The sequence below is a fragment of the Streptomyces sp. PT12 genome, from assembly GCF_003311645.1.
Taxonomy (GTDB): Bacteria; Actinomycetota; Actinomycetes; order Streptomycetales; family Streptomycetaceae; genus Streptomyces.
Window position 1 is genome coordinate 165,616 of record NZ_QEST01000129.1, and the last position, 44,645, is coordinate 210,260.

General features: G+C 72.8%; 42 protein-coding genes (1 of these 42 running past the window's edge). 13 read left to right on the forward strand and 29 right to left on the reverse strand.

The features are described from left to right. On the forward strand, positions 1-3,330 hold the 3' portion of the coding sequence (locus tag DEH69_RS14490) for a S8 family serine peptidase (protein ID WP_113687354.1). It extends 57 nt beyond the left edge of the window; only the last 3,330 of its 3,387 coding nucleotides appear in the window; its start codon lies beyond the left edge, outside the window; it ends in the stop codon at positions 3,328-3,330. A 96-nt stretch (positions 3,331-3,426) separates the two neighbouring features. Here the strand turns inward: DEH69_RS14490 and pstB are convergent, their stop codons facing one another. The 4 genes from pstB to pstS are packed head-to-tail and all read right to left on the reverse strand — an operon-like array spanning position 3,427 to position 7,426. Further along, positions 3,427-4,206, reverse strand: a complete 780-nt coding sequence (gene pstB / locus DEH69_RS14495; RefSeq protein WP_113687355.1) for a phosphate ABC transporter ATP-binding protein PstB — start codon at positions 4,204-4,206, stop codon at positions 3,427-3,429. Positions 4,207-4,230: 24 nt separating this feature from the next. After that, complete coding sequence (pstA, locus tag DEH69_RS14500) at positions 4,231-5,316, reverse strand: phosphate ABC transporter permease PstA (RefSeq protein ID WP_113687356.1); 1,086 nt, start codon at positions 5,314-5,316, stop codon at positions 4,231-4,233. Next, positions 5,313-6,311, reverse strand: coding sequence for a phosphate ABC transporter permease subunit PstC (gene pstC / locus DEH69_RS14505; protein WP_113687357.1), 999 nt, complete (start codon positions 6,309-6,311; stop codon positions 5,313-5,315). Before pstC ends, pstA begins: the two co-directional genes overlap by 4 nt. Before the next feature lie 14 nt (positions 6,312-6,325). Next, positions 6,326-7,426, reverse strand: coding sequence for a phosphate ABC transporter substrate-binding protein PstS (gene pstS, locus DEH69_RS14510; RefSeq protein WP_113687358.1), 1,101 nt, complete (start codon positions 7,424-7,426; stop codon positions 6,326-6,328). A 194-nt stretch (positions 7,427-7,620) separates the two neighbouring features. Here pstS and DEH69_RS14515 point away from each other — a divergent pair, with 194 nt between their 5' ends. Further along, positions 7,621-7,977 carry a metal-sensitive transcriptional regulator gene (locus DEH69_RS14515; RefSeq protein ID WP_113687359.1) on the forward strand — a complete coding sequence of 119 codons (357 nt, stop codon included), beginning with the start codon at positions 7,621-7,623 and terminating at the stop codon, positions 7,975-7,977. Positions 7,978-8,002: 25 nt separating this feature from the next. Here DEH69_RS14515 and DEH69_RS14520 read toward each other — a convergent pair whose 3' ends face one another. Next, positions 8,003-8,788 (reverse strand): hypothetical protein, encoded by a 786-nt coding sequence (locus tag DEH69_RS14520; protein WP_113687360.1) that lies wholly within the window; start codon positions 8,786-8,788, stop codon positions 8,003-8,005. An 82-nt stretch (positions 8,789-8,870) separates the two neighbouring features. On the opposite strand from DEH69_RS14520, the gene DEH69_RS14525 reads away from it, so the two are divergent. After that, on the forward strand, positions 8,871-9,083 hold the full coding sequence (locus tag DEH69_RS14525; protein ID WP_113687361.1) for a hypothetical protein: 213 nt from the start codon (positions 8,871-8,873) through the stop codon (positions 9,081-9,083). A gap of 18 nt (positions 9,084-9,101) precedes the next feature. Here DEH69_RS14525 and DEH69_RS14530 read toward each other — a convergent pair whose 3' ends face one another. Together DEH69_RS14530 and DEH69_RS14535 are read right to left on the reverse strand one after the other, a co-directional pair. Then, positions 9,102-9,785 carry a phosphatase PAP2 family protein gene (locus DEH69_RS14530; RefSeq protein ID WP_113687362.1) on the reverse strand — a complete coding sequence of 228 codons (684 nt, stop codon included), beginning with the start codon at positions 9,783-9,785 and terminating at the stop codon, positions 9,102-9,104. 207 nt (positions 9,786-9,992) lie between these two features. Then, complete coding sequence (locus tag DEH69_RS14535; protein WP_113687363.1) at positions 9,993-10,976, reverse strand: bifunctional lytic transglycosylase/C40 family peptidase; 984 nt, start codon at positions 10,974-10,976, stop codon at positions 9,993-9,995. A gap of 183 nt (positions 10,977-11,159) precedes the next feature. Between DEH69_RS14535 and DEH69_RS14540 the strand changes: the two genes are divergently transcribed. Further along, entirely contained in the window at positions 11,160-11,471 is a 312-nt protein-coding gene (locus DEH69_RS14540) for a hypothetical protein (RefSeq protein ID WP_113687364.1), read from the forward strand. A 45-nt stretch (positions 11,472-11,516) separates the two neighbouring features. Continuing rightward, positions 11,517-12,593 carry a PQQ-dependent sugar dehydrogenase gene (locus DEH69_RS14545; RefSeq protein WP_113687365.1) on the forward strand — a complete coding sequence of 359 codons (1,077 nt, stop codon included), beginning with the start codon at positions 11,517-11,519 and terminating at the stop codon, positions 12,591-12,593. 34 nt (positions 12,594-12,627) lie between these two features. Here the strand turns inward: DEH69_RS14545 and mqnP are convergent, their stop codons facing one another. Together mqnP and DEH69_RS14555 are read right to left on the reverse strand one after the other, a co-directional pair. After that, positions 12,628-13,551 carry a menaquinone biosynthesis prenyltransferase MqnP gene (gene mqnP / locus DEH69_RS14550; protein ID WP_113687366.1) on the reverse strand — a complete coding sequence of 308 codons (924 nt, stop codon included), beginning with the start codon at positions 13,549-13,551 and terminating at the stop codon, positions 12,628-12,630. Continuing rightward, on the reverse strand, positions 13,548-14,999 hold the full coding sequence (locus DEH69_RS14555) for a menaquinone biosynthesis decarboxylase (protein WP_113687367.1): 1,452 nt from the start codon (positions 14,997-14,999) through the stop codon (positions 13,548-13,550). The genes mqnP and DEH69_RS14555 overlap by 4 nt, the downstream gene beginning before the upstream one ends. Before the next feature lie 85 nt (positions 15,000-15,084). On the opposite strand from DEH69_RS14555, the gene DEH69_RS14560 reads away from it, so the two are divergent. Continuing rightward, entirely contained in the window at positions 15,085-15,507 is a 423-nt protein-coding gene (locus DEH69_RS14560) for a PLD nuclease N-terminal domain-containing protein (protein WP_113687368.1), read from the forward strand. 34 nt (positions 15,508-15,541) lie between these two features. On the opposite strand, the gene ccsB is transcribed toward DEH69_RS14560, so the two are convergent. The 6 genes from ccsB to hemL form a co-directional block, all read right to left on the reverse strand. Continuing rightward, positions 15,542-16,636 (reverse strand): c-type cytochrome biogenesis protein CcsB, encoded by a 1,095-nt coding sequence (gene ccsB / locus DEH69_RS14565; protein ID WP_113687369.1) that lies wholly within the window; start codon positions 16,634-16,636, stop codon positions 15,542-15,544. Then, a complete protein-coding gene (locus tag DEH69_RS14570; RefSeq protein WP_113687370.1) occupies positions 16,633-18,558 on the reverse strand; it encodes a cytochrome c biogenesis protein ResB in 1,926 nt (641 codons plus the stop codon). The genes ccsB and DEH69_RS14570 overlap by 4 nt, the downstream gene beginning before the upstream one ends. A gap of 7 nt (positions 18,559-18,565) precedes the next feature. Next, positions 18,566-19,309 carry a cytochrome c biogenesis CcdA family protein gene (locus DEH69_RS14575; RefSeq protein WP_113687371.1) on the reverse strand — a complete coding sequence of 248 codons (744 nt, stop codon included), beginning with the start codon at positions 19,307-19,309 and terminating at the stop codon, positions 18,566-18,568. Between the two features lie 7 nt (positions 19,310-19,316). Beyond that, complete coding sequence (locus DEH69_RS14580; RefSeq protein WP_113687372.1) at positions 19,317-19,910, reverse strand: TlpA disulfide reductase family protein; 594 nt, start codon at positions 19,908-19,910, stop codon at positions 19,317-19,319. A gap of 78 nt (positions 19,911-19,988) precedes the next feature. Next, positions 19,989-20,666 (reverse strand): histidine phosphatase family protein, encoded by a 678-nt coding sequence (locus tag DEH69_RS14585; protein ID WP_113687373.1) that lies wholly within the window; start codon positions 20,664-20,666, stop codon positions 19,989-19,991. Between the two features lie 74 nt (positions 20,667-20,740). Continuing rightward, the gene (gene hemL / locus DEH69_RS14590; protein WP_113687374.1) at positions 20,741-22,126 is read right to left on the reverse strand and encodes a glutamate-1-semialdehyde 2,1-aminomutase; all 1,386 of its coding nucleotides are present in this window, start codon (positions 22,124-22,126) and stop codon (positions 20,741-20,743) included. Positions 22,127-22,244: 118 nt separating this feature from the next. On the opposite strand from hemL, the gene DEH69_RS14595 reads away from it, so the two are divergent. The 4 genes from DEH69_RS14595 to DEH69_RS14610 all read left to right on the forward strand — a co-directional run bounded on the left by DEH69_RS14595 (position 22,245) and on the right by DEH69_RS14610 (position 26,315). After that, positions 22,245-22,820: a hypothetical protein gene (locus DEH69_RS14595; protein ID WP_113687375.1), complete on the forward strand. Its 576-nt coding sequence runs from the start codon at positions 22,245-22,247 to the stop codon at positions 22,818-22,820. Positions 22,821-22,963: 143 nt separating this feature from the next. Beyond that, a complete protein-coding gene (locus DEH69_RS14600; RefSeq protein ID WP_113687376.1) occupies positions 22,964-23,674 on the forward strand; it encodes a DUF3558 domain-containing protein in 711 nt (236 codons plus the stop codon). An 82-nt stretch (positions 23,675-23,756) separates the two neighbouring features. Beyond that, entirely contained in the window at positions 23,757-24,560 is an 804-nt protein-coding gene (locus DEH69_RS30995) for a DUF3558 domain-containing protein (protein WP_147255583.1), read from the forward strand. A 438-nt stretch (positions 24,561-24,998) separates the two neighbouring features. Then, the gene (locus DEH69_RS14610) at positions 24,999-26,315 is read left to right on the forward strand and encodes a DUF2637 domain-containing protein (protein ID WP_113687378.1); all 1,317 of its coding nucleotides are present in this window, start codon (positions 24,999-25,001) and stop codon (positions 26,313-26,315) included. A 22-nt stretch (positions 26,316-26,337) separates the two neighbouring features. Here DEH69_RS14610 and lysS read toward each other — a convergent pair whose 3' ends face one another. From lysS to DEH69_RS14655, 9 genes are all read right to left on the reverse strand, one after another. Beyond that, entirely contained in the window at positions 26,338-28,053 is a 1,716-nt protein-coding gene (gene lysS / locus DEH69_RS14615; RefSeq protein ID WP_113687379.1) for a lysine--tRNA ligase, read from the reverse strand. 155 nt (positions 28,054-28,208) lie between these two features. After that, the gene (locus tag DEH69_RS14620) at positions 28,209-29,384 is read right to left on the reverse strand and encodes a serine hydrolase (RefSeq protein ID WP_181727433.1); all 1,176 of its coding nucleotides are present in this window, start codon (positions 29,382-29,384) and stop codon (positions 28,209-28,211) included. Continuing rightward, positions 29,381-30,139 (reverse strand): SDR family NAD(P)-dependent oxidoreductase, encoded by a 759-nt coding sequence (locus DEH69_RS14625; protein ID WP_113687381.1) that lies wholly within the window; start codon positions 30,137-30,139, stop codon positions 29,381-29,383. The genes DEH69_RS14620 and DEH69_RS14625 overlap by 4 nt, the downstream gene beginning before the upstream one ends. A gap of 127 nt (positions 30,140-30,266) precedes the next feature. Beyond that, entirely contained in the window at positions 30,267-31,271 is a 1,005-nt protein-coding gene (hemB, locus tag DEH69_RS14630) for a porphobilinogen synthase (RefSeq protein WP_113687413.1), read from the reverse strand. Then, a complete protein-coding gene (locus tag DEH69_RS14635; protein WP_258534673.1) occupies positions 31,271-32,842 on the reverse strand; it encodes a bifunctional uroporphyrinogen-III C-methyltransferase/uroporphyrinogen-III synthase in 1,572 nt (523 codons plus the stop codon). Before DEH69_RS14635 ends, hemB begins: the two co-directional genes overlap by 1 nt. A 104-nt stretch (positions 32,843-32,946) precedes the next feature. After that, positions 32,947-33,909, reverse strand: coding sequence for a hydroxymethylbilane synthase (hemC, locus tag DEH69_RS14640; RefSeq protein ID WP_113687383.1), 963 nt, complete (start codon positions 33,907-33,909; stop codon positions 32,947-32,949). Then, the gene (locus tag DEH69_RS14645; protein ID WP_113687384.1) at positions 33,906-35,273 is read right to left on the reverse strand and encodes a glutamyl-tRNA reductase; all 1,368 of its coding nucleotides are present in this window, start codon (positions 35,271-35,273) and stop codon (positions 33,906-33,908) included. Before DEH69_RS14645 ends, hemC begins: the two co-directional genes overlap by 4 nt. Further along, complete coding sequence (locus tag DEH69_RS14650; RefSeq protein WP_113687385.1) at positions 35,270-36,028, reverse strand: redox-sensing transcriptional repressor Rex; 759 nt, start codon at positions 36,026-36,028, stop codon at positions 35,270-35,272. The genes DEH69_RS14645 and DEH69_RS14650 overlap by 4 nt, the downstream gene beginning before the upstream one ends. 229 nt (positions 36,029-36,257) lie before the next feature. Continuing rightward, positions 36,258-36,599, reverse strand: coding sequence for a glutaredoxin family protein (locus tag DEH69_RS14655; protein ID WP_113687386.1), 342 nt, complete (start codon positions 36,597-36,599; stop codon positions 36,258-36,260). Between the two features lie 74 nt (positions 36,600-36,673). On the opposite strand from DEH69_RS14655, the gene DEH69_RS14660 reads away from it, so the two are divergent. From DEH69_RS14660 to DEH69_RS14670, 3 genes are all read left to right on the forward strand, one after another. Continuing rightward, entirely contained in the window at positions 36,674-37,636 is a 963-nt protein-coding gene (locus tag DEH69_RS14660; RefSeq protein ID WP_113687387.1) for an HAD family phosphatase, read from the forward strand. 250 nt (positions 37,637-37,886) lie between these two features. After that, positions 37,887-38,675 carry an ECF subfamily RNA polymerase sigma factor, BldN family gene (locus tag DEH69_RS14665; protein ID WP_113687388.1) on the forward strand — a complete coding sequence of 263 codons (789 nt, stop codon included), beginning with the start codon at positions 37,887-37,889 and terminating at the stop codon, positions 38,673-38,675. Positions 38,676-38,948: 273 nt separating this feature from the next. After that, positions 38,949-40,202 carry a DUF5667 domain-containing protein gene (locus DEH69_RS14670; RefSeq protein WP_113687389.1) on the forward strand — a complete coding sequence of 418 codons (1,254 nt, stop codon included), beginning with the start codon at positions 38,949-38,951 and terminating at the stop codon, positions 40,200-40,202. Between the two features lie 29 nt (positions 40,203-40,231). Here DEH69_RS14670 and DEH69_RS14675 read toward each other — a convergent pair whose 3' ends face one another. The 5 genes from DEH69_RS14675 to DEH69_RS14695 form a co-directional block, all read right to left on the reverse strand. Further along, entirely contained in the window at positions 40,232-41,209 is a 978-nt protein-coding gene (locus DEH69_RS14675) for a lysophospholipid acyltransferase family protein (RefSeq protein WP_113687390.1), read from the reverse strand. Further along, positions 41,202-42,239: an NAD-dependent epimerase/dehydratase family protein gene (locus tag DEH69_RS14680; RefSeq protein WP_113687391.1), complete on the reverse strand. Its 1,038-nt coding sequence runs from the start codon at positions 42,237-42,239 to the stop codon at positions 41,202-41,204. Before DEH69_RS14680 ends, DEH69_RS14675 begins: the two co-directional genes overlap by 8 nt. A gap of 69 nt (positions 42,240-42,308) precedes the next feature. Continuing rightward, positions 42,309-42,407 carry an AURKAIP1/COX24 domain-containing protein gene (locus tag DEH69_RS14685; RefSeq protein WP_003948845.1) on the reverse strand — a complete coding sequence of 33 codons (99 nt, stop codon included), beginning with the start codon at positions 42,405-42,407 and terminating at the stop codon, positions 42,309-42,311. Positions 42,408-42,535: 128 nt separating this feature from the next. After that, on the reverse strand, positions 42,536-42,745 hold the full coding sequence (locus tag DEH69_RS14690) for a helix-turn-helix domain-containing protein (protein ID WP_113687414.1): 210 nt from the start codon (positions 42,743-42,745) through the stop codon (positions 42,536-42,538). Positions 42,746-43,352: 607 nt separating this feature from the next. Continuing rightward, the gene (locus DEH69_RS14695) at positions 43,353-44,522 is read right to left on the reverse strand and encodes an acetoin utilization protein AcuC (RefSeq protein ID WP_113687415.1); all 1,170 of its coding nucleotides are present in this window, start codon (positions 44,520-44,522) and stop codon (positions 43,353-43,355) included. Positions 44,523-44,645: the final 123 nt, after the last annotated feature.

Below are 44,645 nucleotides of genomic sequence, written 5' to 3' on the forward strand. Positions count from 1 at the left end.
GCCACCGCCGCCGCGGCCGTCGCGGCCGCGCTGCTCGCGGGCTCCACGGGCCCCGCCACCGCCCAGGCCGCACACGGGAGCGGGCACGGGAGCGGGCACGGGACCCTCGGCAACGCCCAGGGCGGCGCGCCCGGGTCGGCGCGGGTGCCGCTGATCACCGGGGACCAGGTGGTCCTCGACGCCGACGGCCGCCCCAGCGGGCTGATCCGCGCCGAGGGCCGTGAGACGGTGCCGTTCCGCGTCCTGCCATCGGCCGACGGCTCTTCGACGCATGTGATCCCCGCGGACGTCGTGCCGCTGATCGCGGACGGCACGCTCGACCGGCGCCTGTTCGACGTCGCGCGCCTGGCCCGCGCGCCCTACCGCGCGGCCGAGGGGCTGCCGCTGATCGTCGGATACGACGGCGAACGGCCGCGCGCGCTCGCCGAAGGGCCGCTCGCCGACGCCGAAGGCACAGGGCTCGCCGCGATCGACGCCGAGGCCGTGACCGTCCCGCACGACGAGATCGCGGCCGTGTGGGCCGCGTTGACCGAGGAGGCGGCGGGCGAGAGGCCGCTGGCCGTCGCGCCCGGCATCGCCACGATCGCGCTCGACGGCATCGTGGAGAAGACGCTCGCCGAGAGCGTTCCGCAGATCGGCGCCCCCGAGGCGTGGGACGCCGGGTACGACGGCACCGGCACCACGATCGCCGTGCTCGACACGGGCGTCGACGACGAACACCCCGACCTCGCGGGCAAGGTGGTCGCCGAGCAGAACTTCTCGGAGTCCCCCGACGCCCACGACCGCGACGGCCACGGCACGCACGTCGCGTCCACCGCCGCGGGCACGGGCGCGCACGCCGGCGGCACCTACACGGGCGTCGCGCCCGGCGCCTCGCTCATCAACGCCAAGGTCCTCGACGACTCGGGCTCGGGCTTTGAGTCGGACATCATCGCGGGCATGGAGTGGGCCGTCGCCGAAGGCGCCGACGTGGTCAGCATGAGCCTGGGCGGCGCTGCGGGCCCCCAGATCGACCCGATGGAGGAGGCGGTCAACGCCCTCTCCGCCGAGTCCGACGCCCTGTTCGTCATCGCCGCGGGCAACAGCGGCCCCGCGCCGGGCTCCGTCGGCTCCCCCGGCACGGCCGACGCCGCGCTGACCCTGGGGGCGGTCGACAAGTCCGACGCCCTGGCCGACTTCTCGTCCGTCGGGCCGCGCGCCAGGGACGGCGCCGTCAAGCCCGACGTCACCGCCCCCGGCGTGGCCATCGCCGCCGCGGGGGCCGATGGCGCGGCGATCTGGGACTACGGAACGCCCGTCGCCGACGGCTATGTCGCGATTGACGGGACCTCCATGGCGACGCCACACGCCTCGGGCGCGGCCGCGCTGCTCGCGCAGGCGAACCCCGGGCTGACCGGCGAGGAGATCAAGGCCGCGCTGACCGCCTCTGCCGTGCCGGGTGAGGGCTACAGCGCGTTCCAGCAGGGCGCGGGCCGCATCGACGTGCCCGCGGCGCTGACCCAGACGGTCACCGCCGAGCCGGTCTCGATCGGCTTCGGCTCGGTGCCGTGGCCGCACGAGGACGCCGAGCCGATCACGCGCGACCTCACCTACCGCAACGCGGGCGAGCAGGACCTCACCCTCGCGCTGACCAGCACGGGCACGGGCCCCGACGGCGAGGCCGCGCCCGAGGGGATGTTCACGCTCAGCGCCGACGAGGTCACCGTTCCCGCGGGCGGCACCGCGACCGTGCGGATCACCGCCGACACCACCCCTGGCGGCGAGGTCTATGGCGCGTACACGTCGTATGTGACGGCCACATCGGACGACGGGCAGACGGTGCGCACCGCGGGCGCGGTCGTCCGCGAGGAGCAGCTGTTCGAGATCGCGGTCGACGTCACCGACCGCGACGGCGCGCCCGCCACCGACTGGTGGGGCATGGCGATCGACCTGGAGACGCTCGAGTTCCACGACGTGGTGGTCGACCCCGGGACCGGCACCGGGTCGATCCGGCTGCCCGAGGGCGCGTACCAGGTGGACACGAGCGTCTTCCGCTCCTCGGATGACGGCGCCGAGCTGCTCGGCGTCGACTGGCTGCTCGAGCCGTACATCGCGCTCACCGAGGACACCGCGGTGGCCGCCGACGCGTCGGCGGCCGGGGCGATCGACTTCACGATGCCGGTCGACGGCGCCACCCAGACCGATCTGACCGTGGGCTATCAGCTCGCGCGGGACGGTCAGACCACGTTCGACTCGGCGTGGAGCGCGGGCGGCCTGCCCGATGGCCTGCGCACCGCGCAGCTCGGCGAGCCGGGCGACGGCTGGTCCATCTCGGGCTACGCGGGCACCACATGGGCGGCCGAGGGCGCCGAGTACCACGGGGCGCACCAGCAACAGGGCGCGTTCTACACCGGTCTTGAGAAGGAGACCGAGGAGTCGGCGCTCGCGCGCGTCACCACCGAGGAGGGCGCGTCGCTCGACGGCGTCACCGGCGTGCTGTTCACCGTCAACTCGCTGCTGTCCATGGCGTCGGCGACCGAGCACGCGCTGCCTCGCACCACCGAGGTGTTCGTGGAGGCGGGCGTGGGGACGTGGACGCAGGAGTTCCTTCAGACCGACCCCGAGGTCTTCGCGGCCGCGGGCGCCGTGACCGAGCCCGCCGAGTACGCGGCGGGCGAGGCGTACCGGGAGCGTTTCAACGTCGGGGTGTTCGGGCCGAGGATCGGCGAGGACGGCGGCCTGTTCCGGCTCGGCAACGACCTCTACGGCGCGATCAACCCCTTCTCCGACGGCGCGGACCACTCGGGCTTCAGCCAGTACGACGCCGCGACCACGACGCTCCTGCGGGACGGCGAGGAGCTTGCGGTGGTCGACGACATCCTGGACGCCTCGGTGTTCGAGCTACCCGCGGACGAGGGCGCGTACGAGCTGGTCAGCACCGTCACGCGGGGCGGCGATGACGGCGTGCCGACCGCGTCCGTCTCGACGGAGATCACCACGGCGTTCACCTTCACCTCGGCCGCGGGGCCCGAGGACGGCCCCGTCCCCGTGCCGGTGTCGGTGGTGCGGCTTGCGCCCGAGCTGGCGCTCGACAGCACGGCCCCCGCGGGCCAGGTGTGGTCGGTGCCGCTGACGGTGCGGGGCGCGGCGGCCGGGGGCAACGTTGCCTCGCTGACCGTCGAGGTGTCCACGGACGGCGGCGCGACCTGGGCGGAGGCGGCCGTCGATGGCGACGCCTTCGAGGTCGCCAACCCCGAGGCGGGCGGCACCGTGTCGTTCCGCGTCTCGCTCGAGGACGGCCAGGGCAACACGACGGTCCAGACGATCGTCGACGCCTACCGCACGGCCTGAGGGCCCGCGCGTACGACGGACGGCCCGCCCTTCCCCGCAACGGGGAGGGGCGGGCCGTCCGGCTTCCCCCGCTGCCCCGCGCCGGGTCTCGCCCGCTCAGCCGAAGCGGCCGGAGATGTAGTCCTCGGTGGCCTGCACGGACGGGTTGGAGAAGATCTTCTCCGTCGCGTCCACCTCGATCAGCCGCCCCGGCTCGCCGATGGCCGCCAGGTTGAAGAACGCGGTGCGGTCGGAGACGCGGGCCGCCTGCTGCATGTTGTGGGTGACGATGACGATCGTGTACTCGGCCTTGAGCTTGTCGATCAGGTCCTCGATCGCGAGCGTGGAGATGGGGTCAAGCGCCGAGCAGGGCTCGTCCATCAGCAGCACATCGGGCTCGACTGCGGTGGCCCGCGCGATGCACAGGCGCTGCTGCTGGCCGCCCGAGAGCCCTGAACCCGGGCGGCCGAGGCGGTCCTTGACCTCGTTCCACAGGTTGGCGCCGCGCAGGTTCTTCTCGACGATGTCGTCGAGCTCGGACCTGCGGTACTTGATGCCGTTGAGCTTGAGCCCGGCCGCCACGTTGTCGTAGATGGACATCGTCGGGAACGGGTTGGGCCGCTGGAACACCATCCCCACCGTGCGGCGCACCGAGACCGGGTCGACGCCGGTGCCGTAGAGGTCCTCGTTGTCCAGCAGCACCTTGCCCTCGACCCGGCCGCCCGGGGTGACCTCGTGCATGCGGTTGAGGGTGCGCAGAAAGGTGGACTTGCCGCAGCCCGACGGGCCGATGAACGCCGTCACCGAGGCGGGCTCCACATGCAGGGTGATCCCGTCGATCGCCTTGTGCGCCCCGTAGTACGCGGTCAGCGCCTGGACGTCGATCCGTTTGGCCATGGGTTCGTCTTCTCCTTCTTCTTCTCAGCGCCCGCCCCTGGGGGCCTTCCAGCGGGCGATGCCGCGGGCCACCAGGTTGAGGATCATGACGAACGCGATCAGCACGGCCGCCGCGGCCCAGGCGCGGTCGAACGCCTGCTCGGTGCCGAAGCCCCACTGCTCGTAGACATAGAGCGGGAGCGACGACTGGGCGCCCTCGAAGGGGTTGCCGTTGATCATGTTGTTGCCGAAGACCAGCAGGATGATGGGCGCGGTCTCGCCCGCGATGCGGGCCAGGGCCAGCATCACGCCGGTGGTGATCCCGCCGATCGCGGTGGGCAGCACGACCTTGAGGATCGTGCGCCACTTGGGGACGCCCATCGCGAGCGACGCCTCGCGCAGCTCGTCGGGCACCAGCTTGAGCATCTCCTCGGTGGAGCGGACCACGATCGGCACCATGAGGATGGCGAGCGCCATCGCCCCGGCGAAGCCGGAGTAGCCGAAGTCCAGCATCATGATCCACAGGCTGAGGACGAAGAGCCCGGCCACGATCGAGGGGATGCCGGTCATCACGTCCACGAAGAACGTGATCGCCCTGGCCAGCCGCCCGCGCCCGTACTCCACGAGGTAGACGGCGGTCAGCAGGCCGAGCGGGATCGCGATCACCGAGGCGAGGACGACCTGCTGGACGGTGCCGAGGATGGCGTGGTAGATGCCGCCGCCCTCCTGCCAGCTGAGCACGCCGTTCATCGAGTGGGTCAGGAAGTACCAGCTCACGCCGGGAATGCCGCGCGCGACGGTCTCCCACACGAGCGAGGCGAGCGGGACCACGGCCACGACGAAGCACGCCCACACGAGGATCGCGGCCAGCCGGTCGGCGGCGTGGCGGCGGCCCTCGACGGAGGCGGAGAGGGCGAACGTCGCGCCGACGAAGACGAGCGCCGCGATCAGGCCCCACTGGCCCCTGCTGTCCAGGCGCGCGACCAGCCCGACGCCCGTGCCCAGGGCGGCCGAGCCGAGGGCAAGGGCGGCGAGCGACCAGCGCGGCAGCCGGGGCCTGCGCAGCGCGACCCGGCCGACGGCTGGCCCCCTGCTCGCCTCCTCGTCGGCGGGGACGGTGGTTCCGCTCATGCGTTGGCTCCCGAGTACTCCTTGCGGCGGGCGATGATCAGCCGGGCGACGCCGTTGACCAGCAGGGTGAGGAGGAAGAGGACGAGGCCCGAGGCGATCAGCGCGTCCCGGCCCATGGATCCGGCCTCCTTGAACTGGCTGGCGATGTTCTGGGCGAACGTGCCGCCGCCCGACTCCAGCAGGCTGGCGTTGATCAGGAAGCTCGGCGAGAGAACGGTGGCCACCGCCATCGTCTCGCCCAGCGCGCGCCCGAGCCCGAGCATGGACGCGCTGATCACGCCCGAGCGCCCGAAGGGCAGCACGGTCATGCGGATGACCTCCCAGCGCGTGGCGCCGAGCGCGAGCGCTGCCTCCTGGTTGGCTTTGGGCGTCTGGAGGAAGACCTCGCGCGTGACGCTCGTGATGATCGGCAGGATCATCACGGCGAGCAGCAGGCCCACGGTCATCAGGGAGCGGGCCGGGGTGCCGTCGTAGGCGAAGACCCCGGTCCAGCCGAGGACGTCGTCGAGCCACTGGAACGGGCCCGTCATGCGCGGCACCAGGTAGAGGGCGCCCCACAGGCCGTAGACGATGCTGGGCACGGCGGCGAGCAGGTCGACCACATAGGCGAGCGGGGTGGCAAGACGGCGCGGCGCGTAGTGCGAGATGAACAGCGCGATCCCGACGGCGACCGGCACGGCGAGCACCATGGCGATGACCGAGCTGACGACCGTGCCGAACAGCAGGACGGCGATGCCGAAGCGCGGCGGGTCGGCGTTGGCGTCCCACTCGAACGTGGTCAGGAAGTTGCCCTCGTCGGCGGCGATCGCGATGCCCGCGCGGATGGCGAGGAAGACGGCGATCGCGGCCATGATCACCAGCAGCGCGATGCCTGAGCCCTTGGACAGGCCGCTGAAGATCCGGTCGCCCAGGCGCGTGGTGCCCCGGGTCCCGGCCTCCTTCAGGGGCGACGGCGGTGGGGAGGGGGACGGGGGCGGGGCTGAGGGTGATGACATGGTGCTTCCGGTCGTCAGGCCATGGCGTCGACGCGCTGGCGGACCTGCTGGATGATGTCGCCCGAGATCGGCGCGTAGTCGATCTCGCCGAGCGCCCGCTGCCCGTCCTCACCGGCCATGTAGGCGAGGAACGCCCTGGTCAGGTCGAGGGTCTCGGGGGCGTTGCCGCGATCGCACGCGATCTCGTAGGTGACCAGGACGATGGGGTAGACGCCCTCCTCGCGGGTCGCGTAGTCGAGCTGGAGCGCGAGGTCGCCCTCGGTCCCCGTGACCTCGGCCTCGGCGACGGCGTTGGAGGAGTTCTCCACGGTCGCCTCGACCGGCTCGCTCGCGCCGGTGTCGATGCGGACGGTGCTGATGTCGTTCTGATGGGCGTAGGACAGCTCGAAGTAGGCGATGGCGCCGACGTTCTGCTTGACCACGCCGACAAGCCCCGACGAGCCGTCGGCGGACTGGCCTCCGTGGCCCTTCCACGCCTTGTCCGGCTCGTGCGGCCAGGCATCGGGCGCCGAGGCGTGCAGATACGACGTGAAGTTGTCGGTCGTGCCCGAGCCGTCGGAGCGGTGGAACGGCGTGATCGGCACGTCGGGCAGGTCGGCGCCGGGGTTGAGCTCGGCGATGGCGGGGTCGTTCCAGCGGGCGATGCGGGAGTCGAAGATCCGGGCCAGGGTGGGGGCGTCGAGGACGAGGTCGTCGACGCCGGGGAGGTTGAAGCCGACGGCCACGGGCCCGGCGACCATGGGCAGGTGGATGGCGCGCCCGCCGTCCCGGCACACCGAGCGCGACTCCTCGATCTCGGAGTCGGTCATCAGCGAGTCGGAGCCCGCGAAGGCCGTGGTGCCCTGAAGGAACTCCTGCACCCCGGCGCCCGAGCCCGTCGCCTTGTAGTTGATCTGGCTGTCTTCACAGTTGGCCTGGTAGGTGTTCACCCAGACCTCCATCGCGTTGGCCTGGGCGCTCGAACCCGAGGCCAGCAGCGTGCCGGTCCTGCCGCAGTGAAGGCCGTCGAGCGAGAAGTCCACCGCGCCGGGAAGCCCTGAGTTGTCGTCGGTGCCACAGGCGGTCACGAGCACCAGCGCGCCACAGGCCAGCACCGCGCCGAGGCGTGTCTTCACTGTCGTTCAGTCCCTTCCGTCGCCGCTCCGCTCTGACGGTAGGTTGATCAGGTGAATCGATCGACGGTTATAAGTGAATGGAAGATGAACCGATCCGGGTGTCCGAGCCCCGGAGACCGCACGATACTGGGTGCCCCGTCCGCCGTTCGTTACGCTATACCCGACAGGGGTATAAGAGTCACAGGAGGGCGGAAATGGTCACAAGTGAGACGGTCGCGGCGAATGACGCCCACAGGGACGCCGGGCATCACGCGACCGGCGGCGCGGGCCCGCATGGCTACAGCAAGGACAAGGACTCCCACCTCAAGCGGCTGCGCCGCATCGAGGGCCAGGTCCGCGGGCTCCAGCGGATGGTCGACGAGGACGTCTACTGCATCGACATACTGACCCAGGTCTCGGCCTCGACGAAGGCGCTCCAGTCGTTCGCGCTCCAGCTCCTCGATGAGCACCTGAGGCACTGCGTGGCCCGCGCCGCCGAGCAGGGCGGGCCCGAGATCGACGCCAAGGTCGAGGAGGCCACCGCGGCCATCGCGCGCCTGCTCCGCACCTGACCCCCGGCGCCCGCACGCCCCGCCCTCACACCACGGCCCCGTTGAAGACCTCTCCATCACCCGGCAGCACGACGTCGACCGGCGCGCCGAAGTCGTAGAGCTCGACCGTCGACGTCACATCGATCCCCCGCTCCCCGAAGCGGAAGCGGTGGGTGATCTCCCGCGGCAGCCCCCTGTCGTCGAGGAACGCGTCGAACGGCACCTCCGTCTCCGCGAACCCGCCCACGGCCGCGGCCAGTTGGTCGCCCACCCGCCCCGGCGCCGCGTCCGCCGCGGCGGCGATGTCGGTCACCCCCCTGAAGTGCCGCAGCGTCTCGCCGCCCACCTCGGCCTCCCCCAGGTCGTCGACGGCCACGAGCCCGCCGAGCAGCGCCGCGGCGGCCAGCGGGTCCGTCGCCCCGCCGGTCACGAGGTTCCCGTCGGCCAGCGACGAGACGTCGACCACGACCCACTTGTCGGGGGGAACGCCCGCGCCCCGGTTCTTCATGTACAGCCGCCCCGGCACGAACACCTCCGTGACCGGCTCGCCGTCGGGCAGTGTCACCAGCAGCTCGCCGCTGCGCTCCCCGTAGTCGAAACCGCCACGCCCTCGCAGCGTGATCCGCGTGCCGCCCGACGACATCTCCATCGCGGTGCGCGCCCGCGAGCTGCCCGAGTCGGCCAGCCGCTCCACCGCCCCGCGAAGCGCCTCGCGCGCGTCGCCCTCGGCCGCCGCCCCGGTGCCGGAGCAGCCGGTCGCCGCGGTCAGCAGCGCCAGCGCGGACAGCGCGCCGAGCAGCTCGTTGACGCGCATACGCCGCCGTAGCGCCATGGCCTGCCGACACCCCCAGCAACCGTCGTCCCGGATTCGTAACCGCCTAACGAGGGGCCCCCGCGGCCGTTACGGTGGTGGGGTGCGCGACCAGGGTGAAGACGAGGCGTCCCGGGGGGAGCCGAAGGACCCCGAAGAGCCGGGGGCCGGGACCGTGCACCGGGTCGTCCTCACCGAGCGGGGCCCTTTTGTCGCCCCCCGCTGCGTGTGCGGCTGGTACGGCCCGGCGCGCCGCTCCCGGCCACTGGCGCGGGACGAGGCCGCCGCGCACATGGCCGACAGCGCGGCGGGGTAGCGGGGTCCGCACCCGCGCTCAGGCGGCCAGGCGGCTCCGCTGCTCTGTCAGATCGGCCGTGCGGGCGGCGGGCAGGGACGCGCCAGGGGGGCGCGCGATCCAGCCCAGGCCCCGGCGCGTGCCGCACCGGCGCACAAGCGGGGTCAGCGCGCCGAGCGCGAGCGGCGCGAGCAGCAGCGCGACGGCGGTGCCCAGGGCGTATCCGCCGATGACGTCGCTGGGGTAGTGCACCCCGAGCAGCACGCGCGCGAAGCCCTGGAGGAGCGCGAACGCGAACGCGACCGCCCCCAGGACGCGGTGCACCAGGAACAGGGCGACGGCGATCGCCATGGCGGCGCTCGCGTGGTCGCTCACAAACGAGTACCCGTCCTTGCCCTGCACGAGCACCGCGACATCCGGGTGGTCGACGAACGGGCGCGGCCGGGCGACGAAGTCGCGGATCGGGGCGTTGGCCAGGAACGCGAGCCCGGCCGCGAGAGGGGCCCAGGCGGCCCCGGCCACCGCCTGATGGGCGTCGGACCTGCGCCTGACGAGGAACCAGGCGGCGATGACCAGCAGCGCGAGGGCCACGGGGATCCCGTGCTCCCCTACGAAGCTGACGGCGCGTCGGCCCCAGCCGGGGAGCGATTCGCCGAGGCCGTTGATGCCGTAGAGCACATCCAACTCGATGTCTGGATTGTCGAATTGATCGAGACCAGCCATGTGCCGTTGTGGCCCCTTCTGACGTGGGGGACCCTGCCGAGGCAGGCAGGGAGGAGGAGCCCCTGTTCCGGTACAGGTAACGCCCTGTACCTCCCCCGGAGTGCCGAGGTCCATCGAATGACGACCTCAGCGTTATCGAACAGCAACGCGTCGCCGCAGTTCAGCGAGGAATCGTTGGCCAGAACCTCACTGGACGTAGATGGGCGCTCACGCCGCCGCGGGGCGGGTGGCCCCAAAATAATCCGGGGAATCAATGGGGTCAAAACGGATCGTGGCCCCGGTGTACGGGGCGTTGATCATGTATCCGCCGCCGATGTAGAGGCCGACGTGGTGGATGCTCCTGGGGTCGTCAAGATCATACGCGAAGAACACCAGGTCACCGGGCAGGAGTTCGTCCCGCGAGGGGTGGGGACCGGCGTTCCACTGATCGTTCGCGATGCGCGGCAGCTCGATCCCGACCTCCTCGTAGGCGGCCTTGGTCAGCCCCGAGCAGTCGAACCGCCCGTCGTCCTCGGCCGTGCCGTCGCCGCCCCACTGGTACGGCGTCCCGAGCTGCTCCTGCGCGAAGTGCACGGCGCCCGCCGCCGCCTCGAGCGCGGGCAGCGGCTCGTCCTCGGGCGGCGCGGCGAAGCTGGCCTCGGCGGAGCGGATGATGCGGACGTAGTTCTGCGTCTCCTCGTAGGGCGGGACGCCGTTGTACCGGATCACGGCGTAGGGGCCCGCGTTGTAGGCGGCCAGCATGTTGTTCACGGGATCCCCTGGGACGTCGTCCACATAGCCCGCGAGGGAGCAGTCGTAACGGGCGGCGGACGGGATGGCGTCCTGCGGGTCCCACACGTTGGCCACGCCGTCGCCGTTGGCGTCGATGCCGTGGGTCGCCCAGGTGCTCGGGATGAACTGCGCGATGCCCTGCGCCTCGGCGTGGCTGCGCACATCGGGCTGCCAGCCGCTCTCCTGGCTGAGCTGGGCGGCGAGTATGGCGGGCGAGAGGGTCTCGCAGTAGTTCCCCCACTCGGCGACCAGTTGCTCGTACTCCTCGGGCACGGTGTCACGGGCCAGCTGCCCACCGCCGCCGCCCCCGCCCCCGCCCGGCAGATCGGACGCGGCGCCGTAGACCCCGACGACGAGAAACGCCATGAAGCCGCCGAGCCCCCCGACCCCGGCCCCCACGGCCAGCACGATCCTCCGCATCCCTCAACTCTCCCCAATCCGCGGCGACCTGACCAGCACTATGGCACGCGAGGGACATCACAGCGGGTCGTTCCCCCGCAACGGCGCCTGACGCGGGATCACTTCCGGTTCCCCCTCTGTCACCCGGGCGTGGCACAATCCGAAGGGAGTGCCGTACGAGAGCCAGTTGGGTGGTGAGTTCCCGTGGACGATAACGAGGAAGAGCCGGATGGCATCGACAACATCATCGGTGGCATCGCCCCGGACTGGGGCCCGTTCGCCGCGGTGGGCGACCAGGCGCGGACGATGGTGCAGGTGATCATGGCGCTGGCCATCCTCATCTGCCTCGGCATCGCCATCTGGGGCGCGGCCAAGCAGCGCATCGGGTCCACCGCCATGCGGGACTCCTTCAGCGCGGAGCAGGGCAAGGGCCTGATCGTCGCCGGGCTGACCGGCGTCTTCATCATCGGCTCGCTCGGCACGCTGTTCACCATCATCTACGGCATGTCGATCTAGGCGGAGAGTCAGCTGCCCATGCGGGGAAGGCGCGTTGCGCGTCACGTGGCGGCCTTCGCCGCGCTGGGCGCGCTTGCCGTCGGCTGCACCGTCGGCCCCGCGGCCAACCGCGGGGAGCGCGAGGACCGTTCGGCCGAGGAGGAGCAGCGGCCCGGCGACGAGGGCGGCGACGACGAGGCCCCGCCGCCCCTCTTCCCCGACGACCCGCCGCAGGGCGAGCCGGAGCCCGAGCCCACCGCGGCGCCCGCCACGGGGAGCGCGACGGCGGCGCCCGAGCCGGTCATCGACCAGGCGGTGGACGCCTGTTGCCTCGCCCAGGTCCCCGAGAGCGAGGACCTGCTGATCGCCTCCGGCGACACCGTGTTCCTGCACCAGGCCGACGGCGAAGGGGAGTTGACGCCGCTTGGCCAGGTGCCGGGCGAGATCATGGGCCTGGCGCTGCCCCGCTCCGCCACCGGCAGCTATGTGGGCGTCTTCGTCTCCTACGCCGCGTCCGACGGCGGCCATGTCTCCGGCTTCCGCTACTACCCCGACCGGGACTGGGAGCCCTGGGGAGCGACGCCGACCGAGCTCATCGACGATCCGTTCCCGCTCGCGGGCGACGGGGCGCGCGGCGGCGGCGCCCTGGCGTTCGGCCCCGACGGCTACCTCTACGCGGGGACGGGCGACGCGGGCGACCCGGCCGTCGCGGAGGACACCGCGTCCCTCGCGGGCAAGGTCCTGCGCCTCGACCCGAACGGCAGCGATCCGCCCGTCGTCCACTCCCCAGGCCCCTACGCCGACGTGCGCGGGATCGCGTGGGATCAGGACCGGATGTGGGTCGTGGACGCCGCCGACGACGGCGCGCGGCTGTTCTCCGTCGTGCCCGAGGGCGACCCCGTCGACGTGTGGGAGCTGCCAGGCGAGGTGCCCACGGGGCTCGCGGCCAGCGAGGGGTCGCTGTGGATGCCGGGCGGCGCCGAGGGCAGGCTGTGGCGCATCCCGCTCCACGGCACCGCGCTGGTGCCCGACCCCGCCGCCGTGCTCGACCTCGCCGCGCCGGGGGCGTTGCTCGCCGACGCGGGCTCGACGGACCTGCTCGCCCTGGGCGACGGCGCCGTGCTCCGCCTCACCGTGGAGTGACCCTGGGCCGACCCACCGCCCCGCTCGAACGGCGTCAGCCCGCCCCGAGCCCCCTGGCCGCAAGGTCGAGCAGCGCGAAGACGAACAGACTGATGCCGACGAAGCCGTTGACCGTGAAGAACGCCCGGTTCAGGCGGCTCAGATCCCGCGGCGTCACGATCGCGTGCTCGTAGACGAACGCCGCGGCCACCACCGCCACCCCGGCCCACAGGAACGGCCCGCCCTCCGTGGCCACCGCGTACCACGCCAGCAGCCCCAGCGTCAGCGCATGGCACGCGCGCGCCCCGTACAGCGCCCCCGCGATCCCGAAGCGCGCGGGCACCGAACGCACGCCCCCCGCGCGGTCGGACGCCACGTCCTGGCACGCGTAGATCAGGTCGAACCCCCCGATCCACAGCCCCACCGCGAGGCCCAGGATCGCCGCGTCCCACGACCACGCGCCGGTCACCGCGAGCCAGCCGCCCACCGGGCCCATGGCCTGGGCGAGCCCGAGGATCGCGTGCGGGAAGTCCGTGAACCGCTTGCCGTACGGATAGACCACCATCGGCACCACCGCCACCGGCGCGAGCGCGAGGCAGAGGGGGTTGAGCAGCGCGGCGGCGCCGAGGAAGACGGCGAGCGCCACGAGCGCGCCGCTCCACGCCGCGCGCACCGAGACGGCGCCCGTGACGAGTTCGCGCCCCGCCGTGCGCGGGTTGCGCGCGTCGATCTCGCGGTCGATGATCCGGTTGGCCGCCATGGCGAACGTCCGCAGCCCGACCATCGCGAGCGTCACGAGCAGCAGCGTCCACCAGTCCACCGCCCCCTCGCCGAGGAACATGGCGGTGAGCGTCGCGGTATAGGCGAAGGGCAGCGCGAAGACCGAGTGCTCGATCATCACCAGCCGCAGGAACGCCCTGACGTGGCCCGCTCCCTGGCCTGGACCCGGCGTCCCGAGGGCGGACGCCTCGGCCGTCACAGCCCGTACTCCTTCCAGCGGCGGCTGACGCGCTCGGCGACCTCGGGGTCAGGCACGATCATCGGCGGCCAGCCGCCGTCGCGCGTGTACCCCTCCTCCGGCCACTTCGCCGTGGCGTCGATGCCCGCCTTGCCGCCCCAGAACTGCTGGTACGACGCGTGGTCGAGATGGTCGACGGGCCCCTCGGTGAGCAGCAGGTCGCGCGCGTAGTCGACGTTGCCGAGCGCGCGCCAGGCGACCTCGTGCAGGTCGTGCACGTCGCAGTCGGAGTCCACCACGACGATCAGCTTGGTCAGCGACATCATGTGCGCGCCCCACACGGCCGACATCACCTTCTGGGCGTGCTTGGGGTACTTCTTGTCGATCGACAGGATCGCGCAGTTGTGGAAGCCGCCCGCCTCGGGCAGGTGGTAGTCCACGATGTCCGGGATGATGATCTTGAGCAGCGGCAGGAAGAACCGCTCCGTCGCGCGCCCGAGCGGCCCGTCCTCGGTCGGCGGGCGCCCCACGACGATCGACTGGAACACCGGCTTGCGCCGCATCGTGACGCAGTCGATCGTGAGGGCGGGAAACGGCTCCTGCGGCGTGTAGAAGCCGGTGTGGTCGCCGAACGGGCCCTCCGGCAGCGTGCGTCCCGGCTCGAGCCAGCCCTCGAGCACCACCTCGGCGTTGGCCGGGACCTGGAGCGGCACCGTCTGGCAGTCCACCAGCTCGATCCGCTTGCCCTGCACGAACCCCGCGAACAGGTACTCGTCGATGTCGCCGGGCAGCGGCGCGGTCGAGGCGTAGGTCACGGCGGGCGGGCAGCCGAACGCTATCGCGACGGGCAGCCGTTCGCCGCGCCGCGCGGCCACCTGGTAGTGGTTGCGGCTGTCCTTGTGGATCTGCCAGTGCATGCCGATCGTGCGCGCGTCGTGGCGCTGGAGCCGGTAGAGGCCGAGATTGCGGATCCCGGTCTCGGGGTCCTTGGTGTGCGTCAGCCCGAGGTTGAAGAACGACCCGCCGTCCTCCGGCCAGGTGAACAGCGCGGGAAGGCGGTCGAGGTCGACGTCGTCGCCCTTGAGGACGACCTCGTGCACCGGCGCGCTCCTCACCTTCTTCGGCGGTACGTGCGCCATCGCGCCGAGCTTGCCGAACGCCTCGCGGATGCCGACGAACCCGTGCGGCAGCTCGGGCTTGAGCAGGCCGCCGATCTTCTCGCTGATGTCGTCGTAGGAGCGCAGCCCAAGCGCCTTGAGCAGGCGGCGGTCGGTCCCGAAGACGTTCACGGCCAGGGGGAGGTCGGAGCCCTTGACGTTCTCGAAGAGCAACGCCGGGCCCCCCGCCTTGTTCACCCGGTCGGTGATCTCCCCCACTTCGAGACGCGGATCGACCTCCGCCTTCACCCGCTTCAGGTCGCCGTCGCGTTCGAGCGCCTTCAGCAGGGCACGGAGGTCGTCGTATGCCATGCCGCTCAGTATTGCCGACGCATTACCCTGGCCTTGTCAGGGGGCCTCGCGAGCGGCCCGGTGTCATCTAGCGCAGGGGGCTACCATGCTGAGGGTGCTGCTGATTCTCGTGCCACTGGCGCTGGTCATCTACGCCCTGGTCGACTGCATCACGTCCGACGACGAGGACATCAAGCACCTGCCGAAGCTGGTGTGGATCCTGCTCATTGTCCTCGGCTGGGTGGTCGGCCCCGTGGCCTGGATTCTCGTCGGCCGCAATCGCGGAGCGCCGCGCGTGGGCGGCTTCGGCCGCAGGGGCGCGGGCGGTGGCTGGGTCGCGCCCGATGACAACCCCGAGTTCCTCCGCTCCCTGGGCGACGACCGCGCCCGCGAGGAGAGCAGGCGCGAGGAGCAGGAGAAGGACAAGGAGCTCCTAGAGAGCTGGGAAGAGGACCTGCGCCGGCGCGAGGAGGAGATGCGCCGGGGCGAGGGCGAGGACGACACCCCGCCCAGCGGCAAGGACCGCTGACCCCGGCGCTCCCCGCCCCGGCTCGGGCCCGGGCTCAGACGCCGCCGTAGGAGTGCAGGCTGTCGAAGAAGATGTTGACGCCGTAGTAGTTGATCAGGAAGCACACGAAGCCGACGATCGCCAGATACGCCGCCTTCCGCCCCTTCCACCCGGCCGTCGCGCGCGCGTGCAGGTAGGCGGCGTAGGCGACCCACGTGATGAACGCCCAGACCTCCTTGGGGTCCCAGCCCCAGTAGCGGCCCCACGCGTTCTCCGCCCAGATGGCACCGGCGATGATCGTGAACGTCCACACCGGGAAGACGGCCGCGTTGATCCGGTAGGCGAACTTGTCGAGCGAGACCGACGACGGCAGCCGCTCGAGCACCGACGCGCTCCAGCCCTTGGCCTCCTCGCCCGCCGCGCCCTTCGCCTCGTGCCGGTCGCGCAGCAGGAAGAGGCCGCTGGAGATCGCCCCCACGTAGAACAGCCCGCCGCAGACGATCGCCAGCGGGACATGGATCCACATCCAGATCGAGTCCAGCGCGGGCACCAGCTGGGCGCTCTCGGTATACAGCACGGTCACGGCCAGGCCGAGGTCGAGCAGCACGGTGGTGACCAGCGGCAGCCCGAGCCAGCGGACGTTCCTCCGCGCGGCGAGGAACGCGAGGAACGCGCCGGTGACCGTCATGGAGAACGCCGTGGAGAACTCGTACATGTTGCCCCAGGGCCCGCGCTCCACGGACACCGCCCGCACGACGACCGCGCCGAGGTGCAGCAGGAACGCCAGCACGGTCAGCGAGACCGCGATGCGCCCATAGGTGTCACCCCTGACGTCGCCGCCCGACGCGCCGGGGCCGTCGGGGACGTCGTCGCGGCCAGGGGCGCCGGAGCGGGTGACGACCTTGGGGCGTTCGAGCACCGAGGTGGTGCCGCCCTTGGTGACGACTACCCCGGGCACGGCCTGTGCCGGGACGGCGGCCGCTTCGCCGCCCTCGCCCGTCAGCGCGGCCGCCGTGCGGGCGACCTTGCTGCGGCCGCCGAGGATCCACTCGGCGACAAAGGCGAGGAACGCGATGGCGTAGACGGCCATCGCCGAGTAGACCAGCGTGTTGCTGAGGTCGGCGAGCTCCTCGCCTGCGGCGAGAATCATGGGCGTGCTCCTTCCGCGGCAGCGGATTCGGCGGGTTCTTCTGTGTCGGCGGCCGTATCGACGGCTGCCTCGGCCGTCTCGGCCGTGTCGGCCGTCTCGGCCGTGTCGGCCGTGTCGGCCGTCCCGGCCGGTGTCCCGGCGGCCTCGTCGGGGACGAGTGGCGCGTCAGGTTGCAGGCGCTCCGCGAGATCGGCCAGCTCCTCGGGGACCTTGGCGGACTCGGTGCGGCCGAGCGAGGCCATCTCGACCACCGTGTGCCCGTCGTCCCCCGTGAACGCGCGCACCCACACGCGGCGGCGTTGCAGCAGCAGCGAGCCCGCCAGGCCGACGACCGCGGCGAGCGAGCTGGCCAGCGCCCACTCGTTGCCCGCCTTGGTGGTGATCTGGAAGCTGGCCCACTGCTCGAGCCGGTCGAACGTGAGCGTCCCCATCCCCTCGGGCAGCTCGACGGACTGGCCTGGCACGAGGTTGAAGCGGAACAGGTCGCCGGTCTCCTCGTCGCGCAGCTGCTCCATGTCGGAGGTGTCCAGCTGGTAGACGTTCTGCGGGAGGCCCGAGTTGACGCCGAGGTCGCCATGGAAGGCGTTCAGCGTGAGGACCGGCAGGTCGGGCTCGGGGAACGTGGAGTGCGGGCCGCGCTCGGCGTCGATGTTGTACGTGGGGTTGAAGAAGCCCTGGAAGCCCAGCTGGTCGGGCTCGCCGTCGGGGCCCGTGTAGGTGCTGACCTTGATCACGCCGGTGGAGGTGAGCGCGGTGTCCTGCGGCAGGAACGGCACGGGCCCGTGGAACGCCAGCTCGCCCTGCGCGTCGGTGACCGTGACTACGGGCGCGTAGCCGTGGCCGAGAAGGCGGACGCGGGAGTCGCCCACGTGCAGCGGGTCGTTGACCTCGATCTCCGCCGCGCGCTCGGCGCCCTCCTGGTCCCACCACGTCACATCCGCGCGGAAGAGGGTCGGCGTGCCGAGGTCGACCGACTCGCGCGAGAAGTCGGAGTGGAACTCGTCGAGCCTGAAGCCGAACGGCTCGAGCTCGTTGACGTCGAAGAGGGTGCCCGACTCGAAGTCGTCGTACTGCGTGAGGGTGTTGGAGAAGCCCTCGCCCTGCACGACCAGCTTGCCGCCCTCCGAGTACCACAGGCGGCCCGCGGCGAAGGCGACGAGCATCACGACGAGCGCCAGGTGGAACACCAGGTTCCCGGCCTCGCGCAGATAGCCCTTCTCTGCGGCCACATGCGCGCCCCCCGGCCCGTCCTCGCGCAGGTCCGCGCGGAACCGCCGCCGCCGCAGCCGCCGTTGGGCCGCCGCGAGCACGTCATCCGGCGCGGCGTCGGTGCGCCACGTGGTGTAGGCGGGCATGCGGCTCAGCCGGCGCGGGGCGCGCGGCGGGCGGGCGCGCAGCTGGCCCACGAACTGCCATGCGCGCGGCACGATACAGCCGATGAGCGAGATAAACAGCAGCAGATAGATCGCCGAGAACCACACCGACGAGTACACGTTGAACAGCTGGAACGTCTCGTAGAACTCGGACAGCGCCGGGTTGCGCTCCCTGAAGTCCTCGGCGAGCGGCGCGTTGACGTTGTCCTGCGGGATCATCGAGCCGGGGATGGACGCGAGCGCCAGCAGGAAGAGCAGGATCAGCGCGACCCGCATCGACGTGAGCTGCCGCCAGAACCACCGCGCCCACCCGGCGCACTCGCGGCCGAGCCACGCGAGCGCGCCGCGCGCCCCCGGCTCGCGCCGTCCGCCGAACGACCCCGCGCCCGCCGCGCCGTCGCCCGCGCCCTCGCCGCCCCGGGGGCCGTCCTCCTCGTCGACGGGCGCGGTGGACAGCCCGGCCAGGGCCTCGGCGTCGTCGGACCGCTCGGCGTCCCGCCGGGCCTCGGCCCCCGCCTTCGCCTCTGCCTGCTGTGTGTCGTCCGTCATGTGGCTGTCAGATCCCAACGGTGAATTCGGCGGACCAGACCTGCATCTCGTACACGAGATCGGCCCACACGCCGGTGACGAGCAGCACCCCCGTGGCGATCAGCATGCCGCCGCCGAGCCGCATCACCCACACATGGTGCCGTTTGACCCAGGCGAACGCGCCCAGGGTCCTGCGGAACGCGAGGGCCGCGACGATGAACGGCAGCCCGAGCCCCAGACAGTACGCCAGGGTCAGCAGGGCGCCGCGCGTCGCGGTCGCCTCGTTGATCGCCAGGAACTGCACGGCGGCGAGCGTCGGCCCGATGCACGGCGTCCAGCCGATCCCGAAGACGACGCCGAGCATGGGCGCCCCGGCGAGCCCGACCCCCGGCCGCACATGCAGGCGGAACTCCCGCCCGCCGAGCCGCGGGATCACCCCCATGAACACGAGTCCGAGCGCGATCGTCAGCGCGCCGAAGATCCGGGTCAGCAGCTCCTGGTGGCCGAGCAGCTCGGCGCCGAGGCCGCCGAAGAGCGCCCCCGTGGAGACGAAGACCGCGGAGAAGCCGAGCACGAAAAGCAGCGCGCCGAGGAACATCCGGCCGCGCCGCGCCTCGTCGAGGTCGGCGCCGCCCACGCCCGTCACATACGAGAGATAGCCGGGCACGAGGGGCAGCACGCAGGGGGAGAAGAACGACACGAGACCGCCGAACAGCGCCACGGGCAACGCGAGCAGCAGCGCCCCGCTCAGCACGGTCTGGTTGTATCCCACGCCCCGCTCACCCCTCCTCGGCCATCACCGGGGCGATCGCGGCGCGCAGCTCCTCCTCGGTGAGCGCCTTGAGCGCCCGCGCCGCGATGCGGCCCTCGCGGTCGATGACCAGCGTGGAGGGGATGGCCTGGGGGTTGAGGCTGCCCCGCGGGAATTCCAGGAGCAGCCGCCCGTCCGGGTCGTAGAGGCTGGGGTAGGGCACCTCGTGCTCGCGCTCGAACGCCGCGGCGTTCTCCCGTGTGCGGTCCCTGGTGTTGATCCCGATGAACTGCACGCCGTCGTCCGCGGTGTCCTCGGCGACCCGCACGAAGTTGTCGGCCTCGGCGATGCAGGGCGGGCACCACGAGCCCCAGATGTTGAGCACCACGACCTGGCCTCGGTAGTCGGAGAGCGCGAGCTGATCGCCTTCGACGGTGTCCCCCGCGAGGTCGGGGGCCTCCTGCCGGTCGGCCACGGGCACGGTGGTGATCTCCCCTGTGCCCTGGACGTAGTTGCTGTCGCCGCCGGAGGGCCCCGCCTGGTCGGCGCTGCATCCCGTGAGGAGCAGTCCCCCGGCGAAGGCACCGGCCACGGCCGCTCTAACGCTCCGGAACTGGATCATGTGAAAAGTTTCCCATGCGTCCCTGAGTGATCTTCCCCGCCCCCCTATGGGGAGAAAAGCGGCGGTCGGCGGCCCCGCTCAGGCCCCGAATCCACCGGCCCCGCGCACGGGCTTGGCGCCGGCCCGCAGATGGACGGGGACCAGGTCGAGCGCCGGCTCGTCGTAGGTGATCGAGACCAGCTCGTCGCCGTCGAAGGCGAAGCTGGTCAGCGACGCGAGCGTGCACTGCCGGCGCCGCGGGTCGTGCCACAGCCTGCGGCGCTCGACGTGGCTGCGCAGCACCCAGATCGGCAGCTGGTGGCTCACCGCGACCGCCTCGTGACCGCGCGCGGCGTCCCGCGCGGCGGCGAGCGCGGCGGTCATGCGCACCACCTGGTTCACATAGGGCTCGCCCCACGACGGCCTGAACGGGTTGCGCAGCAGCGGCCAGTTGGCGGGCTTGCGCAGGGCGCCGTCGCCGACGCCGAACTCCTTGCCCTGGAACGCGTTGGCCGCCTCGATCAGCCGCTCGTCCGTCGCCGTGGGCAGGCCGTGCGCCGCGGCGATGGGCTCGGCGGTCTCCTGGGCCCGCTCCAGCGGCGAGGCCACCACGTGCGCGATGTCGCGCCCGGCCAGGTGCCCGGCCACGCGCTCGGCCATGCGCCGCCCGAGCTCGGAGAGGTGGTAGCCGGGCAGGCGGCCGTAGAGCACCCCGTCGGGGTTGGCCACCTCCCCGTGCCGCACGAGGTGCACCACGGTCCGTTCGCCGCCGCTCATGTTCCCGTTCCCGCCCGCCGTCTCGCCGCCCGCTATCCCGCTTCGTCCCACGCCCCGTGGCGCCCGCTGCCGCCTCATGACCCGTCGGGCCCTGGGCCCGGCTCCAGCTCGGCCGCCGCCCCTGGCGCGGGGTCGGGACCGCGGTCCGCCCGCGCCGCCGCGCGCGCCGCCGCGGGCAGCGCCTCGGCGATCCGCTCCAGCGCCTCGTCGTCGTGCGCGGTCGACACGAACCACGTCTCGAACGCCGAAGGCGGCAGGTGCACGCCGCCGTTCAGCATCGCGTGGAAGAACGCCCCGTAGCGGAACGCGTCCTGCCGCCGCGCCGACGCGAAGTCGACCACGTCCTCGTCCGCGCCCGTGAAGAACACCGAGAACATGCTGCCGGCCGCGTTGATCCGGTGCGCCACGCCCTCCTTAGCGAGCGCCGCCCCGACCAGCCCGCGCAGCTCGGCCGCCGCGGCGTCCACGCGCGCGTACGCGGCGTCGTCGAGCAGCCGCAGCTGGGCGAGGCCCGCCGCGGTGGCCACCGGGTTCCCCGAGAGCGTGCCCGCCTGGTACACGGGCCCCGCGGGCGCGAGCCGGTCCATCACGTCGGCGCGCCCGCCGAACGCCGCGGCGGGGAAGCCGCCGCCCATCACCTTGCCGAAGGTCATCAGGTCGGGCGCCACGCCCTCGATGCCGTACCAGCCGGCCCGGCTCAGCCTGAAGCCCGTCATCACCTCGTCGGAGATCAGCAGCGCGCCATGCGCCCGGCACAGGTCGGCCAGGCCCTGGTTGAAGCCCTCGCGCGGCGGGACGAGCCCCATGTTCCCCGGCACCGCCTCGGTGATCACACACGCGATCTCGCCCGGGTGCGCCTCGAACGCCGCGCGCACCGCGCCGAGATCGTTGTACGGCAGCACCACGGTCTCCCCGGCCTGCGCGCCCGTGACCCCCGGGGTGTCGGGCAGCCCGAACGTCGCGACCCCCGACCCGGCCGCGGCGAGCAGCGCGTCCACGTGGCCGTGGTAACACCCCGCGAACTTGATCACCTTGGCCCGCCCCGTGAAGCCCCTGGCGAGCCGGATCGCGGACATGGTGGCCTCGGTGCCGGACGAGACGAGCCTGACCCGTTCCACGGGGGCGACGCGGGAGCAGATCTCCTCGGCGAGCTCGACCTCGCCCGGCGTGGGCGTGCCGAACGACGTGCCGCGCCCGACGGCCTCCCGCACCGCCTCGACCACCGCGGGGTGCGCGTGCCCGAGGATCATCGGCCCCCACGAGCACACCAGATCCACATATTCCCGGCCGTCCACGTCCGTGAGATAGGCCCCGGCCCCCGACCCCATGAAACGGGGCGTGCCCCCCACCGCGCCGAACGCGCGCACCGGCGAGTTGACCCCGCCCGGGGTGACGCGGGCGGCGCGGGCGAAGAGCGTCTGTGAGACTGTGGCTTCGTAGGATTGAGTCACGCGGTCCATGGTGACATTCAGCCCCTTACAGCTCGGTGTCAGGGCGTTTCGCAGCCGTCTGGCGGGGGAGGTGTCTGAAACGATGATCGGGTTGTGCGGCGGGGGTCGCGAGTAGTCAGGTGGTGACATGCAGCGCGGTGGCGAAGTCGGCGAGGGCACCGGGGGCCTCGGACCGGAGCCCGCGCCGCGTGCGCGCTCACGCAGGGGGCGGCATCGCCGGAAGGCGGCGGAGAACGGCGAGTTCGACCTCAAGGGCAGAGCGGGTCGCATGGCCGTGACCTACAAGTACTTCGGGGCGCCCGACGGGGCCACCGCCGCCCGGGTCCCGCTGTCGATGCGGCCCGAGGAGCTGGGCGGCGACGAGCTGGGCCAGGGGATGTTCACGCGCATCAAGCCGGAGACAATGGCGGCCATGGTGCTCACCGGCATCGAGGGGATACCCCTGCACCGGGTGCCCCCGCTCGAGCTTGTCGTCCTCCACCCCGACTACGCGGTGGTCAAGTTGCCGACCACCGTGGTGGATCCGCTGCGCGGCATCGGGGACGAGACGGTCGGCGCGGCCGCGTTCATCTGGTCGACGGTCCCCGACCGCAGCGGCCCGAGCGACGCGTTCGGCGTCTACAAGCTGCTCAACGAGTGGCAGGACTTCTCCCGCCGCCTGCACGAGGCTGGCCACCAGCCGTACTGCCTCGTCTGGCCCTGATCGCGGGGAAGCGGGACGTTCACGCGGCGGCACCCGGGACGAACTGCCCATTCCGGCGCCCGACTACCTCTCGCGCGCGTCCCTGCGGTAGAACATGACCTTCAGCGACTTGCGCGGCACGCGAACGCGAAGGGGGACCGCACGTGCGGCTCGGGACAATCGCCAGAGGTCTCGCTCCGGTCGCCGCGGCCCTCGTCGGCCTCGGCGCCCTCGGCGCCTGCTCGGGCGACCTGTCGGGCGAGGACGATCCGTCGGTCAACCCCGGGAGCGGCACGGCGGGTTCGGCCCAGCCAGGGCGGTACTCCGGGCTCCCTGAGCCCTGTGGCGCGGTCGGCGACGATACCCTCCGCGAGCTGCTGCCCGGCGGCGACCCCGAGGTCTACGCGGGCGAGCCGATGGTGACGTACGACACGGGCCGCCGCGTCGGCTGCTCGTGGCACCTGGGCGCCGAGACCGGCACGCACCAGCTCTCCGTCGACCTGCAACGCGTCATCTCCTACGACCCCGGCGTGAGCGACGACGACCAGGCCGAGCTCGACTTCGAGGAGCGCGCCGACGAGGCGGGCGTCCCCGTGGGCGGGGCGGACGGCGGCTCGGCGCCGCCGAGCGACGACCCGTTCGCGCCAAGGCCCCTCGACGGCATCGGGGACGTGGCGTTCATCGACGACCGGCTGACCAGCACCAATCCAGGCGAACGCCGCGCTGTCACCCTGGCGTTCCGCAATGCGAACGTCCTGGTCACCGTCCAGTACACGGTCTCGACGACCGTCGCCGACGAGGACCTCGACAGCGGCAGCCTCCAGCAGCGCGCGCAGACCGTGGCACGTCAGCTCGCCGAGGGCTTCGACTCGTAGCGCGCGAGTCGGCGGCGGACCCCGGCGAGGGGTCGGCGTACCGTGTCCTGGAATGCCACCCGTCACTGGAGGCGAAGGAACCATGGACCGTACCGCCTCGCGGCCCCTCTCGCGGCTCGCGCTGAGAACCCTGGGCTGGGCCACCCTGCCCGCGCTGCTCGTCGCGGGCTGCACCTCCGGCTCCGGCGAGGACACCACCGACGACGAGCCCCCGGCGTCCGCCTCGCCGACGCCGGAGCCCGTGCGGTTCGCGACCCTGCCCGAGCCGTGCGCCACGCTGGGCGAGGACGTGATCGACGAGGCGGTCCCCGAGGCCGACCCCGCGGGCGGCGAGACCCTCAGCTCCAACGACACCGCGACGTCCGCCGCGTGCCTGTGGAGCGGCCTCGACGAGTACCAGTTCCGCTCCCTCACCGTGGCGCTGCGCCGCTTCGAGTCGGACACGGCCATCGGCAGCGGCGACGACCGCGCCGGGGAGTATGTGCGGCAGATGGCCGAGGAGATCACCGGCGACGACGCCAACGGCGAGGTCGAGTCGGCCGAGTTGGGCGACACCGGCGACCAGGCCGTCACCCTGGGCTACAGCACCACGATGGAGACCGAGGAGCAGGGCGAGCAGGAGTACCGCCAGCACCGCGTGATCGTGCGCACGGGCAACGTGGTCATCACCCTCGACTACTCGGGCGCCGGTTTCGAGGGCGACGACATGCCGGGCGCCGACACCATCAGGGAGAACGCCGAGGGCGCCGCCCGCGCGGCCCTCGATGCCGTCGACGCGAGCGAGGGCGAGCAGCCGGACGAGGGCGCCGATGAAGGCACCGAAGAGGGCACCGAAGAGGGCGCAGGGGAAGGCGATGAGCCCCCGTCCCAGGACGCGCGCGACTGACCCTCGGGGCGGTGCGGTCCTTCACCCGTTGAACGCCGTTCCCCGTCCTCGGCCACCCGCGCCCCCGGCCTGGCCTCCACCGGCTCCGAGAAGCGCCTGTCCGCCCTGTTGCGCCCGGACGGCCACCTCCTGCTCGACCTGACGACGGGCGTCCAGACGGCGGGCGTCCCGGCCGACCGCACGCGGCCGGGGCTCGCGGTGCACGCCGCGCCCCCCGACCGGCCCCGGGGGCGCGTGGGCCGCCGTGCGCGCCGCCCTCGTCCGCCGCCGTTGACCGGGCGCTCGCCACCACCCACCGCACCGCGGCCCGCTGACCGCGCCCCGGGAATCGGGGCCCCTCCCTGGCTCGGTGCGGGGGCTCGGCGCGTACATGACCCGACAGGTGTGCGATTCTTGGGCGCGCGAGAGCTTTCTCAGTCGAGTCCTGGAGGGACCGCGGTGGCCGCGATCAAGCTCACCCGCTCACACCGCATACTCGTCTCCATCGTGCTCGCGGGCGCCGTGGTCATCGCCGCCATCGGCTTCGTCGGCTCGTACGCCGCGGTCCGCGACCTCGCCGAGCGCAAGGGGTTCGGCGACTTCGCGCCGTTCTTCCCCATCGGCATCGACGCGGGCATCGTCGTCCTCCTGGCGCTCGATCTGCTGCTGACGTGGCTGCGCATCCCGTTCCCGATGCTGCGTCAGTGCGCCTGGCTGCTGACCGCCGCCACCATCGCGTTCAACGGCGCGTCAGCGTGGGGCGACCCGCTCGCCGTGAGCATGCACGGCATCATCCCCGTGCTTTTCGTCATCACCGTCGAGGCCGCGCGGCACGCGATCGGGCGGGTCGCCGACATCACCGCCGACAAGCACATGGAGGGGGTGCGGATGTGGCGGTGGTTCCTGTCGCCCGTCCCCACCTTCCGGCTGTGGCGGCGCATGAAGCTATGGGAGCTGCGCTCCTACGAGGAGGTCATCGGCATGGAGCGCGACCGCCTCGTCTACCAGGCGAGGCTGCGCGCCGACTACGGGCGCGCGTGGCGCCGCAGGGCGCCCGTCGAGGCCAGGATGCCGCTCAAGCTCGCCCGTTACGGCGTTCCGCTGCGCGAGACCGCGCCCGCGGGCCTCGCCGCGGCCGGGCTGCCCGTGGCGGAGCTGCCCCCGCGCGCCCCCGAGCCGGAGTCCGCGCCGGAGCGCGACGCGTGGCCCGCGCCGGAGCCCACGCCCGCGACCGAACGCGCGCCCCAACCCGAGCCCGCGCCCCCGGCGTTCGCCGACCAGGCGTCGTTCACCGCCGAGCCGCCACCGCCCGAGCCCAAGCCCGAGCCCAAGCCCGAGCCCGGGCCCGTCGCGCAGGAGCCGCCACCCGAGCCCGCGCCGCCCGCGGTCACCGTGCCCGTCGTCGGCCCCGGCGGCCGCCGCCGCTCGCTCGGCAGCGCCCCCGCCAACGGCTACCCGGCCCCCCAGCGGCGCCAACTCCTCGTCGAGAGCCCGCTCGACGAGCCCGACCGCGCGCCCGCGCCCACGCCCGAGCCGCTGCCCGACCCCGTCGGGCCGGCCGACGGGCTGCCCTCAGGCGACGACCTCTACCCCGCCTACCGCGAGTACATCCTGGAGCAGGGCGCCCACCCCAACGCCCGCCAGCTCTCCCGCTTCCTGCACTCCCGCTACGGCACCACCGACGCCGACGGCTCGCTGCTGAGCGAGCAGTACCTCCGCGAGTTCACCCGGCAGTTCAGGCAGCGGTACAACGCCGAGATGGGCACGAGCGGCTGAACGACCGCCGCCCAAACGCCCGTCAGCCGCCGAGCAGCTTGCGCACCCGGTCGGCGCCCACGGCGAGCAGCAGCGTCGGCAGCCTCGGCCCGGTGTCGCGGCCGACCAGCAGCCGGTACAGCAGCGCGAAGAACGCCCGTTGCGCCGTCCTGAGCTCGGGCGTGGGCTTCGCGTCGAGCGGCAGCCCCGCCCGCTGCTTGGGCACCCCGTACACCAGCGTCGTCAGCCCGTCGAGCGACCAGTGCCCGTCGAGCTCGTCGAGCAGCAGCCGCAGCGACGCGCGCCCCTCCTCGTCGAGCGACGCGAGCAGCTCGGCGTCCGGCTCGTCGCGCACCCGCGTGCGCTGCTCCTCCGGCATCCGCGTCGCGACCCAGCACGCCGCCCGGTCCAGGCGCGGCCTGGTCTCGTCGAGCGAGCGGATCGGGCGCTCGGGGTCCAGGTCGCTCAGGATCCGCAGCGTCTGCTCCTCGTCGCCCGTGGTGATGTCCACCACCGAGGCCAGCATCCGGTACGGCAGCGGCCTTGGCGTCGCGTGCAGCGGCCCCGACGCGGTGCCCACCGCGCGGCTGTGCGCGGCGGCGTCGGCGGGCTGGACGGCGCCGTCGGCGACCTTGCGCGCCAGCGCGTCCCACTCGTCGTAGGTCCGCTGCAACTCGCCGTCGAAGGCGACCTTGAACGACTGGTTCGGGCGGCGCCTGGCGTAGAGCCAGCGCAGCACCGGGGCCTCCATGATCTCCAACGCCTCGGCGGGGATGGGCACTCCGCCCCGGGAGCTGGACATCTTCGACATGCCGGTGATGCCGACGAACGCGTACATCGGGCCGATCGGGCGCGTGCCGCCGAAGATCTCCGACACCAGCTGGCCGCCCACCACCCAGGACGACCCCGGCGAGTGGTGGTCGACGCCCGAGGGCTCGAAGACGACGCCCTCGTAGACCCAGCGCATGGGCCAGTCGACCTTCCACACCAGCTTGCCGCGATCGAACTCCGACAGCTTGACGGTCTCTTCATGACCGCACTCGCACACATAACGAAGCTCGGTGGTCTCGTCGTCATACGAGGTGATCGTGGTCGTGTCCCGCCCACACGCGCCGCAGTACGGCTTGTAGGGGTAGTACCCGGCGCCGCCCGCGCCGCCGTCGTCCTCGCTCGCCGCGCCCGAGCCCTCGACCGCCGCGCGCTCGGCCTCGTCGTCTGATTCCCCGGGCGCGGGGCCCTGCTCGGCCTGCTTGGTGCGGTAGCGCTCGAGGACCGCGTCGATGCGGCGCCGCTCGCGCATCGCGAAAAGGATCTGCTCGCGGTACGCGCCCGCCGTGTACTGCTCGGTCTGGCTGATCGCGCGCACCTCGACGCCGAGCGCGTCAAGCGCCTCGGCCATGGGCGCCTTGAAGTGCTCGGCCCAGCTGGCGTACGGGCTGCCGGGCGGGGCGGGAACGGAGGTGAGCGGCTTGCCGATGTGCTCGTTCCACGCGGGGTCGATCCCGGCGGGGACCTTGCGGAAGCGGTCGTAGTCGTCCCACGAGAGGATGTGCTCGCACGGGATGCCGCGCCGCTTGATCTCGTCGGCCACCAGGTGCGGCACCATCACCTCGCGGAGGTTCCCGAGGTGGATCGGCCCCGACGGGCTCAGGCCCGACGCGCACACGACGGGTTTCCCCGTGGCGCGGCGCTCCGCCTCGGCGATGACCTCGTCGGCGAGCCGGGAGACCCAGTCGGTCTCCGCGCTGGTCTGAGCCACTGTTCCGCACTTCCTCGTGATGACGGCCTCGTGATGACGGCCTCGTGATGACGGCCTCGTGATGACGGCCCCGTGATGACGGCGGTCGGTGATGCCGGTCCCGCCATTCTTCCACCGGCCAGGGCGGGCTTCGCACCCGGAATTCCCCGGGGCGCTCACCGCACCGCGCGCGCCAGCTCACGCGCCGGGGCGCGGCGCCACGCGTGCCCCGTGCCATGCGCGCGCGTGGGGTGGACGCGGTTGGTCAGCAGGACGAGCAGCACCCCGGTGGCCGGGTCGGCGACCAGGCTGGTGCCGGTGAACCCCGTGTGCCCGAACGCCGTCGGCGAGGCCAGGTCGCCCATCCAGTCCGGCTGGTTCAGCTGCCAGCCGAGGCCGCGCGCCGCCCCTGGGCCGAGCCCGCGCCCCGCGTTGTGGTCGGTCAGCATGTCCCGCACGGAGGCGGGCGCGAGCAGCCGCGTTCCGCCGAACTCCCCGCCGTTCAGCAGGGTCTGGGCCAGCACGGCCAGATCGCTTGCCGTGGAGAACAGGCCCGCGTGCCCGGCGACGCCGCCGAGGTGGTGGGCGTTCTCGTCGTGGACCGCGCCGCGGATCACGCCCCGCCCGGTCCACGGCTGGTACTCGGTCGCCGCGATCCTGGGCAGGCGCTCGCGCGGCGGCAGAAAGCCGGTGTCGGCCAGGCCGAGCGGCTCCGTGACCAGCTCGGCGACCAGCGCGTCGAGCGGGCGGCCCGCCGCCGCCTCGGCCGCCGCGCCCACCGCGATCGGGCCGAGGTCGGAGTAGCGGTACCCGGGCGGCCCCGGGGGCGCGGCGGCCACGGCCGCGAGCCGCGCGGCCCTGTCGGGGTAGGGGCCGAGGTCGATCTCGGCGGGCAGCCCGCCCGTGTGGGTCAGCAGCGTGCGCGGCGACAGCTCGGGAAAGCCGGGCACGTGCGCCGAGACGGGCGCGTCCAGGTCGAGCACGCCGCGCTCGGCCAGCCGCAGCGCCACGAGCGCGGTGAACACCTTGGTGAGCGACGCCACATCGAAGACAGTGTCCCGCGCCATGGGAACGCGCTCGCGCGCCGGGAGCGCGAAGGGGCGCCCGTCGCGTTCCCCATGGGCCAGCGCCCACCCGCGCGCCGCGTGCTCCACGATCACGCCATGGCGCGCGGCCAGCAGGACAAAACCCGGATACGCGCCCCCCGCGCCCTCCGCTCCCCCTGCCCCGGCGCCACCCGCCCCGCCGTCCCCGTCGAGGAACGCCTCCGCCGCGGGGACGAGACCCGCCACCCGCCGCGCGTCGAGACCCGCGTCGGCGGGCGTTCCGTGCCGCAGCCTTCGAGGGCTCACCGCTCGCGGTGCACCTTGTAGTTGGACGCCTGCGCCCGCGGCCTGATGACCAGCAGGTCGACGTTGACATGCGGCGGGCGCGTCACCGCCCACGCGATCGTGTCCGCGATGTCGTCGGCGGTCAGCGGCTCGGCCACGCCCTCGTACACCTTGGCCGCCCGCTCCTCGTCGCCCCGGAAGCGCGTCAGCGAGAACTCCTCCGTCCGCACCATCCCCGGCGCGATCTCGATGACCCGCACCGGCTCGGCGACGATCTCGAGGCGCAGCGTCCGCGCCAGCGCGTTCACGCCGTGCTTGGCGGCGACATAGCCCCCGCCGCCCTCGTATGTGCCGTGCCCCGCCGTCGAGGAGACCACGAGCACCGTCCCCGCACCCGAGGCGATCAGCGAGGGCAGCAGCTCCTGCGTCATGTGGAGGGTGCCAAGGACGTTGGTCTCGTACATCGCGCGCCAGTCGTCCGGGTCGGCGTCGGCGATGGTGTCCATGCCGAACGCGCCACCCGCGTTGTTGACCAGCACGTCGCAGCGGTCGAGCGACGCGGCGAAACGCTTCACCGCGTCACGGTCGCTCACGTCGAGCGCGTAGGGCACCGCGTCGTGGCCGAGCCCGCCCAGGTGGTCGGCCAGCTCCCGCAGCCGCTCCTCGCGCCGGGCGGTGATCACCACCCGGTACCCGGCCGCGGCAAGCCGCTTCGCGGTCGCCGCCCCGATCCCGCTGCTCGCCCCTGTGACGACGGCGATGGGAGTGGTGCTCACGGTGCCTCCTGCGTACGAGGGTCGAACGATCGGCCGCGGGACGTCAGCCGCCGCGCGGCACGTCCATGATGACCGCGGCGCCAGGCCCGTGGATCACCGCCCCGCGGATCACCGCCCGGCCAGGCGGTCACGCGCGCTCGCGCCCCCAGCGCTGGGCGAACTCCGTGGCCCAGTACGTGAGGATCACATCCGCGCCCGCCCGCTTGAACGCCGTCAGCGTCTCCTCGATCGCCCGCTCCCGGTCCAGCCAGCCGCGCTCCGCCGCCGCCTCGACCATCGCGTACTCGCCCGAGATCTGGTACGCCCCCACCGGCACGGGCGAGGCGTCCACGACCTGCCGCAGCACGTCGAGATAGGGCAGCCCCGGCTTCACCATCACCATGTCCGCGCCCTCGGCCAGGTCCTGCGCCAGCTCGCGCAGCGCCTCCCTGGCGTTCGGCGGGTCCTGCTGATACGCCTTGCGGTCGCCGGTGAGCGAGGAGTTGACCGCCTCGCGGAACGGCCCGTAGAACGCCGACGCGAACTTCGCCGTGTACGCGAGCAGCGCCACATCCGTGTGCCCCGCCGCGTCGAGCGCCGCGCGGACGTGCCCGACCTGGCCGTCCATCATCCCGCTCGGGCCCAGCACATGGGCCCCGGCCTCGGCCTGCACGCGCGCCATCTCGGCGTAGCGCTCGAGGGTCGCGTCGTTGTCCACCCGCCCTTCGGCGTCGAGGACGCCGCAGTGCCCGTGGTCGGTCACCTCGTCGAGGCACAGGTCGGACATCACCACGAGGGCGTCCCCGACCTCGGCGCGCACCGCGCGCAGCGCACGCTGGAGGATGCCGTCGGGGTCGGTGCCCGGCGAGCCGATCGCGTCCTTCTTCGCCTCGTCGGGCACGCCGAACAGCATGATCCCCGAGACCCCGGCCTCCGCCGCCTCGCCCGCCGCCTTGCGCAGCGAGTCGAGCGAGTGCTGCGCCACGCCCGGCATCGACGCCAGCGGCACCGGCTCGCCGACGCCCTCCCTGACGAACGCGGGCAGGATCAGGTCGGCCGGGTGCACCCGGTGCTCGGCGACCATCCGCCGCATCGCGGCCGTGGTCCGCAGCCGCCTCGGCCTCACGGCGGGGAACGTCCCCGCGTTGTCGATCACGGTGTGCGCGCCCTCCTGCGCTGCGGCCTCTTCTCGCTGGGCCGCTTCAGAACCTCGCCCGCGTCGAGCGCCGCCGCCCGCCGCTCCGCCCCGAACTGGGCGAGCGCCTCGGCCAGCTTGTGCACCGACGGCTCGGGCGCCATCACGTCGACCCGCAGCCCGTGCTCCTCCGCCGTACGGGCGGTGGCCGGGCCGATACAGGCGATCACGGTCACGTTGTGCGGCTTGCCCGCGATGCCGACCAGGTTCCTGACGGTGGACGACGACGTGAACAGCACCGCGTCGAAGCCGCCGCCCTTGATCGCCTCACGCGTGGTGGCGGGCGGCGGCGACGCGCGCACCGTCCGGTACGCCGTCACGTCGTCCACCTCCCAGCCCAGCTCCACCAGGCCCGCCACCAGCGTCTCGGTGGCGATGTCGGCGCGCGGCAGGAACACCCGGTCGATCGGGTCGAACACCGGGTCGTAGGGCGGCCAGTCGTCGAGCAGCCCCGCGGCCGACTGCTCGCCGCTTGGCACCAGGTCGGGCCGCACGCCAAAGCGCAGCAGCGCCCGCGCCGTCTGCTCGCCGACCGCCGCGACCTTGATCCCGGCGAACGCCCGCGCGTCCAGGCCGTACTCCTCGAACTTCTCCCTGATGGCGCGCACGGCGTTGACCGAGGTGAACGCGATCCACTCGTACCGCCCCGTGACCAGGCCCTTGACGGCCCGGTCCATCTGCTGCGGGGTGCGCGGCGGCTCCACCGCGATGGTCGGCACCTCGCTCGGCACCGCGCCGTAGGAGCGCAGCTGCTCGGAGAGCGACGCCGCCTGCTCCTTGGTGCGCGGCACCAGCACCTTCCAGCCGAACAGCGGCTTGGACTCGAACCAGGCAAGCTGCTCGCGCTGGGCTGGCGCGCTGCGTTCGCCGACGACGGCTATCACCGCATGGTCGCCCTCGCCCGTGGGCAGCACCTTCGCGGACTTCAGGGTCCGCTCGACGGTGCCGAGCGTCGCCGTCCAGGTGCGCTGCCGCGTCGTGGTGCCAGCGACGGTGACCGAGAGCGGGGTGTCGGGCTTGCGGCCCGCGGCGATCAGCCGCCCCGCGGAGACCGCGACGGACTCCAGCGTCGTGGACAGCACGACGGTCGCGTCGCTCGCACCGACCTCGGTCCAGCAACGCTCGTCCGCGGTCGGCCCGTTGACGAACCTGACGTCGCCGCCCTCGGGGTCGCGCAGCGGCACCCCCGCGTAGGCGGCCACGCCGACCGCGTGCGCGACGCCGGGCACGACCTCGAACGTGATGCCCTCGGAGGCGAGCGCCAGCATGTCCGCCGTGGTGTCGGTGTCCATGCCGGGGTCGCCCGCGACGGCACGGACGACCCGCTTGCCGCGGCGCGCGGCCCGCATGACAAGATCGGCCACATCGTCGGCCGTGGCGAACGCGCCGGGGTCCTTGGCGTCCCCCGCGCGCTGGAGCGGAGTCTCCGTCCCCGGTCTGATGTGCTCGCTCACGACCTCGAACGCCTCGGGGTCCGCGATCAGCACATCGGCCTGCGCCAGGACGTCGACCGCGCGCAAGGTCAGCAGACCCGGGTCACCGGGTCCGGCTCCGAGGAAGGTGACGTGTCCGAGGGAGACGCCGGAGGGCCGCGCGCGCGCGGCGGCGGGTGTGGGGTGTGTGGTGGTGGGGCTCAATGTGCTCGCTCCCCCATTAGACCGGCCGCGCCCTTGGCGAGCATCTCGTCGGCGAGCCTGCGGCCCGTCGCCGCCGCCTCGTCGGCGGACCCCGGTACGGGGCCGGTGGTGGACAGCTGCACCAGCGCTGATCCGTCGATGGTGCCGACGGCGCCGCGCAGGCGCATTTCGGTGACGGTCTGCCCGTCTTCCAGCAGGTCGGCGAACGCGCCCACCGGGGCGCTGCAACCGGCCTCCAAGGCGGCGAGCAGACTGCGCTCGGCGGTCACGGCGACCCGGGTGCGCGGGTCGTCGAGCTCTCCGAGCCGGGCGGCGAGTGTCGCGTTCGACGCGGCGCACTCGACCGCGAGTGCCCCCTGCCCTGGGGCGGGCAGGACGATGTCGGGGGCGAGGAGATCGGTGATCTCCCCCTCCCTGCCGAGGCGGCGCAGCCCGGCGGCGGCGAGGACGACGGCGTCAAGCTCGCCGTCGCGGACGTACCCGATCCGGGTATCGACGTTCCCCCGGATCGCGACGGTCTCGATCTCGCAGCCGAGCGCGCGCGCCCAGGCGTTGAGCTGCGCCATGCGGCGCGGTGAGCCGGTGCCGACGCGGGCCCTGCCCCTGGCCACGGCGAGGGATTCGAAGCTCAGCCCGTCCCTGGCCACCAGCGCGTCCCTCGCGTCCTCGCGGCGCGGCACGGCGGCCAGCGCGAGCTCGGGCGGCTGCGCGGTGGGCAGGTCCTTGAGCGAGTGGACGGCGAAGTCGATCCGGCCTTCGAGCACGGCCTCGCGCAGCGCCGAGACGAACACCCCGGTGCCGCCGATGCGGGCCAGGGCCTCGCGCGAGACGTCGCCGTAGGTGGTGATCTCCACCAGCTCGACGGGCCGCCCGGTCAGCCGGGTGACGCGCTCGGCGACGCCGCGCGACTGCGCCATCGCGAGCTGGCTGCGCCGCGTTCCGAGCCGCAGGGCATTCATGACCGCTCCTGTTCGCGTGTGCGGACGGCGGCGGCCGTTCGCGGGTCGAGGTCGAAGAGCTGCCGCAGGGCGGCAGCGTAGTGGTCGCCGCCCGGCTCCCCTGCCAGCTCCTTCACGCGCACCGTCGGCGCGTGCAGCAGCTTGTCGACCACCCGCCGCACGGTCCTGGCGATCTCCGCCCGCTCCTTGTCGTCGAGGTCGGGCAGCCGCCCCTGGAGCCGGGCCAGCTCGGCGGCGACGACATCGGAGGCCATCGCGCGCAGCGCGACCACGGTGGGGGTGATGTGCGCGGCCCGCCTGGCGGCGCCCAGCGCCTCGGTCTCGTCGTCGACGATGCGCCGCACGGCGTCCACGTCGGCGGCCATGGGGGCGTCGGCCGAGGCGGCGGCGAGGGATTCGATGTCCGCGAGGCGGGCGCCCGGCAGCCGGTGCACGGCGGCGTCGACGTCGCGCGGCATGGCCAGGTCGAGCAGCGCGAGCGGCTCGTCGCCGCCCCGCAGCCGTGCGCGCTCGCGCAGCGCCGAGGCGACGGCGTCGGCCGTGAGGACGAGCCCCGACGCGCCCGTACAGGAGACGACGAGGTCGGCGAGGGCCAGCTCGGCGGTGATGGAGATGGCGTTGATCGGAACGGCGCGCGCCTTGCCGCCCTCCTGGCCGAGCCCTGCGGCGAGCCGCTCGGCGCGCTCCAGCGTCCGGTTGGCGATCACCAGTTCGGCGACGCCCGTGCGGGCCAGCGTGGCGGCCGCGAGCGACGACATCGATCCGGCGCCGATCACCAGCGCGCGCTTGCCGCGCACCCACTCGGCCACATCCGGTCCCTCGGCGAGCTGCTGGAGCCCGAAGGTGACCAACGACTGTCCCGCGCGGTCGATCCCGGTCTCGCTGTGGGCCCGCTTGCCCACCCGCAGCGCCTGCTGGAACAGCTCGTTCAGCAGCCGCCCCGCCGTGTGCTCGTCCTGCGCGTGGGCCAGCGCCCCCTTGATCTGGCCGAGGATCTGCCCCTCGCCCACCACCATGGAGTCGAGCCCGCAGGCGACCGAGAACAGGTGCCGCACCGCGCGGTCCTCGTGGTGCGCGTAGAGGAACGGCTTCAGCTCCTCGATGCCGACGCCGCTGTGCCGGGCGAGCAGCGTGGACAGCTCGGAGACCCCGGCGTGGAAACGGTCCACCTCGGCGTACAGCTCGATCCGGTTGCACGTGGAGAGCACCGCGGCCTCGGCGACCACCGCCCCCTCGACCACCGGGTCCGCGGCGGCGAGCACGTCCCGCAGCAGCTTGCCGCGGTCGTCGGGGGCGAGCGCGGCGCGCTCCAGCAGGCTGACGGGCGCGCTGCGGTGGCTGAGACCGAGCACGAGCAGGGTCATGCGGGCATCACCGCCGGGATGTCGCCCTCGGGGCCCTGGTCGTCGGGCGCGTCCACGGGGGCGGGGGCGGGGCCGCCATTGCGCGCGAGCTCGTCCGTGGCCTTGCGCTGCTCGTGGAAGGCGAGGATCTGCAACTCGATGGAGAGGTCCACCTTGCGCACGTCCACGCCGTCGGGTACGGAGAGCACGGTCGGCGCGAAGTTGAGGATCGAGGTGACCCCGGCGCCCACGAGCCGGTCGCACACCTGCTGCGCCGCGCCGCCCGGGGTCGTGATGACGCCGATGGAGACGCCGTTGGTGCGGATGATCGTCTCCAGGTCGTCGACGTGCTGCACCGGAAGGCCAGCGACCTGGGTGCCGGTCATCGCGTGGTCGGCGTCGATCAGGGCCGCGACGCGGAAGCCGCGTGAGGCGAATCCGCCGTAGTTGGCGAGGGCGGCGCCCAGGTTGCCGATGCCGACGATGACGACCGGCCAGTCCTGGGTGAGCCCGAGTTCGCGGGAGATCTGGTAGACGAGATACTCGACGTCGTAGCCGACGCCGCGCGTTCCGTAGCTGCCGAGGTAGGAGAAGTCCTTGCGCAGCTTCGCGGAGTTGACCCCGGCCGCGCTGGCCAGCTCCTCGGATGAGACCGTGGGCACCGAGCGCTCCGAAAGCGCGGTCAGCGCCCGCAGGTACAGCGGAAGCCGGGCGACGGTCGCCTCGGGGATTCCTCGGCTACGGGTCGCCGGTCGGTGGTTTCGGCCAGTTGCCACGGTGCTCCTGCCGTTCGGGCCAAGCGGAGGGCGGCTGTGCGCGGCGGGTACGCCGGAACCGCTCCGTCGCGGCCAGGCTATGTCTTTGTGAACGCGTGCACAAAGACGGTGTCCGTTTTGTCCGGGCAAAGTGACCGGTGCCACATGCAACAACAGGGACACCCGGCCACGCTCCTCACGTATGCGTCCTCGCGGGAAAAAACGGCCTCGTATCGTAATCCACAACGCCTCAAGCTCCCAACGCCCGCTTCAGGCGCCCGGCGTCCACGCGCCAGAAGTCGTGCTGCGCGCCGTCGATCAGCACCACGGGGATCTGCTCCTGGTACAGCCGGTGCAGCTCCGGATCGCGCGTGATGTCCCTCTCCTCCCAGGCGGCCCCCACCTCGTCGCACACCGCGGCGACCACGCGCCGCGCGTCGTCGCACAGATGGCACCCTGGCCTGCCGATCAGCGTCACCAGGCGCTCGGACGCGGGGCGTTCACCCGCGGCGGCCCGCGCGCGCCTGGTCCTGCGCTCGCCCTCGCCGCGTTCCCTGTCCGGCCTGCGGAGCAACGGAGTCATGGCGCCCATTGTGCCGCGCGCGGCCACCCCCGCGTCACGCTCGCGCAACCGGGGCACCGCCCCGGGGTGGCTATGCTCGCCCCATGGCCAGGTCTCGTTCCACCGAACGTTCTTCCGGGCGTTCCCCCGAGCCCGTACCCTCCGCCGCTTCCTCGCGCCTGGCCTGGCTCACCCCGCGTCGCAAAGCCGCCACGGAGCGCACCAGGCTCGCGGGCGAGGCGGCCGCCGAGGCCGCGCGCGGCACGGTCGCCGAGCCGGAGTTCCCGGCGCACGGGGACGCCAAGGCGGCGGCGTTCTTCGACCTCGACAACACCGTGATGCAGGGCGCCGCGATCTTCCACCTCGGGCGCGGCCTCTACAAGCGGAAGTTCTTCAAGAAGCGGGAGTTGCTCAAGTTCGCCTGGCAGCAGGCGTACTTCCGCATGGCGGGCGCGGAGAACGCCGGTCACATGGCCGACGCGCGGGACAGCGCGCTCTCGATCGTGCGCGGGCACCGCGTCGCCGAGCTGACGGCCATCGGCGAGGAGATCTACGACGAGTACATGGCCGACCGCATCTGGCCCGGCACCCGCGCGCTCGCCCAGGCCCACCTGGACGCGGGCCAACGCGTCTGGCTCGTCACCGCGGCCCCCGTGGAGACCGCGGCCATCATCGCCCGGCGCCTCGGCCTGACCGGGGCCCTGGGCACGGTCGCCGAGTCGGTCGGCGGCGTCTTCACCGGAAGGCTCGTCGGGGAGCCACTGCACGGGCCCGCGAAGGCCGTTGCCGTCGAGGCGCTCGCCGAGTCGGAGGGCCTGGACCTGGAGCGCTGCGCCGCGTACAGCGACTCGGCCAACGACATCCCGCTGCTCTCGCTTGTCGGTTATCCGTATGCGATCAACCCCGACCGCAGGCTGCGTGCGCACGCCAGGGAAATGGGCTGGCGCCTGCGCGACTACCGAACGGGCCGCAAGGCGGTGCGCGTCGGCGTTCCCGCGGCCGCCGGAGCGGGCGCCGTCGCAGGTGGGGCCGTTGCGGCCGTCGCGCTCCAGCGCCGCCGCCGCTAGGCGCCAACCCGCTTTCCCCAACACCCCGACCGATCAAACTCGGTCAGATCTTCAGCAGATCAGCAGCCCATGCGATCAGGTATGCCCTGGCGTTTGCATGGCGTGGTGAACACAACCGGTAACTCTTCAAACCTAATCGGCGATTTTCGCAACTAGGCGTAGCGTCGTCAGCACGAAGCGTTATTCTCCTCAGACGCATGTGACGGATCCGCCACTGCACGTGTTGGAAGCTAACGCCTCTGGGAGTCCCGTGTACCCACACGTCGGGGTTGACGCCTCGGGCCTGGCTACGCTGCGCACGACGGTCGCCGACCGGCTGCGCACCCTCGTCCCCTCCGCGTACGCCGTCCCCACCCTCGCCACACCTGTCCCCACTCGCCCCCCCGGCCCCGCCTACGCGGTCGTGGACCCACCCGCCGCCGCGACCGTCGGCAGACGAGCCCGCTCCGGAGCCGCCGGCGCCTCGACCGCACGCCCCGCCGTCCCCAGCGACAGCCGCCGCATGATGGACCTCGTCGAGCGCGCCCAGGGCGGCGAGGCCGAGGCGTTCGGCTGCCTCTACGACCACTACTCGGACACGGTCTACCGGTACATCTACTACCGCGTCGGCGGCCGGGCCACGGCCGAGGACCTCACCAGCGAGACGTTCCTGCGCGCGCTGCGCCGCATCGGCACGTTCACCTGGCAGGGCCGCGACTTCGGGGCATGGCTGGTCACCATCGCCCGGAACCTGGTCGCCGACCACTTCAAGTCGAGCCGTTTCCGCCTCGAGGTGACCACGGGCGAGATGCTCGACGCCAACGAGGTGGAGCGCAGCCCCGAGGAGTCCGTCCTCGAATCCCTCGCCAACTCCGCGCTGCTCGACGCCGTCCGCAAGCTCAACCCCCAGCAGCAGGAGTGCGTCACGCTGCGCTTCCTCCAGGGCCTCTCCGTCGCGGAGACCGCCCGCGTCATGGGGAAGAACGAAGGCGCGATCAAGACCCTCCAGTACCGGGCGGTCCGCACCCTGGCACGGCTGCTGCCCGACGACGCCCGATGAGCCGCGGGGCGCCCGATGCCAGCCACGGGGCCCCGCGCCCCGGCGTCCCGACCACGGAACGTGAGCACCCCACGCCCGGCAGTCACATAATCTGCCAGCCGTAACCCGAGTGCCCGTCCGCTCGTTGTCGCCAATTGGAAACGCACCGCGGACTCCCCACCGCCCCACCGCCGCGCTCCGACCAGGCGTCACCTCTTCGGGTACACATGGCCGAAGCCGGCAACTTCTGTCCGTCAGGGGGAGTCATTCCTGTGACGAGAGGAGGTGCCGCCCGTGATCGGACCCATGTCGGCCCATCGCCGGGCCAACGCCTTCGCCCATCTCCTCGATGAGTCGCGGCTCGACAGGCCGGGACTCGACGAGGAGGAGACGGCGGCCCCGGAAGACCGGCGGGAGCAGACAGCCCTGCTCGCGGTCGTGGAGAAGCTGGCGGCCCTGCCGGGGCCCGAGCTCTCCCCAGGGACCAGGACGGCCCAACGGGCCCAGCTGGTCGCCGCGATGGAGTCGGCGTTCGCCGAGGGCATGGACCCCGCAGAGAGCCCGAGCGGAGGCCCCAGCGCCGGTCGCGTGCCGGGCCAGCGCCGCGCGCGCGGGGCGAAGGGCGCGCACCGCGCCACCCAGGGCGGCGTCCTGGCCAGGCTCAAGCCCACCACGCGGCTCACCAAAGGGCTCGCCGCCAGCGGCCTCACCGTGGGCGTGGCGGCGGGCGCGTTCGGCGGCGTCGCCGCGGCGAGCACCGACGCCCTGCCGGGCGACACGCTCTACGGCTTCAAGCGCGGCATGGAGGATCTGCGGCTCGACTTCGCCGATGGCGACATGGACCGCGGCCAGCTCTACCTCGACCACGCCTCACGGCGCATGGGCGAGGCGAGACGCCTCCTGGAGCGCGGCAGATCCGGCCCGCTCGACAGCTACGACCTCGACGCCATCCACCGGGCCCTGGCCAGCATGCGCGACGACGCCGCCGAGGGCCATCGGCTCCTCAGCCGCGTCTACCAGGCGGACGGCTCCATCGACCCGATCCGCTCGCTCTCCGCCTTCGCCGACGACCACCGCGACACCTGGGCCCACCTCCGCGGCCGGCTCCCCGCCCCGCTGTGGGACGTCGGCGTCGAGGTCACCGACGTCTTCAACGCCATGGACGAGGAGATCGGCCCGCTCACGTCGCTCCTGCCCGAGCGCACCGAGACCACCTCGTCGGCCGGGGGCACGGGCGGCGGCGCCTCCGCGTCCCAGCGGCCCGGCGGCCACGCGCCCGAGCACCCCGCCACCAGCCCCGAGCCCGGCGGCACCCACGACCAGCGCGACCCCGAAGACCGCGACCGCGCGGGCGAGTCGGAGCCACCGGGCGACGGGCTGCTCGACGGCGGCCTCCTCACGCCCGAGGGCCGCGAGCCGGGCCCCGAGGCCAGCTCCCCACCCGGCGCCACCGAGCCGGGTCGGCTGCTCCCCGAGCCGGATGTCACCATCCCGCCCCTGGTGGACGACCTGCTCCCCGACCTCGGCCTCGACCCCGAGGAGCCCTGAAAAGCCCCAGGAAGCCCTCTGGAAGTCCTCTAGAAGAACACCGACCGCCGCGCCACCAGCAGCTTGTACAGCGTGTGCTGGATGGTCTCCCGCACCTGATCGGTCAGCTGGAACATCAGCATGGGATCCTCAGCCGCCTCGGGTGGCTGGTCCCTGGTCTCGATCGGCTCCCCGAGCTGGATGGTCCACTTCGTGGGCAGCGGGATCGCACCCAAGGGCCCCAGCCAGGGGAACGTCGGAGTGAGCGGGAAGTACGGCAGGTTCAGCAGGCGGGCGAGGGTGCGCGCGTTGCCCACCATGGGGTGGATCTCCTCGGCACCGACGATCGAGCAGGGCACGATCGGCACCCGCGCCCGCAGCGCCGTCGCCACAAAGCCGCCGCGCCCGAAGCGTTGCAGCTTGTACCGCTCGGAGAACGGCTTGCCTATGCCCTTGAAGCCCTCGGGCATCACCCCGACCAGCTCACCCCTGGCAAGCAGCTCCTGGGCGTCCTCCGCACAGGCGAGCGTGTGCCCGGCCTTGCGCGCCAGCTCGTTCACCACCGGCAGCTGGAACACCAGATCGGCGGCGAGCAGCCGCAGATGACGGTCCGCCGGGTGCCGGTCCCGCACCGCCACCTGGAGCATGAGCGCGTCCCAGGGCAGCGTGCCCGAGTGGTTCGCGACAACGAGCGCGCCCCCCTCGTCCGGCACGTTCTCCATGCCGCGCACCTCGACCCTGAAGTACTTCTCAAAGACCGGCCGAAGCAGCGTCAGCAGCACCTCGTCCGTGAGGTCCTGGTCATAGCCGAAGTCATCGACCTCGTAATCCCCCGTCAGCCGCCGCCGCACAAAGGCGACCCCCCGCGCAAGCGCCTCGTCGAGGCCGCCGCCCTCCTCGCTCTCCTCCGCGGGGCCGCCGCCCTCCGCCCGCTCCCCCTGCTCCTGGCCGCCGTCGAGCGGCGGCCGCGCGCGCCCCCGCCCCCGGCGCTCCTCCTCATCGAACGGGATCACCTTGGCGTCACCCACGGCGCAGCACCTCCCCGATGCGGTCGACCCACCGGCCCACCGCGTCAGGCGGCAGGGCACCGGGCCCATGCGTCGCGGCGAACGCCGCGAAGGTCTCGGGCGTCGTATAGGCCAGCGGCCCGCCCATCGCCTCGGTCAGCCGCGCGGTGCGCACGACCCGCCCATGGGTGAGCGAACGCAGCTGCTCGGCCGATATCCCCCTGATCCCCAGGGCGCCCAACGCCGAGCCCAGCCACGGCGCCAGCGGGTGCGCCACGGGAACGGTCGGCCGCCCGATCCGCCTGGCGGCCTGGGACAGCAGCAGCACGCCAGCACCCGCCACGTTGAACGTCCCCGCGCCAAGCGCCCCCTGGCTCCCCGGCTCGGCGACCGCGCGGGTCAGCACCTCGAGCATGTCGTCCTCGTGGACGAGTTGGAGCCGCGGGTCATAGCCGAGGAGCGTCGGCAGCACGGGCAGCCTGAAGTACGCCGCGAGCCGCGAGTCGGCCGCGGGCCCAAGCACGTGCGCGAACCGCAGCACGGTGACGGCCACATCGGGGCAGCGCCGCTCAAACCCCCTGGCATACGCCTCGATCTCGGCGACATCGCGCGGAAACCCCCCGGCGGCTGGCGCCCTGGGCGGCGTGTTCTCGTCGAAGACGGCGGGGTCGCGCGCCGCGGTGCCATAGATCTGCGTGCTCGACTTGATCACGACGCGGCGCAGGCCCGGCACCTTCTGGCAGGCGCCGAGGAGTTGGAGGGTGCCGAGGACATTGACCTCCTTCACCCCCGCGCGGCCGCCTCCCGAGGACCCGGGGGTGCCGTGCACATCGAGGTGGACGACCGTGTCCACGGCGTGCTCGGCGAGCACCGTCACGATCGACGGCTGCCGGATGTCCGCACGGACGAACTCGGCCTCGCCGAGCGGGCGCACGGGGGGCCTGCTGTCGACGCCGACGACCCGGTCGACGCCGGGACCCCTGAGGATGTGACGCATGAAACGCCCGCTGAGCTGTCGAGCGGCGCCGGTCACGAGCACGGTCCTGCCCATGCCTCTCCCCTGCCGTGCGGAGGCCCTCCCGTCGCGATACGGACGGGAGGGCCGTTCAGCGGCGCTCGCTCACTTCTTGTTGCGGCGCTGGACGCGGGTGCGCTTCAGCAACTTGCGGTGCTTCTTCTTCGCCATCCGCTTGCGCCGCTTCTTGATGACAGAGCCCACGACTACCCTCGCTCACTTCGCTTACCCGGTGCGGGGCGTCCGAGCCCACACGACCTACATGGCGCTCAGCCTACCGTTCACCGAGTGATACGGGTTAATCGAGGGGGGCCGACGGGCTTGCTTCGTCGTTACGCGCTCTCCGCTCCCACGAACGACTCTCGGAGGTACTCATGGACGGCCTGCTCGGGAACCCGGAAGGACCTTCCCACCCGGATCGCGGGCAGATGACCGGCGTGCACCAGGCGGTACACAGTCATCTTGGAGACTCGCATCACCGCGGCGACTTCCGCCACGGTCAGGAACTTGGCCTCGCTCAGAAGCCTTTCACCAGTAGCCATGTCACACCTGACCTTCCGCACATGTCGGACACCGGCTTCCCCTCCGGTGACTCCCTCTCGCATGTGCGCTCATCCCCAGAGTAGGGGCGGGTGATGCGAGTGGGGAAGAGGTGCCTCAACCGGCCTTTTACAACGAGCCCGGTCTTACCGTGACGAAGAAGACCGATTGGGGCATAGCGCCGAAGCGCCTCGTAGCACCACGGGCGCATGGCGTCAGCGCGCGGCGTTTTTGCCCCGACCGCAAACGGCATCGCGCCGACCGGTCGCCGAGGCCGCGGGCACGGCGGGAGCCCGGGGCGTCGCCCCGCGCCTGACCTGCGCGGCAACGCTCGACACCGCCCCGCGCCACCCCCCTCCCTCCGGCCCCAACCCCCTTGCGGACAAGGAGAGGTGAGGGGCCGTGAACGCGGGATGTGAACGGTGGCACCGCGCCGCCGCACCCGACCTCCCGCCCCCCGGCGCGCGGCGGTGTCGCGCGGTGGCGTAGAGGGAATCGGGTCGTTTTGTCGATAGATCCCCCCTGCACTGATGCGAGAGGGGCGCAGCTTGTCCGCGCCCCATGCCCCGTCAACTGGGCGTAGGCCGTGGTCAGTCGGCGGGGGCGGGGTCAGGGGAGCAGGCCGTGGTGGGGGTAGACGGCGCGGCGGGTGGCGAGGATGGCCCGGTCGACGGTGTCGGCGGGATCGTAGCCGTCGGCCCAGTCGCGCCAGCGTGGGGCCCTGCCGTCGGTCATGCGGCGGGGGCCGCTCTGCCGGGTCAGCGCGTAGACGGCTTTCAGCCAGCTGTCGGGGGTGGCCGCGGTGGGGTCGACGGGGGCGTGGGCGGCGATGGCGACGAGGTGGGTCCAGAGGCGGGGGACGACGTCGATGACGGCGTACCCACCGCCGCCGAGCGCCAGCCATCGGCCCTCGGCGTGCTGGTGGGCCCAGTCGTGGCAGGACTCGGCGGCGAGGCGCTGGGCGTCGAGGCTGAGGGCGAAGTGGGCGAGGGGGTCTTCGAAGTGCCCGTCGGCGCCGTGCTGGCTGACGACGACCTGCGGGCGGAAGGCGGTGAGGAGCTCGGGGACGACGGCGTGGAGGGCGCGCAGCCACTCCTGGTCGGAAGTCCCCGCGGGGAGCGGGACGTTGACGGCGCCGCCAGGGGCGGCCTCGCCCCCGGTCTCCTCGGGGAGCCCGGTTCCGGGAAAGAGGGTGCGGGGGTGTTCATGGAGGGAGATAGTCAGAACGCGGGGGTCGTCCCAGAACGCGTCCTGCACGCCGTCGCCGTGGTGCACGTCGGTGTCGATGTAGGCGACGCGCTCGGCGCCCAGCTCCAGGAGGCGAGCGATGGCGAGGGCGGCGTCGTTGTAGACGCAGAACCCTGAGGCCGCGGCGGGCATGGCGTGGTGGAGGCCACCGGAGAAGTTGACGGAGTGCCGGACGTCGCCGCGCCAGATGTCGTCGGCGCCCGCGACGGACTGCCCGGCGATGAGGGCGGACACCTCGTGCATGCCGGGGAACGCGGGGGTGTCGTCGGTGCCGAGCCCGAGGCGCTGGTCGGCCTCCCAGGGGTGGAGGGAGGCGTGCCTGACGGCGTCGAGGTAGGGGCTTCGGTGGACGAGGGCGAGGGTGGGGTCCCCCGCGGGACTGGCGGCGACGACGTCGATGCGCCGGTCGAGGCCGAACGCCTCCACGAGCCGCATGGTCAGGGTCAGCCGCACGGGGTCCATCGGATGCGAGGGGCCGAAGTCGTATCCAGCGACGCCCTCGTCCCACATCAGTCGTGCCTCACCGCTCATGGTGACACGGTAGCGGAAACACAAGTGGGCCTTGCCGACGAAATCCCTGTCGGCAAGGCCCACTTATGAAGAATTGTCCGGCGGTGTCCTACTCTCCCACACGGTCCCCCATGCAGTACCATC

Bases quoted from the DNA above. Each gene is read 5' to 3' on its own strand.
- DEH69_RS14680 (WP_113687391.1), bottom strand. From the start codon at position 42,239: ATGGGCAGGACCGTGCTCGTGACCGGCGCCGCTCGACAGCTCAGCGGG.
- DEH69_RS14645 (WP_113687384.1), bottom strand. From the start codon at position 35,273: ATGACCCTGCTCGTGCTCGGTCTCAGCCACCGCAGCGCGCCCGTCAGC.
- DEH69_RS14520 (WP_113687360.1), bottom strand. From the start codon at position 8,788: ATGGCGCTACGGCGGCGTATGCGCGTCAACGAGCTGCTCGGCGCGCTG.
- pstA (WP_113687356.1), bottom strand. From the start codon at position 5,316: ATGAGCGGAACCACCGTCCCCGCCGACGAGGAGGCGAGCAGGGGGCCA.
- hemL (WP_113687374.1), bottom strand. From the start codon at position 22,126: ATGGACCGCGTGACTCAATCCTACGAAGCCACAGTCTCACAGACGCTC.
- DEH69_RS14515 (WP_113687359.1), top strand. From the start codon at position 7,621: ATGGTCACAAGTGAGACGGTCGCGGCGAATGACGCCCACAGGGACGCC.
- DEH69_RS14595 (WP_113687375.1), top strand. From the start codon at position 22,245: ATGCAGCGCGGTGGCGAAGTCGGCGAGGGCACCGGGGGCCTCGGACCG.
- DEH69_RS14585 (WP_113687373.1), bottom strand. From the start codon at position 20,666: ATGAGCGGCGGCGAACGGACCGTGGTGCACCTCGTGCGGCACGGGGAG.
- pstC (WP_113687357.1), bottom strand. From the start codon at position 6,311: ATGTCATCACCCTCAGCCCCGCCCCCGTCCCCCTCCCCACCGCCGTCG.
- DEH69_RS14655 (WP_113687386.1), bottom strand. From the start codon at position 36,599: ATGGGCGCCATGACTCCGTTGCTCCGCAGGCCGGACAGGGAACGCGGC.
- DEH69_RS14530 (WP_113687362.1), bottom strand. From the start codon at position 9,785: ATGGCTGGTCTCGATCAATTCGACAATCCAGACATCGAGTTGGATGTG.
- ccsB (WP_113687369.1), bottom strand. From the start codon at position 16,636: ATGATTCTCGCCGCAGGCGAGGAGCTCGCCGACCTCAGCAACACGCTG.
- DEH69_RS14580 (WP_113687372.1), bottom strand. From the start codon at position 19,910: ATGATCCAGTTCCGGAGCGTTAGAGCGGCCGTGGCCGGTGCCTTCGCC.
- pstB (WP_113687355.1), bottom strand. From the start codon at position 4,206: ATGGCCAAACGGATCGACGTCCAGGCGCTGACCGCGTACTACGGGGCG.
- DEH69_RS14555 (WP_113687367.1), bottom strand. From the start codon at position 14,999: ATGGCATACGACGACCTCCGTGCCCTGCTGAAGGCGCTCGAACGCGAC.
- DEH69_RS14570 (WP_113687370.1), bottom strand. From the start codon at position 18,558: ATGACGGACGACACACAGCAGGCAGAGGCGAAGGCGGGGGCCGAGGCC.
- DEH69_RS14560 (WP_113687368.1), top strand. From the start codon at position 15,085: ATGCTGAGGGTGCTGCTGATTCTCGTGCCACTGGCGCTGGTCATCTAC.
- DEH69_RS14690 (WP_113687414.1), bottom strand. From the start codon at position 42,745: ATGGCTACTGGTGAAAGGCTTCTGAGCGAGGCCAAGTTCCTGACCGTG.
- DEH69_RS14660 (WP_113687387.1), top strand. From the start codon at position 36,674: ATGGCCAGGTCTCGTTCCACCGAACGTTCTTCCGGGCGTTCCCCCGAG.
- DEH69_RS14695 (WP_113687415.1), bottom strand. From the start codon at position 44,522: ATGAGCGGTGAGGCACGACTGATGTGGGACGAGGGCGTCGCTGGATAC.
- DEH69_RS14535 (WP_113687363.1), bottom strand. From the start codon at position 10,976: ATGCGGAGGATCGTGCTGGCCGTGGGGGCCGGGGTCGGGGGGCTCGGC.
- DEH69_RS30995 (WP_147255583.1), top strand. From the start codon at position 23,757: ATGGACCGTACCGCCTCGCGGCCCCTCTCGCGGCTCGCGCTGAGAACC.
- hemC (WP_113687383.1), bottom strand. From the start codon at position 33,909: ATGAATGCCCTGCGGCTCGGAACGCGGCGCAGCCAGCTCGCGATGGCG.